This window comes from Wolbachia endosymbiont (group A) of Alloplasta piceator (assembly GCF_964028505.1).
Taxonomy (GTDB): domain Bacteria; phylum Pseudomonadota; class Alphaproteobacteria; order Rickettsiales; family Anaplasmataceae; genus Wolbachia; species Wolbachia pipientis.
In genome coordinates, this window is sequence record NZ_OZ034793.1 from 1,153,432 (window position 1) to 1,211,102 (window position 57,671).

A 57,671-nucleotide genomic window follows, 5' to 3' on the forward strand; every position below is an offset into this window, starting at 1 on the left:
TCATTGGGAGTATTCAAAAAGCCATATGTGTCAGGTTAAGAGCACAGAATTTTTTACTGGAAATATTAATTTTGTTTTAGCAATAAATCAACTTAAGGTCATAATATCTTGACATTTATTTAATGTTGCTATATAATAGCTATGTACATTTTGTGTACTATAGCAATAAAATTACCTTGTAATAGGTGTATTGGACCCGAGGGCAGTACTCGGCGCCTCCACCATGTTTTTTAATTATACGGGGGCGATTAAGGATCGACATACATAGTAAAGATGGTAGCTTTGCTCGGTTAGACACCACCGCTAAGAGTTCATAATTTAAATGCAAACGATAATTTTGCTGCTGAAGAATATCGTGTTGCTGCTTAATTTAGCACAACCAATTTATTACTAAAGCACGGTTCAGGGAACGCCGGGTAACAGAAGTTCCCCCCAAATTTACGTATGTGAAAGTTATATGGAGCAAACAGATTACAAAAAACTGCTTAATTCTGCTAATTTTCAAGTTATCAAAAAGACTTTAGATGTTATATCAGGTAATGGTTTTATCCCTCACTTAGAAATATTATTTTTCACATATTTTAATGGTGTGACCATGCCAGATCGTTTGAAAAAGTCATACCCTACTCAAATGCTTATTATATTACAGCATCAATTCTATGATTTAAAAGTTTCTGAGGATAAATTTAGCGTCAGTTTGAGTTTTCAAGGAAAACAAGAGCGAATTACTATACCGTTTTTTGCTATTAGTGAGTTTCGTGATAAAATTTCAGGAGATGTTTTAATATTTGACAAAATCAGTATCGACTCTGATAAAGAATACAAAAGTGAAAAATGTACTGAAAAACTATCAAACGGTAGTATTATATCCATAGATCAACTGCGTGATGAGTAACTGCTCATCTTTATAAACAAAAAATATTAATAGAAAAAAGTGGTCTAACTTCAGTAATAGAATAGAGGGTAGATAAATATGCTAAATCTTTAATTATTTATTAACGCAGGTGGCAAAATTTTTCTTACATATCATCAACTTCCTTTATTGAAAAATTCAGAAAAATGTTGTATAATTATTAGTGGACTTTGGTAAAACATATGACAGATTCAGGAATTAGTATAACTTTTGACCCAAAAACTTCACATAACCTTACTAAGTTAGCTGAAATCACCAAGGAATCCGTTCAAGAACTAGCAAAAAGGTTAGTCATCGAAGGAATCGAGTGCGAAGTAGAAGATATTGCGTTATATAAAACTATTAAGGAATGTGAGGATGTAGACTGGAACACAGTACTATCTGAAAGGGAGAGGACATAAACTGAAATACGATATTGTCTACTCAAAAAACTTTACTGAAAGAGATTTTCTAAATCTTCCAAAAACAATAAGATCAAGGATTACAAAAGCGATAAACGAGCGGCTTACAACTGATCCAATTAAATTTGGTAAACCATTACGTGGCAGGCTAAAAGGGTATAGAAGAATAAGGGTTAGTGATTATCGAATTATTTATACTGTAAATATTGCAAAACATAAGGTATTTGTTGCTACAGCAGGACATAGAGACACCATTTATGAGAAGGCTACTTGATAAACATTAAATATATTTTTATACAGCCCTCCTTCCTTCCTTCCTTTCTTTATTGAAAAATTAAAAAAAATGTTGTATAATTATTAGTGGACTTTGGTAAAACATATGGCAAATTCAGGCATTAACATAGCTCTTAGCGAAGAAACTTTAAAGCATCTTGCTGAATTATCTGAATTTACTAAACAGCCCGTTCAAGAATTAGCAGGAAAACTATTTAGAGAAGCAGTTGAGCTTGAAATGGAGGATTTTTTAGTATCTAAAATTTCTGATGAGCGTGATGTTGAAGGTGCAGAAACAGTTGATTTTGAAGATATTAAGTGGGATTAGAGCGTTACAAGGTTAAGTCTCTAAAGAGTGTTGTTGAAAAAGATTTACCAAACCTTCCAAAGACAATAAGGCTAAGAGTTCAAAAGGCTATAAAAGAACGTCTTACAGTTGACCCAATAAATTTTGGTGAACCACTACATCATAACTTAAAAGGATGTAGAAGGCTAAGAGTTGGTGACTATCGTGTAATTTACAGAGTAAATCAATTAGATCATATAGTAACTATCACAGAGATAGGACATAGAGATGATATTTATAAGAAATAAATACCAACATTAATATATATTATACACCCCTCCTTCCTTGTCCATTCTCTACTTTAGGTGGCTTTGCCCAGCTCAAAAAATGAAGTTTTTTTTGGTTCAGCAAAAACAACATTTTGAGTTTGAAAAGGCTAAATACTTGTCTTTTATATAACTTTCGTGTAATAGATATGTATGCATCCAATCATATATCTACTCAATACGTTACTTGATCTTTATAGCTTCATTCTAATATGTTGGGTTGTCCTAAACTGGCTGGTTAAACTTAATATGGTGAACATATATAATGAAACTGTCAGTAGCATAATGCACATCTTGAACCAATTGACATATCCACCACTAAAGATTATTAGAAGATATATACCACCGTTCAACGGATTAGATTTATCTATAATGATATTGCTAATAACAATTCACTTTGTAAAATATACAGTAGCTTACTACTTTAGGTAGATGTTAAAAAAATATCTAAAATCAGCAATATATCTATCCCTTTTAATATATATATATATATCAGTTTTTAGCTATAACTATAAAGATCCTTCCTTAAACACGGCTACAAATGAGGAAGTGACAAATTTAGGTGGAATAGTAGGTTCATATTTAGCTGATATATTGGTTCAATTTCTTGGATTAACTAGTGTTACAATAGCTACAACCATAGTTTACTTGTTGATCTTCAGGCCAGCAAAAATACTGCTGAAAATTCTCTATTTAATATTAATCAATTTAGGGGTATGTGCTATATTACCACAACTTTCGCTAGGCATCACAGCAAGGTACAGACACAGTGGAATAATAGGGAATGCACTCGTTAATAACTGCCCGTTTTATGTATTTGTGATAGTAACATTAATAGGTCTTGTAGGATCTGTTGGTTGGAAGAGAACAATTTACTCTCTATTCTTCTTATGTAAAAAAATAGCTTGCTTATTTGTAAATGTTCCATTCTTCAGATCACATAAAACTGCTGAATATTCAGTTGCACCATTAGTAGTAGAAGAAAAACATAAAACTAAAATCACTACTAAACAACAACCAAAAGAAAGACAGAAAAAAGCTACCGAAGAAATTTTTAAACCTTCCAGTGAGTTCGAATTTCCAAGCATTCATTTACTTTCCAAAGCAGAGGAGTCTTTGCAGAGAAAACAGCTGAATGAAATGGAGAGCAATAAAAATTTATCTCTGCTGGAACAAGTCCTGAGTGATTTTGGCGTGCAAGGAAAAATTATCAGTGTATGCTATGGGCCGGTTGTGACTTTATACAAACTTGAACCACAAGCTGGTACGAAATCTGCAAGAGTAATTGGCCTTGCAGATGACATTGCACGTTCGATGAGTGCACTCTCTGCACGTATTTCAATAATTCGTGGGCAAAATGCTATGGGAATAGAGTTGCCGAACAAGGAACGGGAAATTGTAATGCTGCGTGATTTGCTTGAATCACCAGAATACCAAAATGCAAACTTAAATCTTCCAATTGCGCTTGGCAAAGAAATAAGTGGAAAACCAGTTATTGCAGATCTAACTAAAATGCCTCACTTGCTCGTTGCTGGAACCACAGGGTCTGGTAAATCAGTTGCGATTAACACTATGATTCTTTCACTCGTTTATCGATTAAGTCCTGACGAATGCAAGATGATAATGATCGACCCCAAAATGCTTGAGCTTTCAATATATGATGCAATACCACATCTAATAACGCCAGTAGTAACAGAGCCAAAAAAGGCTGTGGTCGCTCTTAAGTGGATAGTGAAAGAAATGGAAAACCGCTATCGCATGATGTCGTATTTGAATGTACGCAATGTTATAAACTATAATCAAAAAATCACAGAAGCGATGAATAGTGGAATAGAATTGGAGCGCGTTGTGCAGATTGGCTTTAACTCAACAACAGGCAAACCTCTGTTTGAAAAAATACCAATCAAGATGGAAACATTTCCATATATTGTAGTGATCGTGGATGAAATGGCAGATTTGATGCTTGTTGCCGGCAAAGAAATAGAGTGCTCTATTCAACGCTTAGCTCAGATGGCTCGTGCTGCAGGAATACACATCATAATGGCAACACAACGCCCATCTGTGGATGTGATCACAGGTGTGATAAAGGCGAACTTTCCAACGAGAATCAGTTTTGCTGTTACTTCTAAGATAGATAGCCGTACAATACTTGGCGAACAAGGGGCTGAACAATTGCTCGGCATGGGTGACATGCTCTATATGGCCTCTGGTGGTAAGATCATTCGAGTTCACGGCCCATTTGTAAGTGATAATGAGGTGCAAGATATAGTTGATCATCTGAAAATGCAAGGTGAGCCAAACTACATGGAGGAAATCACTAAAGAAGATGAAAATTCTTCTACAGAGTCACACGATGAAACGGAGGATGAAGAAAATGACCTCTATAACCAAGCAGTGGCCATCATTCAAAGAGATCAAAAAGTTTCAACCAGTTACATTCAAAGGCAGCTTAGAATAGGCTATAACAGAGCAGCAAACATCGTTGAAAGAATGGAAAAGGAAGGTATTGTCAGCGCTCCAAATTACTCAGGGAAAAGAGAGATATTGGTTGAATAACAATCTTGTAATACCTTAATTTAAGTTTCCGCACTTTCAAAAAGCAAGTCAAACAAAATTATTAAAAGGTCAATACATAATGACAGTTAATTTAATAATAATTTAAACATTGGGAATGTAAAATTATAATATATTAATTAACTAGGGGGTTAAAATGGTAAAAGGAATTTTGTGCAATTGGTTAGGTGTAACAGAATTGCAAGAAAGTCAAAAAATCGATGCTGAGCAGTTTGAAAAAGTTTTTGGTGCATTAAAAGAATGGCAAGAAGCTCAAAAGATAGATGCTAAACAGTTTGAAGAGGTATTTAGTGCATTAAAAGAATGGCAAGAAGCTCAAAAGATAGATGCTGAGCAGTTTGAAAAAGTTTTTAGTGCATTAGAAGACAAGATTGGTACTGAGCAGTTTCAAGCTATGCAAGAGCACTTAAACGGCCTGCAAGAAAAAGTGGAAACACTTGCAGAGGCAGTAGCAGATCAAGAAAAAACACTACTAATTTGTACCATAGCCACTGCTGTTGCCGTAATAGCGATAACTAGTTTTGTTGCATTCTGTATCTATCAGGGAGTTAAGTGTGAAAGGGAGAAAGAAAAGAACTTGTCTAAAGATACACCAGACGCAAAACTTAATAATGTAGATGCTACCGATGGTACTAAAAAACTACGGAATGACTTAAAAGTTGACAAACATATAGCTGCATAACACTTTTCTTGAAAAGGTGTTACGCAACTTGTAACACCTTCCTCTTCTCTTAGCCTATGTAGATTTTTTGATAGTAAACATATCACTTTTTAGAAAAATATTTGTATTGTAAAGTTAGTAAAGATTCTGGTTTACTTAAAGTTTGTTAATTGCTATCTTTTAAAACACGATATTTACTATAGCACCATATGCTTAGGATTTTTTCTAAAGTTTTGTTTATATTAATGTTTTTGGTTTCTAGCTTTTTTACTGTGCATAGTGCTGGAGCTAAATCTAAGCTCAGTAAGAGATACATACCTCCTGGTAACCCTGGTGGTGCAAACTTTCATACAGATGAGGATTTTGCTGAGTCATATAAACTGTATGAGAAGCGTAGGGAATTGCTCAAGAAAAAAAAGTCACAAGATCGAGCTATAAATAAAGAAGATCTAATAAAAAAATTAAAAGAGAAAAAAATTGCTAGTCTTGATAATGAGCCAAATGACATGGAAGCGTGCATAGTCGACGATGAAGAGAGCGCTATGATAAATCAGCATGGTATTAATATCGCACGTTTAAAGGGTGCTGTATTTATAGATCAAGAGCCAGTTTCTCAGTATGAAAGTAAGCAGCATGAAAGTGAACAACAAGAAGGGAAGAAAGTTACTTCAACACGAGAAAAGAAAGTTTCTCCTATAAATATCACTATAAAAGAAACTCCTTCAAGAAGAACGTGCTCACATGATTCTATTGCTAATTTGGATAACGTAGATGCTTATAGTTTGAATGGTTCAAGTTCGTTTGGCAGCGTAGCTGACACAGTAAAATAGTATCACAATTAATAATATGCTAGATACAGACCTGATATTGAATGACGATGCATGTGAATTATCGCCAATTTCCAGGCACAAAACTCATGTTGTAGAAGTTGGAAAAGTAAAGATAGGCGGAAATAATCCTGTAGTTGTACAATCTATGGCGCTTGGTGTGCATATAGATTCTGATAATATAAAAAGTAGCGCAAAACATTATGCAAAAGAGATAACAGAACTAGCGCGTACAGGTTCAGAATTGGTGCGAATTGCCTTGAACTCAGAGGAGGTAGCAAGAGCAATACCTTATATAGTAGAAGAGATAAATAAAGAAGGTTTTGACGGTAAAATATTGGTAGGCTGCGGTCAATATGAGCTAGATAAATTAGTTCAAGATTATCCAGACAACATCAAAATGCTGGGTAAAATTAGAATCAATCCAGGCAATATAGGCTTTGGCGACAAACGTGATGAGAAGTTTGAAAGGGTGATAGAGTATGCAATAATGCACGATCTTCCGGTTAGAATTGGGGTAAATTGGGGTAGTCTTGATAAATACCTTTTGCAAAAATTGATGGATGAAAACTCTTCGCTTAGTAATTCAAGGCCTTCTGATGTTATACTGCGCAAAGCACTTGTAATGTCTGCTCTTGATAGTGCCAAAAAAGCTGAAGGAATTGGTCTAAATTCAAACAAAATAATCATTTCATGTAAAGTTAGCAAAGTGCAAGATTTAATTTTAGTTTATATGGCACTTGCAAAATCTTCCAATTATGCGCTGCATTTGGGTTTAACTGAGGCTGGTATAGGCAATAAAGGTGTGGTAAATACCGCAGCAGGGCTTACTTATTTATTGCAAAATGGCATTGGAGATACAATACGGGCTTCTTTGACTCAACGTCCTGGTGAATCGCGTACTAATGAAGTGGTGGTGTGTCAGGAAATATTGCAGTCTATAGGCTTGCGATACTTTAACCCTCAGGTTAATTCATGTCCTGGTTGTGGGCGCACGAGCAGCGATCGTTTTCGTATATTAACTGAAGAAGTGAATGGCTATATAAAAACTCATATGCCGATGTGGAAGAAAAAAAATCCAGGTGTAGAGCATATGAACATTGCTGTTATGGGATGCATAGTAAATGGTCCTGGAGAAAGCAAACACGCAAATTTGGGAATCAGCTTACCTGGATATGGAGAAAAACCTGTTTCAGCAGTCTACAAAAACGGCAAATATTTCAAAACTTTACAAGGTGATAATGTCTCTGAAGAATTTAAGGCAATTATTGATAATTATGTGAAGAAACATTACATGTAACCTTTCACGGTTAATTATGACCTTACCCATAAATGGAAGAAGATCTGATAGGCTTTCATATACTTAACTTCAATATTAGCTTTTCTTGATCTCTGGTTTCCACCTTTAGTAACTTCTAGAGAAATTTTCTTTTTTACTGGCAGTTGAGTGATGCGTGTTTGCAAATCTGTTTTTCCGACTTCAGTACAGATAAATCTTCTATTAGAGGTTGTCCGGAAACTAGTAAATTCAAGCATATTCCCTCTTTAACATAACCCTACTCATAGCTAGGTATATGAAATTCTCAGTGGATGTTGTGAGTAAATCATACTCCTTCGATAGCCTTCTATTCCTATTAACCCAAGCAAAAGTCCTTTCTACAACCCATCTTCTTGGCTGTACTTTAAACCCTTGTTCTCTTGTTGGTAGTAGCTCAGGTGGCGTATCTTTGTGCACCCAAAATCTACATGGAGGCCTTGTAACAATTTCAATATCTATGTCATATTCTTCCTTTATGTGATTCTTTGAATTTCTTCCTTGGTATCCCATGTCAGCCCACATTTTTTTAACTTTAGTATATTTTGTTCTCATATTGTTTAATGCTATTTTAATACCATCTCTATCATTTTCGTTAGCAGCGCCTACGTAACAACCTAGTATAAAACCCTGAGTGTCTGTAATTATATGCCTTTTTCTACCCTTTACTTTTTTACTTCCATCATAGCCTTTGATCCCCCCTTTTCTGTAGTCTTTACAGATTGACTATCTACTATACAGGCACTCGGCTGCTCATTCCTTCCTATTTTTCTTCTACTATATTTTGTAATTTCATAATTCATTTTCTCAAAAATTCCCTGCTTCTTCCATTGCCTGAACTGCTCATACACAGTCTTCCATAGCGGAAAATCATTTGGTAAATACCGCCATTGACACCCTGTACGCAATACATAGAAAATTGCTTCTAATATTTCTCTTTTGCTATACTTTGGCGGCCTTCCTCCTTTCTTGTATGATACTCTGAAGTGTTTTTCTATTCTTGCCCATTCCCTTTCGCTTAGATCTGTTGGATACTTTTTTCTCATCTTTACCCCGTACTAAAATTTCAGATATTATAGCCTTTTACTTGTTTCCGGACAACCTCTTAGACGCTTTTTGAGTAGAAGCATAAAAACTATTCAAATCACCTATAAAATGGTCTGAAGGCAGAATTAACATTGTCTCGTTTTCATTGCAGAGAAGTGCAGCAATTAATATTGCCGCTGCTGTTCCAATTTTCACTGGTTCGAAAATCACTTTATATTCTTGCAGTGCATGCAATTCCTCCATCACTAATGACTCGTACTGTATATTTGTAGCAATTATGGGCGGCATATAATCGCTTTTTAGCCTCAACAAAGTGTTGTGAAACATAGTGTTCTGACTAAATATTTTCTGAAATTGCTTTGGCTTAGATAAAGGCCAAAGTCTGCTACCACTACCACCACACAATATTACAGGGCGCATTTAGTTAAGATATTAATTAAATAATTAATATCTTATACTGAGGGCAAAATACATGCAAGTTTTTGTTGTGGAATAGTTAATAAAGAAAGTAAATGTTGATTTAAAGTAATTGCTAATGAGAGTGATCATGTGTAGCGCCTTGCCCTTGCTGTGAATTTCTTCTATTTTGTAATTCCTCAACATGACCTTTTCTTTTATCACTTAATATTTCATTACCCTTATTTTGTTCTTCCTCAGGACTCTTTAGTATTTCATTACTCTTGCTAACTTCTTTATCATCCCCTTGTTTCTTTGGCCTTCTAGCGTTAAGCTCATCCCATGTGCCCACTAGTGAATCACGATTCCCATGATCCGGCTTTAGCCTTTCTTCACCTTTAATAACATTAAAGTCACTTTTTGCTTCTTCCCAACATCCTTTCAATTGGTGTTTCCACATAGTAAAGTAAGCATCACCATATTTTTTCTCATTTGCTACAAACAATAAAATTGGGGCCTTAAGTATTGTAGCTACCATATTTACTGAATTCTTCACTGCCATCGCAGGGGTGAACAAAAGATAGCCAAAAGACTTTGCAATTGGGTTTTGTTTGCTTATTAAATGCTCCCCTAACTTTATAGGAAGAGAAGTCAACAATTTAGTACAAACTTTAGCCAAGCTTGTAGCAAAAACGATAGGAACAGATATAAGACTTTTATCTAGCTCTAGATTACCATCCTGATCTCTAATTTCTGAAAAATGGGTGCTTAGCTTCTTGTAATCACTAGTGTATAATAATTCTCCATTTCTTCCTTTTTCATCAACAACTTCCTGAACTTTACCTTCTTTATTTTTTACCTCTTTAGTTAGCACAGAAGAATTAGTTAATTCAAATGGATATTGAGGATCCTTAGTTTTTTCAGCTTCAAAAATTGGCACGTGTTTTTTCAAATCCATTCTCGAAAAGCCTAATGGCTCAAAATATGACTTATGCAACTCATTTATCGGAATTTGCTTACCCTGATTGTCTATATAATTGATAGTAAAATAAGATCTATCATTATCTTTATCTTTGGTAACTAAAGATAATCTGAAACTTGGTTGTTCTCCATTCTCATCTTTTTGACCATACAAAAGTTTATAGGTTGGATTTTTATCTTTATCTAGTATAGCATTTCCATGCATATCCCTGTTTTCTATGATTTTAGCAGACTGTACAATTTGATCATAATTTTTTGGATACTGGCATTTCCTTCCATCATACATCATTACCTTTCTAAGGTCTTCGACGTAAACTTGAGATTCAGGTGAAGTAAGCAGACCTTTTGCTTTAAGTGTAAGATCTATTGCTCCCTTTTTTAATGCTTCAAACATATTGTCAAACCAAAATCGCTATAATGCTATAGTTCAATAATAAAACTAGTACACTAATAATATATTAACACAGCACCGGTGATTTTACAAGAAAATATGCCTGTAGAAGATAAAGATTGTAAAAGCGAGGGTTATATAAGTAATGCTTGATAAGTACTTTATGCATGTAATTGTAAAAATCCTCAAAGGTACGCTGTGTATATAATCTTCGCATACTACCTGCATTCCAAGAACTGCGTGCCAAAAAATGCAAAACAACAATACAACAAAAAATAAAAGCTCTAGAGGGTGATTAATAAATTTTTCACTAAAAGACAAAGAGCTATCAGTATAAAATGTGCAAGAAAATGAATAGATAAACCAAGGAAACAGGAACAGTAAAATTACCGCAGAAACACGCTGAACCCACCAATGATGTACTGAATTTCCAGACTGACTCATATAAACATAAATAAAAAAGCCATAGTAGAAAGAAGTAGCGTTACTGTCAGCAGTATAGCACTCCTTGAAACGCCAGTAATTTCTAAATTAAGCCCAGCATCCCACAATAAATGACGAATACCATTAAGAAAATGATATACAAAACTTATAAAACATAAGACATAAGCTAATTTAGCAACAGGAGTGAATAATAATGCATTTAAGTACCTTACTATAAGTAACTCAGGAAAGTAAACATGTAATATGAAATACCAAGAAAGTATCATTAATAAAAGGAATAGCAAGATACCAGTCAATCTATGCATAATAGAGAAAAAACTAGTAACTTGTACTTTATATATTTGTAAATGTGGAGAAAGAGGTCTATCACTCATAAAATTCCGTTATCGGGAAATTAAAATAAAGTAGAAGTAAAGACAGCAGTATAGCACATAACAACACCATCATTAAAAATGGTAAGTTATGCGCAAAGCCTAAGGAGGTAATCCAGCTGCAGATTCCCCTACTGCTACCTTGTTACGACTTCACCCCAGTCACCGATCCCACTTTAAATAACTCCCTCCTTGCGGTTAGGTCGTTAGCTTCGAGTGAAACCAATTCCCATGGCGTGACGGGCAGTGTGTACAAGACCCGAGAACGTATTCACCGTGGCGTGCTGATCCACGATTACTAGCGATTCCAACTTCATGCACTCGAGTTGCAGAGTACAATCCGAACTGAGATGGCTTTTAAGGGATTGGCTTAGCCTCGCGACTTTGCAGCCCATTGTAGCCACCATTGTAGCACGTGTGTAGCCCACTCCATAAGGGCCATGATGACTTGACATCATCCCCACCTTCCCCCAGTTTATCACTGGCAGTTTCCTTAAAGTCCCCAGCATTACCTGATGGTAACTAAGGATGAGGGTTGCGCTCGTTGCGGGACTTAACCCAACATCTCACGACACGAGCTGACGACAGCCATGCAACACCTGTGTGAAACCCGGCCGAACCGACCCTATCCCTTCGAATAGGTATAATTTCCATGTCAAGGAGTGGTAAGGTTTTTCGCGTTGCATCGAATTAAACCACATGCTCCACCGCTTGTGCGGGTCCCCGTCAATTCCTTTGAGTTTTAATCTTGCGACCGTAGTCCCCAGGCGGAATGTTTAACGCGTTAGCTGTAATACAGAAAGTAAAACTTCCCATATTTAACATTCATCGTTTACAGCGTGGACTACCAGGGTATCTAATCCTGTTTGCTCCCCACGCCTTCGCGCCTCAGCGTCAGATTTGAACCAGATAGACGCCTTCGCCACTGGTGTTCCTCCTAATATTTACGAATTTCACCTCTACACTAGGAATTCCTCTATCCTCTTTCAATCTCTAGATTAGCAGTTTTAAAAGCAATTCCAAGGTTGAGCCTTGGGATTTCACTTTTAACTTACTAATCCGCCTACGCGCCCTTTACGCCCAATAATTCCGAATAACGCTAGCCCTCTCCGTATTACCGCGGCTGCTGGCACGGAGTTAGCCAGGACTTCTTCTGTGAGTACCGTCATTATCTTCCTCACTAAAAGAGCTTTACAACCCAAAGGCCTTCTTCACTCATGCGGCATGGCTGGATCAGGCTTTCGCCCATTGTCCAATATTCCCCACTGCTGCCTCCCGTAGGAGTCTGGACCGTATCTCAGTTCCAGTGTGGCTGATCATCCTCTCAGATCAGCTATAGATCATTGCCTTGGTAGGCTATTACTCCACCAACTAGCTAATCTAATATAGGCTCATCTAATAGCAATAAATTTTTCCCCCGTAGGGCGTATACGGTATTAGTTGCCGTTTCCAACAATTATTCCGTACTACTAGGTAGATTCCTATACATTACTCACCCGTCTGCCACTAAGTTATACCATAGCAAGCTACAATATAACTCCGTTCGACTTGCATGTGTTAGGCCTGCCGCCAGCGTTCATTCTGAGCCAGGATCAAACTCTCAAATTTAGACTTCAACCTATAAAAGGTTGAGGGTACATCGGATAAATCCGACAAAAAATAATTTAGCTTAATACTGCTGTCTTTATTTCTACTTTAGAAATATTTTAATCTCCAACTATTCAAACAACTTTAAGAATATTATTATATGATATAATCACTATGTCAATATGTTTTTGCAAATCAAAAGCATTAATGTATAGATATATAACTATTTGGAATATTACCATGAAAAAATACATCTTTCTGCTTGCACTCGCGCCAATGTTAGTTGGCATCACATTATACTTATTGCGCAACATTGATAACACAAAACAATCTATAACTGCAGGTGACAAGTTTTACGAAGTATTATTCTTAAAAAAAGATAATAAGCCGCTGCTAGAAGAAATAGATTCAAATTGGGAGTATTTAGCAAATTTTGAACGCGCATTCAATCATATCTCAGATTCAATGCCAACAGACACAGCATCTATTTATAATGATTTGGCAGATGATAAAGATGCTCCTGGTGTTTTGCGTGAGTTAGCACAATATTCAGAAGTAATGAGCTTACTTCACTCCAACGGTGAAAAAATAAATAAAGACAAAATTGATAATTTAGAATCAAGCACAGTATACCCTTATTCAAGCCAAGAAGCCATCGCTATAGTAAAGATACACAATAACGACGTTAAGGGTGCAACTGAAATATTGCGTTCCCTATTAAATGATAGAAAATGCCCTATCCTAATCAAAGCTAATGCACAAGAATTACTCAGGATATATGGGAGTTAACTCATTGGACTTTTTGCATAGCTTTTGGCAGCGCATTGGATGAAACGAAAAACTTCCTTGACAAGCCTCGCCAGCTCCCTTATCATAAAACTGAAGCTATTTATTTATCTTCGCAATCTGTGCAGGTTAATGACAAAAAACTTAGGGTATTTGGCGTCTCATGTTTAATTTTTCGCACTACGTGCATCGCATGTCTTTAAAAATTTCTGGGTTTTTACCTATATAAGCCGAAACGCGCTTACAAAGCGTTTAAGACAGCAAAAAACGTCAAATTGACAAGGGAGAATTTGAATGCTAGCTACTACGGGGTTTCTTTGCCTTTTTTCCTGCTCAGTAAATTTCTTAAACACTTGCGGTGTAGGTTAGTTGCAAGTTAAAAGCAGCTAAATCGCTCTTAATCAAGCGTTTTAGAATAAAAAAAACGCCGATATTTTAGTACATGGTAAATAGCCAACCACCACGGGGTTTCTTTTGCCTTTTTTTTCATTTGGTAAATTTTTTAAATATTTATGGCTAAAGATTGCACGAATGTTGCAATTACAAAAACGATTTCTACTAGGGTATCACGCACTGGGATGACACCATTCTTTTTCCTGGATCCAAGTAGTCAGGGCACTGGGATGACAGCTACCCTGACAATCGTCATCCCGCTGCTTGTTAGCGGATACCGCGGCGGTATGACGTAGAAGTTATACTTTTATGCTTACCAACTTAATAAAATTCCTGGATTCCAGTGTCAGCTACTTTCATGACACCAACAGTTGATATTGGTTTGTTGCTTTGCTAGCCAACTACTAGCTATGCCTCAAGTTTCCTATTCAAAATTTTCAATATCAAATCCAATTCATTTGGATTATCATACCGTATCATAACTTTACCCTTAGAATTGTTGTCATTAATTTTGATCTTTAAACCAAGTTGAGAAGATATAGCGCCTTCTATTACTGTCATATCTTGATTTCTAGTATATCTCTGCTCTTTTTGATTGTTGTTTTGATGTAGGTCCTTTATCAGTTTTTCAGTTTGTCTAACGCTTAAGCCCTGAGAAACTATTTTTTCTGCAATACTTTCCGCATTTTCAACATTAATCAACGCTCTTGCATGACCCATAGACAATTTTTTCTCATTGATCATTGTTTTCACCCTATCAGGGAGCAACAACATCCGAATCATATTGGTTATGTGGCTGCGGCTTTTGCCTATAGCTGAAGCTAATTCCTCATGTGTATAGAAAAACTCATCTATCAGTTTTCTGTAAGCTTCACCTTCCTCTATTGGATTAATATCTTGCCTTTGTATGTTTTCAATAATGGATACTTCCAAGCATTCCTTGTCGCTCAGATCTTTTATGATAACCGGTGCACTATCAAGATTTGCAATCTTGCTTGCTCGCCAACGACGTTCTCCAGCTATTATTTCATAACCATCATCATTTGAATCTTTGCGTACCACGATAGGCTGTATAATGCCACTTTTCTTTATCGAATTTGCAAGTTCTCTTAATGACTCCTCGTCAAAATGTTTCCTCGGTTGAAATTTGCTTGGGTGCAGTAATGAAATAGGCAAATGCTCTTGTCGATCTTCTTTATTATCATAATTATCGCCTATGAGGCCGGCAAGACCTCTGCCGAGGCGTCTATCATCCTTCATACTACGCCCTCGCTTACTAGTTTCTTCTCCTTACAACTGCTCGCGTGCTTTTTTAAAATTTCCCTTGCCAAACTTATATATGCTTGTGCACCAGGACACTTAAGATCATACACAATAGCGGGTTTTCCATGAGAAGGCGCTTCTGATAACCGTACGTTACGTGGAATAACAGTCTCATACAATGGGATGATAGTTTTGTATACTTTATCATTTAAATACTGGCAAATATCGTTTTTAATCTGTTCACTGAGTTTGTTGCGCCTGTCATACATTGTTAACACTATCCCTTCTATTGCCAAAAAAGGGTTTAGGTTATTTCTTTTTATCAGCTCTACAGTTTTAACTAAATGGCTCAATCCCTCCAAAGCAAAAAATTCACACTGAAGAGGGACAATAATAGAATTAGCAGCAGTCAAAGCATTTATGGTTAGAAGCCCAAGTGATGGAGGGCAATCGATGATTATATACTCATAATTATCGCGTATCTTCTCTAATGCGCTTTTTAGCACAAATTTTCCTCGCTCAAGTTGCGATAATTCAATTTCTGCAGCTGATAAATCAACTACTGACGAAATTAGTGATAAATTTGGAATTTCCTTTATATTGAAAATTGCCGATTCTATCAATCTATTTTCGCTGCTTAGTAGTATTTTGTATATGTTTTTTTCTTCCCTACTACGATAAGAAATCCCGAGTCCGGTGCTAGCATTTCCTTGAGGATCAAGATCTACCAATAAAGTGCTTTTTCCTACAGCAGCAAAGGCTGTCGACAAATTTATACTAGTTGTGGTTTTGCCAACTCCACCCTTTTGATTTACTATTGCAATAATCTTGCTCACGCCTTTTATCTTATGTATAAAATAATTCTATTGTATATATGCAAGAAACTTTTGCATTAGAAAATTTTTTTGTTGCTAACCACACTAAAATTAGACTGTCTTTTTTACTTTGTGTAACACACTTTGAACCTTGTTTCCTAATTCATTCAGAGTGAATGGTTTTGGCAAAAAGTGAAAATCTTCTATATTGATGTCATCACTCTTTAAAAAAGCATCTTCTGCATACCCAGAAATAAAAATAACGTTGATATTTGGCCTATGGATCAATGCTTCTTTAACTATTTCTGGGCCGCTCACCTCTGGCATGATTACATCAGTGATTATAAGATCTATGTGTTGACTTTTTTTACTGATTATTTCTAGCGCCTCGCTGCCTATGCTTGCTTCTATTACATCAAATCCTTTTCTTTTGAGTGCTTTAGAGATGAATTCCCTTACTGAATCTTCATCTTCGATTAATAAAATTATACCATTACCTTTAATTTCACTTACTACCGGTTTTTCTGTTTCTTCACTATCTTCCTCTCTATCATTTTCATCTGATATGTAAACCATGGGCAAAAATATGCTAAATTTAGTTCCATGATTTACTTTGCTAGCAACATAGATGTATCCTTCAGTTTGTTTAATAATGCCATATACAGTAGAGAGGCCAAGACCTGTACCAGAGGTAATATCTTTGGTAGAAAAAAATGGATCAAAGATCTTTTCAGTTGTATCACTCGTCATTCCACATCCAGTATCAATTACTTCAATCACAACATAATTTCCATGTTCAATCGCTTCCTTGTCTGGAGAAAACATATCCTGAGGTGTAGAATTTAATGAGTCAATCTTTTGATTAAAGGTTCGTATAGTTAATTCTCCGCCCTTTTCCATAGCAGCACTAGCATTGACTGCTAAGTTAAGTATAACTTGCTCTAATTGCCCTTGATCAGCCCTAACAGCACCCAAGTCTCTACCATAATAAATATTAAATTTTATACTTTCACCTATTAATCTTTTTATCATTTCATAAAGATTAGCTATAGTATTATTTACATCAATAATTTTTGGCTGCAAGGTCTGTCTTCTTGAGAAAGCAAGCAATTGTCTTACTAAATTTGATCCACGCTTTGCATTTTGCTGTATCTGTATTATATCTCCAAAAGATGGTTCACCAGCTGAGTGTTGGAGTAAAAGCAAATCGCAAAATCCTATTATCCCAGTCAATATATTGTTGAAATCATGCGCAATACCACCTGCTAACTGCCCTATAGCTTGCATCTTTTGATAATGCTCAAGCTTTATCTCTAGGTTTTTGTGTTCAGTATTGTCAATAAAATAACAAAGTATGAAGATCATTTTATTATGAAGAAACTTATTGAAATATATTTTTATGTTATTACCGCCGTTGAGCTGTACATCAAAAGACGCATTATTTATTCTATTACTCGAAAAATATTCACGTATTTTCACATGATAACTATCCAATATCAACGTAAAGATTGAATTATTATCTGACCCTGCAAGCTTTATTAGTGCCGTATTTTTCTTTACAAAGTTGCCGTTTATGTCACATTGTGCAATAGCAATTGATGAATTTGCAAAACAAGGGTGTAATTGATAATCAACAATATTTGATTCGGTTGGTGTTATAAAGCCATATATATAGCTATGGTTGTATTTATCACAAAATATAGCAGTGCTCATATAAGCCTTGAATGGAATACCACTTATAGTAAAAAACAAAATTTCATTATCGGTTGTTGTATTGTTATATTTAGATTGAGATATAAAATCACTGATTGAGCTACCTTTTTCCAGTTTTTTTAGTTCAAATATGTCTAAAAATCTTTTATTTACAGATAAAATCACCCCTTTGGCATTTGCAATGTAAGTTCCTATGCTGTGTTTTTCTATTAACTCTTCATATATCTGCTCCTTGTTTATCTGTGTTGCTTTTAATACAAAATACCCATCTGGCCTTGCTATTGGGACTAATGATAAATTTAAAATCTTATTACTATTTATAGCAATTTGGGGATTATCTGGTATCGGCTCAAAGAGCAAAAGAAAGTTAGATACTCTATTCTTCTTGTTTAAGGAAATGCATACCTGTACAGAAGAGTTATTTTTTAGTGCATGATAGAGTACTTTTTTGTCTGCTTCTGAAACATCTCCTATTTCAAGAATCTTGGCTAACGTAATGTCATCATCTATATGATCTTTAAACCTTTCGTAGAACCTTGCATCAGCATAAATAATACCTTCATCCTTATGTAAAATAAGGCAAAATTCTGTATTATGATTTAGTGCATTTGCAAATATTGCATTTTGAAATTCTATAGTATTAAGTAGGTATCTGTAGCGTTTTACATTATACATCATAAAGAGAGTTGTTAGAATGCTAACTAATAAATTAATCTCTATATTAATATGCTGACTATATATATCAAAAAAGTAGAGTATCGATATTGCTACTGGAGGTAAGAGCATAATAACTGCCATCACAACAATTGACATTCCATAATTTCTTAGTATGAAGTCAACCCTGTTCTCTTTTTTGTTATCTATGTATCTTTTATTCATTATTGTTACTTGGCATTGTTGTACATACGAAAATGTTCTATTATATTGATTTAATTATTATAGATTTATTAACGTCTTTGATAGATAATTATCATCCAAATCTAATTAAGTTCCTTAAATATCAGATATAACAATGTTAATAAGCTAGCAAGAGGATATTATGGAAAAACAAAAAACACAAGCATTTAAATGGTTCTGTGCACTAAGAGATAAGATCATAGAATCTTTCTTATTAATTGAAAAACAATCATCCGCAGAGCCAAAGATCGAAAAGAGAAAGTGGGATCGCCCAGGTGGTGGAGGTGGTGAATCTACAATTATTTTTGGTAATGTTTTTGAAAAAGTTGGAGTAAACGTTTCAAAAGTACACGGAAAATTTGCAGATTCAGCCATTAATGAAATTCCTGGTGCAAGTGAAAGTAACGGAGAGTTTTGGGCAAGCGGTATATCTTTAGTGTCTCATATGCAATCGCCCCTTATCCCTGCAGCACATATGAACACAAGGCTGATATATACTTCAAAACAATGGTTTGGTGGAGGAATGGATTTTACGCCAATATATAAAAATGAAGAAGATTGCAAGTATATCCATGAATCAATCAAAATGACATGTGATAGATTTGACACCGGATATTATCCAAAATTTAAAGAGCAATGTGACAATTATTTTTTCTTACAACACAGAAAAGAGCCGCGTGGCATTGGTGGCATTTTCTATGATAATCTGAGTTCTGGCAACTGGGAAAACGATTTTGAGTTCACAAAAGCAGTAGGTGAAGCCTTTTTGGAAATTTATTCGCACGTCATACGTAAACATATGCAAAAATCTTGGACAAAAGAACAACGAGAAAATCAATTAATAAAACGTGGCAGATATGTAGAATTCAATCTGTTATACGATCGTGGCACAAGGTTTGGTTTAATGACTGACGGCAATCCAGATGCAATTATGATGTCAATGCCACCACTTGTTAAGTGGTTATAGAGAGCTGCTATTAGTAGAAAATAAATCATCATAGTTTAAAATTGTACCATGGTAGTGAGCTTTTATATAGGGGGTATAATCATGGGCATAATAGATAATTTTTTAATTAAATCTGTCAAAAACAATGACATAAAAGGTGTTAAACTGACTCTAATTCTCTATGATGCATTAAATAGTTTTAGAAAATTCTTTTCAAAGACTATGTCTCTCAAGAATACAGGATCATTTGATATAAATAATAATCAAGCTTTAAATCAGGCTTTAGGACATGCTACAGATCACAAAATAATGGAATTGCTGATTAATCGTGGAGCTGATATCCACTCAATAGATGAGAATGGAAAGAATGTTATAATTCGTGTTATTGAGAGTTTAGCAGAATCAAAAAATCTAAAATTGGATAGTGAGAAAAACTTACCAGCAGAGATAATTCTTCACCCCACAGTTTCCTTTTTACTAGGAAAAGGCGCAGAGTATTATTCTACAGATGATTTGAATATTGAAGCTATACAACAAAAACCTCCTAGAACTTTTGAGTATAAGTCAAAGAATACTAGCTATGATGCTTTGCCTTCAAAAGAGCCCATTTACGCTGAGGTGTATGACACTAAGGTTAGTAACTCATTAGGGGAGAATGGTTATTTGAGTGTATCAGAAGAATCTATTTATGCTGAAATATATGATTCACATAAAAAATCCACTGAAAATTTATCATTGGAAGATAGTGGTTATTTGAGTATATCAGAAGAACCTATTTATTGCACTATAGATGATCTTTCAGAACAAAAAAGCCTACTAGCCTAAAACAGAAAGAGCCAGAACAGTCGTCAGAACCTATTTATGCTAGGGTAGATTTGTCCAAGAAAAGAGCAGAAAGAAAAGCAAAAGACATAAAAGCTAATTCTGGAACTTGCCATGGGTTAGTGCAAGATAAAGTGAATGATTGGCAAGTGAAGCTAAATGAGCTAAGTGCTAATAAGTCGATAAGTCAGCAACAGACTAATGATCAAAAAATTAAGACCAAGGCTGGCTTTAGTGTAGAAGAAATAAGGCAGAAATATGAGCGTAGAGATTCTGGCTAAGATTCTGGCTATGATTCCGATACAAAAGTTGAACAACAATTAGAATTAGCTCCTAAATCTGAGATAGGTTCAGTGAGTATTGAGCATGGAGTAATAGGAGGCTGTCGATATAAGATTACTGATATATCCCTCTAACTATGTGATTCAAAATAATTGAATTGACTTTATATATGTAATCGATATAACCTAGTTAGATTCAAGTTGACTCTTTCGTCTAGTGGTTAGGACACCACCCTTTCACGGTGGTAACACGGGTTCAAATCCCGTAAGAGTCACTCAAGTAGAATATAATTAAAGTTTTGAATGGGAAAAATTAGGCTCTATGTTGAAGAAGCTTTATCACAAGGCGTGAGTTTAGCACTTAATCCACAACAAAGTCACTATATTTGCAATGTAATGCGGCTTAAGAAGTATGATAATCTCTCTCTTTTTAATGGAAAAGATGGAGAATGGTTAGGAGAAGTAGTTAATATATCGCGTAAATTGACAGAAGTTACACCCAAAGAATGCACTAAACAACAGCAATATGAGGAAAATTTATACCTGTATTGTGCCATGGTAAAAAGTGCTGCTTTGAACAACATAGTAAGACAGGCAACTGAAATGGGAGTAATCTGCATTCAATTTATTTCAACAGAACGTACAGTGGTAAAAAATATTAACCTAAGTAGAGCAAAATTACAAGCAATCGAAACAGCGGAACAATCAGGTAGGATAAGTATACCAGAGATTTTGCCTCCTATTAACTTTTGTGAGTTACCTGATTCCCAAAGTAAAAATTTTGTTTTGTGTGATGAAACGGGTAAAGCTGATAAAGTGCTGAAAGGCAAAAAAAATGTTGCTATTATTGTTGGTCCTGAAGGTGGTTTTTCATCTTATGAACTTGATCTTGCCGATAAGTTTTGTCAAAAATTGAGTCTAGGAAAAAGAATTTTAAGGGTCGATACTGCTGTAGTTGCTGCACTCACTTTCACCAATTGGTGTAGCTAGATTTTTAAATATGGCTAAGGTTTGGGTCATAAAGAAATCTGGTTCAGTGTTGCGCGCACAAAAACCCTGTAGACTTTCTACGAAGCAGTCTGTTGTTAAAGAGGAGCTAATAAAAAACATATTCTAAGATAATATTAAATCTCATATTATATTTTTTCTAAAGTAAACAAATGAATCTTGCATTTTGCCTGAGTTATTGATACTCTGAGTAAAGAAGTCGGGGCGTAGCGCAGCCTGGTAGCGCATTTGGTTTGGGACCAAAGGGTCGGGAGTTCAAATCTCTCCGCCCCGATGTTAGTATAATTGTAAGAACGCTGTAACATAAGAGCAATCTCCATCAGTAAGCAAGTAGCTGACACTGGAATGACATTATTTACCATGTAAATTATGGCATATTACATTTTAACGCTCAAGTTTATAAAATAATTGACAATGTTAATTTTCTAATTTATAAATAGATTTTGAAATGATTACCGAAGGAGGTATAGAGTTTGATAGAAGTATCAGTCCATTATGGTGATGTAGACAGAGCTCTTCCAGTATTGAAAAAAACAATTCAAAAGGAAGGAAGAGGGTTGAAAATGAGAAAACAATATCATGAAAAAAAATCAGAAAAAAGAGCTAAAAAGAAAGCTGAAGCTAAAAAAAAGAGGTACCAACAAGAGTGCAGAAGGCAACGTTATGGTTGGTAGTTTGTACTCAAGTTAATAGTTTATCATTGGTTATTTTATGAATATTCACGAATATCAAGCGAAAGAAGTTTTGCATAAATTTAATGTCCCAGTGCCAAAAGGTTTTGTTGCTACATCTGCAGAAGAAGTAAAGACTCAAGTAAGTCAATTAAAATCTGACGTGTTTGTAGTTAAAGCTCAAATTCATGCAGGTGGTAGGGGTAAAGCCGGTGGCGTAAAGCTAGCAAAGTCAGTTGAAGAAGCTCAACAGTTTGTAAAGGACATGATTGGTATGACTTTAGTTACTCATCAAACAGGGCCAAGCGGGCAGCAAGTAAGAAAAGTGTACGTTGAAGAAGGCTCAAGCATTAAGAAAGAGTATTATTTAAGCCTGGTAATCGACCCGAAGCTCAGTAGGCCAATATTCATATTTTCCTCAGAAGGTGGAATGGACATCGAAGAAGTGGCAAAAAATTCTCCTGCAAAAATTGTGAAATTTGATATTGATCCTGCTACAAGTTTTGATAGCAGCAAGTTAAGCAGCAGTTTTCATTTGAGTCCAGAACAAATAGAAAAGATATCGAACATTGCAAAAAAAATATATGATGCGTTTATTGCAACTGATGCGAGCCAAATTGAAATTAATCCACTGGTTGAAACAAGTTCTGGAGATTTTATTGCGCTCGATGCAAAAATTAATTTCGATGATAATGCTTTATATCGTCACCCAGAAATTATGGAACTTCGTGATTATGATGAGGAAGTGAAAGAAGAGATAGAGGCTTCAAAGTATGGGCTCAGTTACATCAAAATGGATGGCAGTATTGGTTGCATGGTAAATGGTGCAGGTCTTGCTATGGCAACAATGGATATAATAAAATACTACGGAGCAGAGCCTGCTAACTTTTTGGATGTTGGTGGTGGAGCGAGTAAAGAAACTGTAACTGAAGCATTTAAAATCATATTGTCTGATAGCAACGTAAAAGGAATTCTGGTTAACATATTTGGTGGTATAATGCGTTGCGATATTATCGCAAGTGGAATTGTTGCGGCTGCAAAAGAAATGAGCATTAAAGTTCCTCTAGTGGTTAGATTATCAGGTACTAATTTTGAAGAAGGAAAAAAAATTTTAGAAGAGTCAGGATTAAATATTATTGCTGCAGATGAGCTAGATGAAGCTGCGCAAAAGATAGTAAAAGAGGTAAAATAAAGCGTGTCCGTTTTAGTAAACAAAGATACAAGATTAATATGCCAGGGTTTTACTGGTGCACAAGGCACATTTCATTCAGAGCAAGCAATTGATTACGGAACGAAAATGGTGGGAGGTGTAACTCCTGGAAAGGGTGGTAGCACTCACCTTAATTTACCGGTTTTTAATACTGTAGCAGAAGCCAAAGAAAAAACCGGTGCAAATGCTACAGTTATATATGTACCTGCTAAATTTGCTGCTCCTGCAATACTTGAAGCAATAGATGCAAAAATAGAATTGATAATTTGTATTACAGAGGGCATTCCTATACTTGATATGGTGAAAGTTAAGCGTGCGCTTATCGGCTCAAAAAGTCGATTGATTGGTCCCAACTGCCCGGGAATTATTACACCTGAAGAATGCAAAATAGGAATTATGCCTGGCCATATCCATAAGCGTGGACACATAGGAATTATGTCTCGCTCCGGAACTTTAACTTACGAGGCAGTAGCACAAACAACCGCTGTTGGTCTTGGTCAATCCACATGTATCGGAATTGGGGGAGATCCAGTTCATGGTATGACATTTGTTGACTGTATGGAGCTCTTTTTAAAAGATGACGATACTCATGGTATTGTAGTTATTGGTGAAATAGGTGGAAACGAAGAAGAAGATGTATCACATTTTGTAAAAACAGAAAAAACTAAAAAGCCAATCGTTGGTTTTGTAGCAGGCCAAACGGCACCTCCAGGAAGACGTATGGGACACGCTGGAGCAATCATCTCTTCCAGCGGTGGAAGTGCTGGTGCAAAACTAGAAGTTATGCGGAGCGCTGGAATTGCAATTGCTGAAACCCCTGCAGTAATTGGTAAGAAGGTATTGGAAGTAATGCATCACTAGAATTAGGATCACAAAAACCCTATATCACCGGTCATGAATACGTTATTTGCCCATTCGATTAATAACTTGCCTCCTGGTAAATTTACTGAAGTCTGTTGGGCAACCAGATATCCACGTAGTGTAGATGCAACAAGTGCTGCACAGGCTGCACTACCGCATGATGCAGTAATGCCTGTACCTCTTTCCCAAACTCTTAAAGCTATTTCTCCAGACTTTTCAACTTGTGCAATACTAACATTAATTTTCCGAGGAAATAATGCGTGATTTTCTAGCTTTGGTCCTAAATTTCGCAATGGTATTTCACTTATGTTATCAACAAAAAAAACTATGTGAGGATTGCCAATATTTACTGCAACAGGATCTTTTAGCATTTCAAGCTCTATAGGTAAGTGAAGAGTGTCACACTCAGTAGACAAGGGAATTTCATGCCATTTTAGCAAAGGTTTACCCATGTTAACCTTTATGGATTTATCACCCACTTTAAAACACTCTAAAATGCGTTTGCTTGTTAGCTCAATAATGGAGTATTCAGCACCTTTTTCTGACATTATCAAATATCCAACACAGCGTGCTGCGTTTCCGCACATTTCAGCTCGACTTCCATCAGCATTATAGATATGCATAAAACAGTCTGCAGCATTAGACATTGTTATAATTATCACTTGATCACAACTGCTTTGATCAGCAATTTGTCTATGGTTCCAGTCTAAATTGTTTGTTGAACGTGAGTCTATGATAACGAAATTATTACCAGTGCCGTGCATTTTGATAAAATTTTCAGAATTTTGGCCACTCATCATAAAAAAATATTTCTTCTATTGGTCTTCTTTTCTTCTTACTTGTTTCAGCACCCTCTTCTTCGTAACCAACCGCTATCACTGACATTACGTTAAAGTCATTGGGTATATTGAACTCTTTCACTATTTTATCTCTATCAAATCCACCCATTTGATGGGCCATTAAGTTCATAACTGCAGCTTGTAACATAAGTCCATAATTTGCTGCACCAGTATCATGATTAGCCCAAAGATTTTCTCCTTTACCTTGTTTACGGAAGTTTTTAGCACTTAAAGATATGATTAACACTTGTGCATCTTTTGCCCATTTTTGATTAGATTCATCAAGGCAATTTAGCAGCTTTTCCCATGCGCTTTGATTGTTCTGTTTGTTGCATATTACGTATCTCCAGGGTTCATCACCAAAACATGAGGGAGTCAGCCTTACAGCTTCCATTAAAATATCCATGTCTTCCTGAGATATTGCTCTTGTAGGATCGTATGAACGTCCGCTGTGTCTTGCTTTCATCAACGATAATAGATCTTGTTTACTCATCATTTTTAATTTAATAGTGCATAAATAATTCATTGTAGCACAATATAAGCAAAATTTAAATTGCAAAACCTCTCATACACATATATTACATTCAATAAGTTATTTTTATTGGGAAGGTATGTTTATAACACAATCTAGCAGCAGATCAACACTGGCTGAAATATTGTCTTGCGTTTTACTTTTATTCTTGATGGCTCAAATAAGTATACCATTGCAGCCTGTGCCTATCACATTGCAAACTTTAGGAGTAATGCTTATTGGGCTTAAATTTAACCGCAGAACAGCATTCTATTCTGTGCTTACATATCTATCACTTGGTGCAGCAGGATTGCCTGTTCTTGCGAATTTTTCTGGTGGTTATCACGCTCTTCTTGGACCAACCGGTGGATATTTAATTGGCTGTTTAGCTGCTGTTATGGTAATGAGCAAAGTAAATGAATTACTGAACTCTAAATATAAATCATTTGTGTGTAATTCTTTAAGTTGTCTGGCTGGTACAGTTGTAATCTTTATTTGTGGTGTTAGTTGGCTTGCTGTTTACTTGGGTCTGGGACAAGCAATAATGGTGGGTGTTTTACCATTTATCCTTCCTGGTTTGGTAAAAATTTTTCTACTTGTAGCAGCTTTGCAATATTTGAAAAAATGATAAAATTCCGCCCTCATCATTTCATGTGCACCCTCGCGTTTCGGGGATATGGGTATTCTCAGGGTTTTGTAGAAAATTATAAAAGGATAGCAAGCAAAGTAATTAGTACTCAAATCGAAGTAGTTGGTAACCTTGATAATATCTGTAGTGCTTGTCCAAATCAGACTAAACAAGGTAAATGCACCACACAAGCTAAAGTTTTAGAGCTAGATAGAAGGCATATGGAAATTTTAGGAATTAAAATTGGCGAGACTTTAACTTGGAATGAGGCAGTAAAAAAGATTAGGGAGAAAATGTCTTTAAAGAAATTCGAGTACGCATGTGAGGGGTGCAACTGGCAGCCATATGGAATATGTAAAAATGCCCTTTTAAATCTACAAAGGTAGTTGACAAAATGTTAAGATAAATTGAAGCATTTTTGTGGAAATAAAGCGAAATATGGAAGACAAAAGATAAATGCATTCTGAAAAGCTACACAGCATGTTCGTCCCGCTAATTAATAATATCTTTATTATTGTATGAGATAGGTAATTTAGCATTTATGAATTTGTAATGTGTTACGCATAGCTCAAAGAAATAAGGTTTACTGGTTACACGCTGCAGCCAATGCCACAACACTAGGACCTATGTTTATCTGCATGTTAATTTGCGTTGTGATTTTATGGAGGTCTTCTGTTACCTATGCTAGTGAAAATTTGGAGATACAAAAGGCCTTCGATAGTGTTGTCAAGCATATAAAAGCTGATAAAAAATATAAAGATCTTGATGTTATTGAGAGAAAAAGTGACAAATTTAATATCAAAATTTCGCAGAATTCTGGCAAGAGTTTTGACATATACTCTACTTTAAAAAAAGCAAAAGATTCCTTTGAATCAGGAGATAATGAAGCAGCTATTTCTCTCCTTAATCAGATTATCGCAAAGTTTCCTTATCATAAAAATGCTTTAATTGGATTGGGAAATATTTATTACGCTAATAAAGAATACAAAAAAGCTGTAGAGATTTACACAAGACTGTTAAAAGAACACCCTAGTAACCCTTACATATTAAAAAATTTTCTGACGATAATCTCACAATATGATCCTGATCTGGCGTTGAGTGAAATGTTAAAATTGTATGATATACATAAAAATTATGCTCCTTTATTAGCAAATTTAGGTATGATCTATATGAAAAAGGAGGATTATGTAAAAGGTAAAGAGTATATGATAACTGCTATTTCCCTCGATGAAAACAATATTTTTTATACTTATAATTTAGCTGTTATTCTAGATAAACTTTCAGATTTTCAAAATGCTACAATATTCTACTTAAAATTGTTGAACATGGCTACAACTTCGAAAGATGTGAGTGAAAAAATACCTTTATACAAAGTGACAGCAAGACTAAAATTTATAAAACTTCACAGCACGCACTCAAAGATTTCATAAAAGCTTATAGCTCACCTAAATCTAATTTATCGTATCTGTTCAAGTGAGTGGCTAATGTGCAAATATTGAAGCAAAGTGTGTGAAACACAGCTGTACGAACATTTGTTTGCAAAGGTAATTTACACAACAAATGCATAACTGTATGAACATTGTGATTTTGGCCTATTAGGAGGGTGTCATCCCAGTGCTTGACACTGGGATGGCTTTGTTGCATCGCTAGCTATGATGGATTAAAGATAAAAAAGATAGCGAATATCAGTAGCTTATTATTCTGGTATTTATAACAAGAACGGTCAATGAATACCTAAATTTGAGTAAAAGAAATTTCACTACCATTTACCAATCCGGCTAAAATTCAAGAATTTCAATGCTTTAGCTATTTTCAATAGAATTAAATTTATTAATATAAATAACAAATTACTATTCTTAAATTTGATCAGATTGATTGCAAAAAAACAAGATTTTCAATAGGTTGCTTATAATCCTAACTATAGTTAGCCTTTCATAAGTAGCGATGCAACAAAGCCCACTGGAATCCAGGAATTTTATTAAGTTGGCGAGCATAAAAATAGCTGTTTTATGTTAAAATACAACGTTTTAATGATTATGAAAAAGCTGGATTCCAGTGGGCTTTGTTGCATCGCTCTTCGGATAGTAGGTAACGTACAATAAATTCATGAAGCTATCTCAAACTTAGCCATGCCTATTTCAGTAAATTTGTTAAGCAAATAACACTTGAGTAGCAGTTCCTTCTCACGATTAATTTCAGATTTGCTCCTAAAACTAAACCCAAATGTCTTTTTTAATCGCGAGAAAAAACCTTCTATATAAGATCTTTTTCCATAACTCATCTCTTTTTTCCACTTCTTTATACCATCTTCATCATATGACTTTATGAGCTTGACTGCAGAATTTCTCTCAGCCATATAGTCTAACTTTGGATGCTCTGCTGCGTTGTTTTTCGGAGGAATTTTCGTTTTTATACCATATTGATTACACAGCTTATAGAGCTTTTCTCTGTCATATGCCCTATCTGCATATAGTACTTTTATGACATACTGAAAATCGACTTCTTTTAGCAAATCACAAGCTCCATAGTGATCAGAGTAGACACCGTTACTGTATTTTACAGCTATGGCTTTTTTGCTGTTTGTATTCAACATTACATGCAATTTTCTTGTCTGTTCATAGCTGCGATACTTTCTATCTTCGCTATTTTCTTTGCTATGACCAGGAGTGTTGTTGTATATACTAATTCCTGTACTGTCTATAGCAATTTCGATATCTTCCATATTATTTTCTGCAATCATTGATCTTAATATTAAGTTTTTTTTGAAGCTTGCGAATAGCTGATAACTGCCAAATCTCTTCCTATTTGTTGCAAATATCCTTTTATAAACCCGACTGTTTGTCTTAAGCCAATTCTAAAAAGATTAACGATTATATGCACTAAAATCACAACTTTATCACTATAAATATAGTTGCCGCCCTGCATTTTTGGACCATTCTCGTACCACTTTTCTATGGCTTCGTTGATATAATGAAAAATATTTCCTCTTTTTTCTAGAAATTTGTTATATTCGCTATGGTTACTGACCCTCATTTTTTGTGGCATATTTTTTCTTCAACAGTTAAATCGCTATTTATAATGAATTTTGTCAGTAACTGCCAGTTCTTTTCACTTGAGCGATGCAACAAAGCCATTCCAGTGCCAAGCACTGGAATGACACCATTCTTTTTTCTGGATCCCAGTGTCGGCTACTTGGACGACACCATTTATTGTAAGGACTTACCTCACATTTACTCTATGATTATCTTTTTAGATCACCTTGTCTACCTATTTTGCCACTCTGCTGAACGGATACAATTTATTGCTATTTTTGTTTACAATAATAATATTGAGCTATAGAATTAAATCTAAAGGGGCAATTAGCTCAGCTGGTAGAGCATCTCGTTTACACCGAGGAGGTCGGCAGTTCAAGTCTGTCATTGCCCATTTGCTTAACTGAATGTTAGTATTATTAATTACTTCAATTAAAGTATAAAAAATGCAGGATAATATAGTACCAATCTCAATAGTAAAAGAGCTGGAAGATTCTTATCTCTCCTACGCAATGAGCGTTATCATAAGCCGGGCTATACCTGACGTGCGGGATGGATTTAAACCTGTTCACAGGCGCATATTATATGCAATGTCAAGAGCTGGATTCGATGCCGGTAAGCCATATAAAAAAGCGGCTCGTATAGTTGGGGACGTAATGGGGAAATATCACCCACATGGTGATGCAGCTATTTACGATTCCTTGGTCAGGATGGCTCAAGATTTTTCTCTTCTTTTACCACTTATTGATGGGCAAGGTAACTTTGGTTCGATAGATGGAGATCCACCAGCTTCAATGCGATACACAGAAGCAAGACTTCAAAAAGTGTCGCACTTTTTACTGAATGATATTGATGAAGATACAGTTAATTTTAGGCCAAACTACGATGGAAATGAAACAGAACCAGTTGTGCTGCCTGCAGAGTTTCCGAATCTATTGGTAAACGGTGCGAGTGGTGTTGCAGTTGGTATGGCAACCAATATTCCTTCTCACAACCTTGGAGAAATAATAGATGCTTGTATGTTATATGTAGATAATCCTGAAGTTACTTTGGATGAGTTACTTGAAGTGATGCCAGGGCCGGATTTTCCAACTGGGGGAACAATTCTTGGAAGGTCTGGAATAAGATCAGCATTTGCAACTGGTCGTGGATCAATTGTTGTGCAAGGCAAGACTCATATAGAAGATCTGCCACAAGATAGGCAAGCAATAGTGATTGATGAAATACCTTACCAGGTAAATAAAGTAAAATTAATTGAGAAGATAGGTGAGCTTGTAAAAGAAAAAAGAATTGATGGTATAACAGAAATTAGGGATGAGTCCGATAAGTCTGGTATTAGAGTAGTAATTGACCTCAGAAGAAATGCTGAAGCAAGTTTTATACTTAATCAAGTATTGGGGCTAACTCCACTAAGAAGTAGTTTTAGTGTTAACACTTTAGTGCTCAATAACAACAGGCCTGCTTTGATGTCGTTAAAAGAAATCATAGCTGCTTTTGTTGACTTTAGAAAAGAAGTGTTAATCAGGAGAACAGAATTTCGTCTAAGAAAAACGAGAGAAAAAGCTCATATATATATAGGGCTCTACATTGCGGTCCTCAGCATAGATGAAGTGATAAAAATCATCCGCGGTGCAAAAGATCCTGCGGAAGCAAGTAGAGAACTTTTAAATAAAGAATGGAAAACTTCGAATGAAATCAACACTATTATCGAGTTGATTTCAGATAGCTCAAGCTTTTTGAAAGATGGAGTGTATAGATTAACTGAGCTACAGATTAAGGCTATCCTTGATATGAAACTGCAGCGTTTAACAGGCCTTGAAAAAGACAAATTAGAAGCTGAGCTAAGTTCAATGATCAACCTGATAAAAGAATATATCGCTTTTCTTGGCTCAGGAGAGAAGTTGATGAAAGAAATAAAAAACAATCTACAAGAAATAAAGAACAGATTTGCTGTGCCGCGAAAAACTTCAATAGAGGAGTCAGACGCGGACATTGAAGCTGAAGATCTAATTCCACAAGAGGATATGGTGATAACCGTAACTATGAATGGTTATATCAAGCGTGTGAAACTTTCTCACTACAGAACTCAGCGTCGTGGTGGAAAAGGAAAGCTAGGACAGGGATTAAAAGAAGAAGATGTAATTACAGAATTATTTGTGACAAATACTCACACTAGCCTCTTATTCTTTTCTAATATTGGCCGAGTCTATAGATTAAAGGTTTATAAGTTGCCTCTTGCAGAACCAACTGCACGTGGAAGAGCGCTTGTTAACATATTTCCGCTTAGCGATAGTGAAACTATAACTAATATCATGCCATTGCCAAGTGAAAATGACGAAAATCAAAACATAGTTTTTGCTACTGCCTATGGAAACATAAGGCGTAACTCTTTAGCGGACTTTCACTATATTCCAAGCAATGGAAAAATAGCAATAAAGCTCGATGGAGGAGACAAATTAGTATCGGTTAAGGTATGTAATGAAATTGACCATGTTTTACTTTCAACAACGCTTGGAAAAAGTATCAGATTTGTTGTAAGTGATGTGCGTCAATTTAAGAGTCGCAATTCAGATGGCGTAAGAGGTATCAAACTTGTAAAGAATGACAGCGTGATATCCATGACCATATTAAATGGGATAGGTGTAGCAACAGAAACAAAAGAACTTTACTTAAAAGTTCCACTTGCAAAAAGACTGGGGACTGCAATTAATAACTCCATTGATTCTAAATTGGAAAAGACTTTGAATGATTTAGGAATAGATAACGAATTATTCTTAAAACTTGCAGTGAATGAGGAGTTTATATTAACTATTACTGAAAATGGCTTTGGTAAAAGAACTTCTGCGTATGAGTATAGAGTAACTAACAGGGGTGGTGTTGGTATCACCAATATTCTTACTACTAGCAGAAACGGTAATGTTGTTGCTAGTTTTCCAGTTGAGCAGGGTGATAATATAATGCTTATTACAGATAAAGGAAAGTTAATTCGCATTTCGGTCAATGAGATTAGAATTGCAGGACGCAGCACTCAAGGAGTCACTCTGTTTAAAACAGAAAGTAGAGAAAAAGTGGTGTCAGTAGCGAAAATTGAAGATCCTGATTCCACTGAAGATAGTATTTTTGAAGTTGAAAACTCTATCGCTTCTTAACCGTAGTATAGGTTAAACAAAAAGCGCAAGTTTTTGTTGATTAATACGCAGTATTTAAATTAAAATATATACTTATGGCTAAGTAAAGATCAATGGACAAAAAATTAACTAAAAATAAAAAACCACTGGCAGACAAAGAGGATAAAAAAACACCTCCTGTTAAAGATCTTACTAAAAATAAGAGTAGGAGAGATTTTATAACATTAACTACATGCGCTATGGCAGGTATAGGAGCTGCAAGTGGACTTTGGCCACTGGTTAAATCTATGAATCCTTCTGCTGAAGTTCTAGCAACTTCCACAGTGGAGGTGAATTTGTCTGGAATTCAGGAAGGACACGGAGTAAAAGTAAAGTGGCAAGGTAAACCAGTATTCATTCGTAGACGCACAAAGCAAGAAATTGAGGCTGCAAGAGCTGTGAATGTGAAGAGCTTGAGGGATCCTCAATTAGATGAGCAGAGAGTATACGAAGGAAAAGACGAATGGTTAATTATGCTTGGAATATGTACACATCTTGGGTGTGTACCGGTTGACCACGCTACAAGAGATGGTAATGGTTGGTTCTGTCCTTGCCACGGTTCATATTATGATACATCAGGTCGAGTAATTGGGGGTCCTGCACCGAAAAATATGGCTGTACCTGATTATTTTTTTCCCAGTGAGAATGTTGTGGTAATTGGCAAGAAGGCTTAACGGAACTCGTTAAAAAAAACTCACAGGATCAACATCTATTATCACTGCAATACTCGAATTCAAGTTACAATTTTTAATCCAATATTTCAGCTTTTTTTGTATAGATAAACTGTGTTTATTGTGTATTTTTAATAATACCCTATACCGATACTTATTATTTAAAAAATTTATCGCTGCTGGTGATGGGCCAAGAATTTCAAATTCCTTTTTGTCTACACCTACATTTTTTTCCTGGATACAAGTAGTTAAGCTACTTGGATGACAAAGAAGAGATTTTACTATTTCATTCGCTGCTTTTTGTGTTGCAATCTGATTCTTACCACAGATTATAAGCGCTATTAATCTGCTAAATGGTGGCATTTTGGCTTCGCGTCTTGACTTAAGTTCGATTTCATAAAATGAGTCTCTTTTTTGATGCAGCAATGCTTTTATTATTGAACTTTCAGGATTATTGGTTTGCACTATTACCATTCCTTTTTCATTAAACCTTCCTGATCTGCCTGCAACTTGGTGCAATAATTGATACGTCTTTTCCGCTGCTCTCAAATCAGAATTTTCGAGACTCAAATCTGCATTCATTACTCCAACCAAAGTTAATTTGGGAAAATTGTGCCCTTTAGCAATTATTTGTGTGCCGATTATAATGTTCACCTCTTCTTTCAATATCAAGTCAATTACGTTACTAACCGACTTCTGATCGCTGCTTATCATCGCAGTTTTTGCGTTTGGTATTAATTTCACCATTTCTTCAAGCAACCTTTCAATTCCTATGCCGTAGAGGGACAATGGCTGTTCACTTTGGCAATTAGAGCATTTCTCTGGAAGTTTTAATTGATAAGAGCAATGATGGCACAAAAGAGCATTTTTTTTCTTGTGATATGTAAGCCAAACAGCACAATTTAAGCAGGAAATTTTATATCCACACTTTTTACAAATTGCCAGTTGTGCATACCCTCTGCGGTTTAGAAAAAGCATAACCTGCTGTTTTTTCTCTATGGTTTGTTTGATGCTTTCAAAAAGCTCAGAGGAGATCCATTGCTTGTTGTTCCTCATATCTACTACTTTAATGAGTGGCAATTCTGCACCACCAAATCGTTTAGTTAGCTTTACATGATTGTAATTCCCGTTTTTAACATGATGAATCGTTTCAAGCAGTGGAGTAGCTGATGATAAAATAATCGGAATATTTTCAAATTTGGCTAAGATTATCGCCATATCTCGAGCATTATATATAATTCCCTGTTCTTGTTTAAAAGATGAGTCGTGCTCTTCATCAACGATAATCAATTTTAGGTTTTTATAAGGCAAAAAAAGCGCTGACCGTGCACCAATAATTATCTGCGCATTTCCATTCGCTATGCTGAGCCAATTATTCCGGCGAGTTTTTGGAGTGAGCTCTGAGTGCCATTCAACTAAGTTTTTTGATATCTGACCATGAATACGGTTTACCAATTGTGAAGTTAAAACAATTTCAGGCAAGAGGATTAGCACTTGCGCATTACCTTCTCCTGATGTCATTTCAACATATTCTGGTGTCATACTAGTACGTGGCAAAGACGGTATGCTAAATGTTACAGTGGGTTTTGCCTTGAGTATAAAGGTGTCATTCCAGTGCTTGACACTGGAATCCAGGAATTTTGATTGTAAATTAGGTATTGGTTTTAAGTTAAAATAAACATTTGTAATGAGGTTATATGAAAAACTGGATCCCAGTGTCAGGCTACTCGGATAACACCCTCTTGGTAGACCCAAATCACAATGTTCGTACAGTTGTGTCTCTGGGCACTGGGATGGTAAAGTCTGAGCAGCATTTGGAACGGCAGTGTAATTCTTAATCAATTGTGCAATCACAGAGAGATAAACTTCGGTTTTTCCAGACCCGGTCTCACCGTCAAGCAAAGTCACTGAATATTCGTTCAAATTGCTGATTATTTTATCACTAGCTACCTGCTGTTCAGGACTCAATTTGCAGCTTATTTCACTTGTTTCCTGCTTTTGTTCAACACAAACCAATTTATCTATGTGATTTACTTTTAACACTCCTCCCATTATCACTTTGGCAAGCATACCAATAGGTATTAAGTTGTATTGCGCAACCCACTCTGCAAATGCAATCAATTTTGGTCTAATATTTGGTAAATCGATTTTTTGCTCAATAAATTTTAATTCTCGGTTACTTTTATCACTGTATTTCCAAACTATTCCGATTAAGCGTTTTTTGCCAAATGGCACTACTACGTAATCTCCAAGTAAAATCTCAGTACTTTCCTCAATTGCATATGAAAATAACTGATCAATTGGAAGTGGTAGTAATACGTCAACTGTTTTTGCCATAGTGATTGAGTTTAACATTGTTTTAAAGAGCTTGTAACTTTATTAAGCTTGGCAATATAGATGAATCGGTACAGAGAAAATCTTAATGTTTAACACATTTTTCATAGTACAGACCGTATGATTGATAAATAAAATGATTTATAGAATTTGTGGAGGCTACCAATGGTCAACGACAAGATTACTTTGAACTTTGAAATAGAAAAAGGCGAACCTATAGATCGATACTATAGCTCTTTCCACAGAAGTCCGGATATGATAAGATTAAGGATAGATGGCGATAAGGAGGTTGGATGCCGGCAGCATATAGTTATGATTTAAGAAAAAAAGCAATGGAAGCACTAGACGAAGGGGAAAGCAGAGAAGCAGTGGCAGCAAGATTTAAAATTGGACGAACTACTTTGTGGGAGTGGCAGCAAAGAAAAAAAGAAACAGGCGACTTTCAGTCAAAAAAACTCGGTAATGGAGGTTACAATCAGAAAATTATCGACTGGAATAAGTTTATCGAATTTGCTAAAAAACACGGTAGAAAAACTCTGTCGGAAATGGCTAAACTTTGGGGCAACGTTAGTATCCAAACGATCCACCGAGCTCTCAGAAAAATTGGATTTACGCGCAAAAAAAGACATATGGATACAAGGAAAGGAACGAAGAAAAACGTGCTGAATTCTTAAAAATTATAGCAACAAAAGAACCAGAAAACTTAGTGTATATAGATGAGTCTGGGATTGATAACACGGAGGACTATCCATATGGGTATTGCCAGAAAGGACAGCGATTTTATGCCCTAAAATCTGGAAAAAAACTCAACGAATCAGCATGGTTGCAGCCTTAAGTAGAAGAAAGATAGTTGCTCCATTAACATTTGAAGGCCACTGTAATATGGATATTTTTAATGGATGGTTTGAGCAATTTTTGGCACCGATCTTAGAACCTGGACAAACTGTCATTCTTGATAATGCTACTTTTCATAAGTCTGATAAGCTTATCAAGCTCGCTAAAGGAGTCGGTGCAGAAATTTTGTATCTGCCGCCTTATTCTCCAGATTTTAACAAAATTGAGCATCATTGGTTTGCTATAAAAAACAGAGCCAGGAAAAACATTCCTCTATTCGAATCCTTTCGTCGTGCTGTTGATTCTGCCTTCCTATGACCTATTCGGACTATTATGAGAAATGCTATACTTTTCTGCACATATAAAGCTTACAGATGAAAGCAAAAATCTTTTGCGGGAGAAGCTTGGCAGTACAATTCAATTCGATAATCTAGATGATCACTTCAATCTTAACCATGAGAATTTTTATATCTACTACAACAAATATAGTGAGCACAATGGTAGAAGTGAGCTACACGTTAGGGATGATAACGGTAAATATTTAACCTCCAATCTTCCACTTAATTACTATGGATTCTCAATGGAACTATCACCTGACGGAGCGTCAATTGCAGATTATGGTTTTTATCCTCTGTATGCAATCTATAACCCAAATCACTATGATAAAGCAAAGGAAAAAGTATTTGATGATCACGGTGAATTGTCACCAATTGCATCAAATGTGTTAGATAATTTTTTAAGCAACACAAATAGCTTAACCACACAAGATATATTACAAAATGTATTCTCACAACTGCAGAAGAAAGCTGATGAAGAAGCAGAAAGATTGGCAAGAGAAAGAGAAGCAGAAAGACAAAGGGAGGAAGAGTTAAATGAAAAGAACGAGGAGTTAAAAGAACTTGTAGAAAAGGATGAGATTAAAATATTCAAAGTGGTAAAAGGTAATGATTTAGGTAATGGGCATTCAGCAGTAGTTTTACAACTTGATGGGGAAGAAGGTGACAAGATACCTCTCGACTCTAGTAATACCAATTCCCATTACAGGGCAAACAGATGGACAATGATGGAAGAAAAGCCATACTGAAGTAAGTAAAATAGCGAGGTTTAAATGGCATTAAGATCAAAATTATTGGATGAAAAAGTAGTAGAATCAGCAAAAGAAATGCTGAAGAAAGTAATGAATAATGCATATGTTTCAAAAAAACTAAATGCTGTAATTGCAGCAAAAAAGTACAGTATAACGGCTGTAGCAAAAATATATTGCATTTCAAGAAGCGCACTAACTTCGTGGGTAAAACTCTTGAAAATTGGCAGAGAAGAAAAACTGTTTGCTCCTTCACAACGTCGTAGAAAAACTAAATTAAATCAGGCTCAACTACAGCAAATTGAAGAGTGGATAGAAGAAAATCCTAATATCACCATTAAAGAAATGAGAATAAGAATCCAGGAAAAGTTCGGATTAAATATCAGCAAATCTACAGTACACCGCCATATGCAAAAGATGAAATTCTCATATATTACACCAAGACCAGTTCATAATGGACAAGATAAAAGCAAACAAGAGGAATTCAAAAAAAAATCTCAATGGAGCTATTAGCAAGTATCCAGAAAAAGAGCTATTTTTCTTTGATGAATCACGGTTTGGCACACATTCAAAAGTTGGACATGGGTGGTTTAAAAAGGGGATTAGAACACAGGTTAAAACAAAATTAGGTAGGCAAAATTTCTATCTCTATAGTGCAGTTAATCCTAGAAATGGAGAGAGTTCTAGCTTATTTGCACCAAATGTCAACACTGATTGCATGAACATATTTCTTGAGCAAATTTCGCAATATCTAGAAACACGAGAGGCTTTTCTCGTTATGGACTGTGCTAGTTGGCATAGGTCAAAAAATTTAAAGGTACCTAAAAATATCGACATTATATACCTACCTCCATACTCACCTGAGCTAAATCCTGTTGAGAGGCTTTGGTTATATATAAAACAGAACATTTTGCGCAATAAAATATACGATACAATTGCTCTACTTGAGGGTGCTTTGTGCAAATTTATTACTTCTCTTGCCAGCTCCACAATTAAACAACTCTGCAATGTTTCCTATTTGACTGGACAACAATGAGAATTGGTATCAGAGGTTGTCCGGAAACTAGTAAATTCAAGCATATTCCCTCTTTAACATAACCCTACTCATAGCTAGGTATATGAAATTCTCAGTGGATGTTGTGAGTAAATCATACTCCTTCGATAGCCTTCTATTCCTATTAACCCAAGCAAAAGTCCTTTCTACAACCCATCTTCTTGGCTGTACTTTAAACCCTTGTTCTCTTGTTGGTAGTAGCTCAGGTGGCGTATCTTTGTGCACCCAAAATCTACATGGAGGCCTTGTAACAATTTCAATATCTATGTCATATTCTTCCTTTATGTGATTCTTTGAATTTCTTCCTTGGTATCCCATGTCAGCCCACATTTTTTTAACTTTAGTATATTTTGTTCTCATATTGTTTAATGCTATTTTAATACCATCTCTATCATTTTCGTTAGCAGCGCCTACGTAACAACCTAGTATAAAACCCTGAGTGTCTGTAATTATATGCCTTTTTCTACCCTTTACTTTTTTTACTTCCATCATAGCCTTTGATCCCCCCTTTTCTGTAGTCTTTACAGATTGACTATCTACTATACAGGCACTCGGCTGCTCATTCCTTCCTATTTTTCTTCTACTATATTTTGTAATTTCATAATTCATTTTCTCAAAAATTCCCTGCTTCTTCCATTGCCTGAACTGCTCATACACAGTCTTCCATAGCGGAAAATCATTTGGTAAATACCGCCATTGACACCCTGTACGCAATACATAGAAAATTGCTTCTAATATTTCTCTTTTGCTATACTTTGGCGGCCTTCCTCCTTTCTTGTATGATACTCTGAAGTGTTTTTCTATTCTTGCCCATTCCCTTTCGCTTAGATCTGTTGGATACTTTTTTCTCATCTTTACCCCGTACTAAAATTTCAGATATTATAGCCTTTTACTTGTTTCCGGACAACCTCTGATACCAATTCTCATTGTTGTCCAGTCAAATAGGAAACATTGCAGAGTTGTTTAATTGTGGAGCTGGCAAGAGAAGTAATAAATTTGCACAAAGCACCCTCAAGTAGAGCAATTGTATCGTATATTTTATTGCGCAAAATGTTCTGTTTTATATATAACCAAAGCCTCTCAACAGGATTTAGCTCAGGTGAGTATGGAGGTAGGTATATAATGTCGATATTTTTAGGTACCTTTAAATTTTTTGACCTATGCCAACTAGCACAGTCCATAACGAGAAAAGCCTCTCGTGTTTCTAGATATTGCGAAATTTGCTCAAGAAATATGTTCATGCAATCAGTGTTGACATTTGGTGCAAATAAGCTAGAACTCTCTCCATTTCTAGGATTAACTGCACTATAGAGATAGAAATTTTGCCTACCTAATTTTGTTTTAACCTGTGTTCTAATCCCCTTTTTAAACCACCCATGTCCAACTTTTGAATGTGTGCCAAACCGTGATTCATCAAAGAAAAATAGCTCTTTTTCTGGATACTTGCTAATAGCTCCATTGAGATTTTTTTTTGAATTCCTCTTGTTTGCTTTTATCTTGTCCATTATGAACTGGTCTTGGTGTAATATATGAGAATTTCATCTTTTGCATATGGCGGTGTACTGTAGATTTGCTGATATTTAATCCGAACTTTTCCTGGATTCTTATTCTCATTTCTTTAATGGTGATATTAGGATTTTCTTCTATCCACTCTTCAATTTGCTGTAGTTGAGCCTGATTTAATTTAGTTTTTCTACGACGTTGTGAAGGAGCAAACAGTTTTTCTTCTCTGCCAATTTTCAAGAGTTTTACCCACGAAGTTAGTGCGCTTCTTGAAATGCAATATATTTTTGCTACAGCCGTTATACTGTACTTTTTTGCTGCAATTACAGCATTTAGTTTTTTTGAAACATATGCATTATTCCTTACTTTCTTCAGCATTTCTTTTGCTGATTCTACTACTTTTTCATCCAATAATTTTGATCTTAATGCCATTTAAACCTCGCTATTTTACTTACTTCAGTATGGCTTTTCTTCCATCATTGTCCATCTGTTTGCCCTGTAATGGGAATTGGTATGATATACTATTTAGCACTGTTTCAGATTGATATATAGTTCGCATTCTGTTACCAGTGGTAAAAATTTCTTCATCGCTACTTGAAGATGATCGCCTTCTATAACCCAAATCAGTTAGTTCTAATACAGGAGCAGCATTACGACCCTTAACATATCTATATGCTATGAATCCTATAATTCCAACAATACCTATTGCTCCAACCAAAGATCCCCCTATCATTCCTGCCTTATTAGACCCTATAGCAAGTTGAGTAGGTTGTGGTGAAGAAGTAGACTGAGGAAGTAAAGTCGTGGTGAATATAGGAGTTGTTGACTCTTTTGTTCTAGTACTTGGTATACTAAATACTGTTTGTGTAGTTTTCTCTGAGCTTGTTGTTGGCGCAGTTGGTTCCACTGTTACTGTGCTTGTTTGAGTCGTTGACTCTGTTGAAGGTTTATTCGTTGTAGAAGTAGGTGCAACGGCTTCTGTTGTTGGCTTCACTGTTACTGTACTTGTTTGAGTCGTTGACTCTGTTGAAGGTTTACTCATCGTAGAAGTCGACGCACCAGTCGCTGCTGTAGGTTTTACAGTACTTGTCTCAGTCCCTGAAGTTACTATCGGCACACTAGTTGACGTTGTAGCAACCGTGGTCGCTTGTGAAGTAGTAGTTGTTTTTGCTACTGTCGTTGACTCCGTTGAAGGTTTACTTATTGTAGAAGTAGGTGCAACGGCTTCCGTTGTAAATTTAGTAGTCTTCACAGCGTCGGTTTCTGCTGTGCTAGTAATTGCAGCAGTCGGCGTTTTCTTAGAAGTCACAACCGTTTCTGCAACAGTTATAGGAGCCACGGTACTACTAGAAATAATATCTGGCGTTAATCGACCGTTAATGATATTAACAAAATCACTGAGAGTTTTGATGCTATTTGCCGGTATTATTGTTGCTTCAGAAGATTTTCCAGAGCCGTTTTGATTAAAAGTTACAATATTTTCTCCACTTACCGCAGTTACGATAAAACCACCCTGACCGTTGCCTTTAATATATAATTGCTCTATAGGATCTGTAAATTGATAGATAGGAAAATCTGACACTGATCCATTTTTAAGTAGAGTTTCTATATGTAACCTCTGCTCATTAGCTGATTGGTCATTTTCAAGAAAAGCAACTAGATCATTTCCTTCCGTTTGTTCAACATACTGCAAAAAGCTTATTTCATGTTCTCTAGAAAGAGATAGTGCTTTATTATCTATTTGACCTTTTCGATTACCAAGTAAAAAGCCATTAACTCCATCCTTCAGACCCTGAATCACTTTAGCCATATCAAATTTAAAAATACGTGTTTTTCTCACCTCTTGATTTTCCTTAGTAATCCTTTTGCTCACTTGCGAATAAAGCATCGTGTTTCCATTTAATGCCAATTGCCCCTGATTATCAAAATTGAACAATTTTCTTTCTGTAACACCTTTTTCTCCAGTCAATACCTTAAATTTTCCGCTCTCGCTTGACTTTAAGTACCAAGAAACTAAAGTTTGATCCTTTAAGTTATGGGCGATTACAATTACGTCACCATTACCAACTTTCACTGCTCTTGGTTGAAAGTAACTATTGCCCACATTTGCAAGACTATTATTATCAATATTCTTTTGTAATTTTCTTTTATCTAAATGTTCAACTGAAGGAGTATTAACTGATTGTTTAATTCCGTAAGTGTTAAAAGATAAGCCTTTAACGCATTTTTCTCCTTCTTCGCTAATTCCTTCTTCAGGAAAGATAACTCCAACTTTATCTATTTCAGCTGAATCTTCTATTAATGTGAGAGATAATTGATCTTTGAATTCATTTGCTACGCTGATATTTGTACCACATTCGTATGTTTTTGATTGATATAATGGACTAATAAGTAATTTTACTTTACTGCTCCCATTACCATTATCTTGATAGCTGAGTCCGTAAGCAACTCCATTCCCCTCAATTAATTCTACGTTTGTTGGATTAAAACCTATCGCTTCTTTAATTTCCGGTGTATTTGAGTTGATCCCGAGTAATCTTCTTAATATAGACATAATTTTATTTAAAATATTAATAAAATGCTATTATGATTACTCCTGTGTGTTAATGTCAATGAAAATTTTAACTAAAATTAAAAAATTAATATAATATTTTATACTAAAAGGTAAATATAAGCTTGAAGAGGGCTAAGAAGCTTTATGCTATTTCTCAAAAAACCAACAATTGCAATCATTGGTTCTACAGGTATAATCTGTTAAAGTTTACACGAGTCTCATGAATGATAGAAAAAGAAGAGCAGTTTAGTTTTACATCAGAAAACCTCAAGAAAGCGGGAAAGTTTATAGAGATGTATCCCAAAGGTAGAGAAGGTAGTGCTGTTATGCCTTTACTATATCTGGTTCAAGAGCAATGCGGATGGGTTTCTGAATCTGCTATGCGTTATGTTGCTGATATGCTGCATATTCCAGATATTCGTGTATATGAAGTGGCAAATTTTTACACCATGTATAATTTAAAACCAGTAGGCAAATATCTAATACAAATTTGTAGAACAACTCCTTGCTGGTTGTGCAATAGTGAAGAAGTTTTAAATACCTTTAAAAAAAAACTTGGAATCAATATCGGTGAGACTACTAAAGATAATTTGTTCACTTTAAAAGAAGTTGAATGCCTAGGTGCATGCGTTAATGCTCCCGTTGTGCAGATCAATAATGACTTCTATGAAAATCTTACTCCTGAGAAAGTAGAAAACATCATAACAGAACTTTCAGGCAAATAGATGAAAGAAGAATTTTCATTCAAGAGAATCAAGCAATCAGGTTCTGCAAGAGTTGGAACAATTAAAACTCCAAATGGAAGCGTAGAAACCCCCGCTTTTATATTCTGCGCAACAAAAGCTGCAATTAAAGCTGCAGATATTGAAAGAATAAGTGAAGCTGGTACCCAAATCATACTTTCCAACACCTATCACCTAATGCTTCAACCAGGAGAGAATACTGTTGCAAAACTTGGTGGTTTGCGCAAGATGATAGGATGGAATGGGCCAATGCTAACTGACTCAGGTGGATATCAGATATTTAGCTTAGGCCACGGATCAGTTTCGGAAGAGATAAAAGGAATAAGAAAAAAACAAAAAACTTTGATCAAAATTAATGAGGATGGGGCAATTTTTCGTTCTTACATTAATGGTAAAATTTATTGCTTAACTCCTGAAAAATCTGTACAAATTCAACAGAAATTAGGTGCAGATTTAATCCTAGTTTTAGATGAATGCACTCCATTTCACGTAAGCAAAGAATACACAGCAAAATCAATGCTCATGAGCCACAGATGGGCTGAACGTTCTTTAAATGAATTTGAAAAAAACAATAATGGCAATCAGGCACTGTATGGAATTAGTCAAGGCGGAGTGTATCAAGATTTACGTAGAGAAAGTTGTGATTTTATCAACGATTTGCCATTTTTTGGTCAAGCAATAGGTGGATCACTTGGTCAAAGTAAAGAGCAGATGCATGATGTAGTTTCTTTCACTATGGACCACCTGAAAAAAGACAGGCCTACTCATTTGCTTGGTATTGGTGGAATTGTGGACATCTTTCGCGGAGTAGAGCTTGGAATTGACACGTTTGATTGCGTGCATCCAACCCGCTTAGCAAGGCATGGTGGCGCACTTGTTAAAGTAAAAAACAGAAATTCTATTTCTTCAAAGTGCAAAGAGCATATTAATTTGCGGAATCAACGATTTGAGCTGGACAACAACCCAATTGAAAGTGACTGTTTATGTTTTACCTGCAGAAAACATTCAAGAGCTTATATACACCATTTACTGAAAGCTAAAGAGCTCCTGGCTTACACGCTCGTTACCATTCATAATATTTTCTTTATGAATAAGTTAATGGCATCAATAAGGCAGGCTATATTAGATGATAGGCTAGATCGGGAGAAAAATAATTGGATTAGTGAGACACCACTACACTGTGAATTATACACCTAGTTCATATTTTTCTACGCTTATTTTATATTCCCTAAAACAGAAAAAGCCTTCCTCTTCCTACTCTTTCTTCCTTGGCTAATCCATAGTTAGCGTTTTTTGCACATGTGCGTTGCATTTTTTAATCTTCTTTAAAAACTTGACAATACATGACAACACTGGTATGTTAAAAATATAGTTTTTGTGAGGTATTTATGGTTAACAATAAAGAAAAACATCAAATAGCGTTTTGCGTTTCAGCCGTTACATTCTTAGCTGGGTTATCATTAATCGCAACTGCAATTGCAGTGGGTACCGTACCTGCTATAGCTGCTTGTCTAGTGATAGGAGGAATTTTGACTGTCTTGTCTGGTGTGCAAGCAGTAGAAAGCTATTTATTTTTACGAAACAGCGAGAAAACTTTGAATAAACTGATAAGTAATATACGCGATGAACCAGAAAGGTATCCGTTCAGCGGAGTGGCAGAATAAGGTAGACAAGGTGATCTAAAAGATAATCATAGAGCAAAAGTGAAATAATATGGTAAACCTTTTAGAACTTTGCAAAAATTTACAGCAAAAAATAGAAAGGTTAGAAGCAAAAATAGAAAGATTGGAAAAAGAGAATGAAAGTTTAAAAGCAGAAAATAAGGCTTTAAAGATAGAAAATGCTGAGTTAAGAGAAAGACTCGGTTTAAGCTCAAAAAATTCATCAATACCAAGTTCCAAAGAGTTGTATAAAATAAAAAAGAATAAGCCGAAAAGCGAAAGGAATATTGGCGGTCAGGTTGGTCATAAAGGAAGTTTTCGCGCCAACATGGATGCAGATAAAGTAGTAAAGATAGAGTTGCCTAATACTTGCGAATGCGGAGGAGAAATTGCAATATGTGAAAAACCATATATTCATCAGAAAGTTGATCTTCCAGAAATCAAGCCTTATGTAGTGGAATATCAGTTAGAACATGGCCGTTGTCGGAGATGCGGAAAGAGAAGAAGTAGCAAGTTACCGGAAGGTGTTACGCCAGATACATTTGGTCCAAGGGTTAAGTCAATAATTGCAGCGTTCAGCGGATTCTACAAAAATTCAAAACGCGAAATAGCGAGTGTCGTAAATGATATCTTCAATTTGAACATAAGCGTCGGTAGCATATCAAATAGTGAACATAGAGTTGCTTCAAAATGCAAAAAAATGTATGAGCAGATCGAACAAGAGATAAGTAGGAGTAAAGTTCTACATATTGATGAAACGAGCCATTATAACAAAGGTAAACTCGCTTGGTGTTGGATGTTTGCAAGCAATACGGCAAGTTTTGTAAAATTTACAGAGTCAAGAGGAATGAAAGTTTTACAAAATAGTAAATTCTGCAATCGCAATAGCTTGGTAATAACTGACAGGTATGCAGCATAGAATTATTTTGCCGATAAAAACAGGCAAATCTGTTGGGCACATTTATCAAGAGATTTTGAAAGATTAGCACATAGTTGGAATATTGAAGTTAAAGTTCTGGGTTGTTACTTGAGAAACGTGGCCACTGAATTATTTGCACTAAAAAAAGCTTTACTAAAAAGTGAGATAGATGTTTTGAGGTTTGTCAGACGTGCCAGAAAATTAAGAAAACGTACAAAGTATTACTTGAAGGAGATATCTCGTTTACCTGAAGCAATTGGAGCCTCTCGAGTTGCAAAAAATGTTCTGAGATCTGAAAGAATGATGTGGAAATTTTTAGATGACCCAGAAAATATTCCGCTGACAAATAACCACGCTGAACGGCAAATTCGGCATTATGTCGTTTATCGCAAAAACTCATATTTTACACAATCAAAGCGGGGAAATACATTCCTTGAGCGGATAATTTCATTATACTTAACTTGGAAACAAAGGGGTCTCAATCCTTTCCAAAATCTCCTATCTATTGTTTCTTAAACCACTCTCCTGAACGGATACCCAAAATCTCCTATCTATTGTTTCTTAAACCACTCTCCTGAACGGATACCCAGAAAGCAAACTTTTTATAGAAAGGATTTTGCAACCGTTCATTGAACTTTTTAGTGAGCTTAAGCAACATAATTAAAGTACACTAAGCTTTAAGCATAGAAACCACTTTATCGTAACTTGGCAATGATTCAATTTCTCCAATTGCAGCTAGAGTGGTTTTTTCATGCTGAGATAACAATTCTTCTGCTGCTTTTTTTACGTTAGCAGTGGTAACTGCACTAATTTTTTCTATTAATTCATTTTTACTGATGTACCTATCATAGTTACCGTAGTAGTGTCCCAATGTTTCAGCACGTGAGCTAACACTTTCGCGTGACATTAAAATTTGGGATTTTACTCGCTCTTTCACTCTATTTACTTCTTCTTCCTTCAGATCATCTGTAGACAACTTCTTCAACTCTGTCGTTATAGATTTTAAAAGCTTATCTAAGTTACTACTGTCTGTACCAGCAAAAATGGAAAACATTCCTGTATTAGTATAGCTGGAATTAAATGAATAAACAGAGTAAGCTAATCCCTGCTTTTCCCTTACTTCCTGGAATAAACGTGATGACATTCCGCTCCCTAATATAGAATCAAGCACTTGAAACGTGTGATATTTATCGTCATGGCGAGAAACACTAGGTAGACCAATTAGCAAGTGTACCTGATCTAATTTACGATGTTCTAAATACTCACCACCAGTACAGCTCGCATTTTGGCTTTTTTTTAGCTTTTTAGAATGAATCTTTGAGAGAAAATCTTTGGTTAATGCAACAACTTCTTCATGTTCAACATTTCCTGCAACGGCAAATAGCATATTCTCACCAAAGTAATGCTCATTTATGTAATTATCTAGATCTCCTCGAGTAAAAGATTTTACAGTATTTTGCGTGCCTAAGATTGACCTACCAAATGGTTGGTCTTTATAAGCTGCCTCAAAATATTTGTCGAAAATAATGTCACTTGGTGAATCATTAGTTTGAAAAATCTCTTGTATTACAACACCCTTCTCACGTTCCAATTCATCTTCTGGAAACGTGGAATTCATCAATATATCTATTAATATATCAATACCAGTTTTTATGTCTTTCTTGAGGACTTTTGCATAATAGGTGGTGCTTTCCCTACCAGTGCTGGCGTTGAAAACCCCACCTATGTCATCAAAAGCTTTTGCAATTTCAAATGCAGTTCTTGTCTTCGTCCCTTTGAAAGCCATGTGTTCTAGAAAATGGGATATTCCATTTTGATTTGCACTTTCCGCTCTACTGCCAACACCAACTCGTATGCTTAAAGCTACGGAATCAACATCACGCACCTGCTCAGTTATTATGCGCAGACCATTATCTAATTTTGTTACCTGGGGTACATTCATCTTATGTGTTCTTTTTTAAATTCTCTTCTGCAAAATCCCAATTAATTAAATGGTCAAGGAAAACTTTTATGTAGTCAATTCTACGGTTTTGACAATCTAAATAATAGGCGTGCTCCCACACATCCATAGTGAGTAGTGGCACTTGGCCATAAATTATTGGCAAATCTGCATTTGGAGTCTTGGTGATTTTGAGCTTTCCTAACCTACCTTTTTCGAGCACTAACCATACCCATCCACTGCCAAACTGGCTTACTCCATGACTCGAAAATTCTTCATAAAATTTATCAAAGCCACCGATATCGTCTTGAATTTTTTTTGCTAGAAGACTACCATCTTTAGGCTTACCACCACCATTTTTTTTCATTGAATTCCAATAAAAAGTGTGATTCCAAACTTGTGCTGCATTATTAAATATAGGCAAGTTGCCGCTATTACCATGCACTTTTGTTATTAATTCCTCAATTTTTACATGTTGATAATCCGTATTTTCAACTAGCTCGTTGAGTTTATTTAAATATCCTTTATGGTGCTTATCATAATGAAAATCTAAGGTTTTTGCAGATATATAAGGCTCCAAAGCTGTTTTATCGTATGGTAATTCAGGTAAAGTAAAACTCATAAAAACCTCTTTATTTCTAACCTACTTGGATGGTAGGGCAATATATGCTTTTGTGCAACATATAATTAATAGCTAAAACATTTAGGTATCTATTGCATTATTCTAAATTATACTACAATAACGATTATCATATAAGCCATAGAAATGGATTAAATGCAAAAGTTACTTGACACCCTTCGCCAACCCCCTTATCATGAAACTGAAGCTATTTATTTATCTTCTCTGTACAGATTAAATGACAAAAAAACTCACGTATCTGGCGTCTCATGTTTAATTTTTTGCACTATGTGCACCTTATGTCTTATAAAATTTCTACCTACATAAGCTGAAACGCGCTTATAAAGCGTTTAAAACATAAAAAAACGCCGACTTAAAAAATGGATAGTGAATAACTAGCTACCCTAGGGTTTCTTTTGCCTTTTTCTCCGCTTAGTAAATTTCTTAATGTTTATACGGAAGGTGTCATTCCAGCGCGTGACGCTGGAATCCCAAAAAAAGGATGAGGAGAGTAGACCGGCGGAACTTCCCCACCAGTCTCTCGCAGAACTGCACGGAAACCTCTCGGCTTATACAGCTCCCATTATTTAGCCTTTTGATCCTAACCCAAGTGTCCAATGATAGAAAATACTTGGAGACCTCTTTCTCACTTTTCCTAGAAATTGCTTTGCTAGTCTTCCGTGATCACGAAGTTTCTTATATTTTGTCCTGACCCATCTTATGAGGTATCTCTCTATATTTCTGAGAGATGGATACATCTCTGATTTATAAAACCTGCCATAGTACTGAAACCAGCCTCTGACTATTGGATCTATTTTCTTCGATATTTCCTCTAGTGTGGTCCATGTAATCCGATGTATTCTCCATGACTTTATGGTTTTCTTGATCTTCTTCTTGGCTTTGTTACTAATTGCAGGTAGAAATGAGATGAAATAATTCCTCATCTTATTCTTTGCTACTCTAGGTCTAAAAGTATAACCTAGAAAATCAAAGCTTTGTTTAGGAAATTGTTCTTTTCTATCATCATCCTTACTGTACACAATCTGTGTCTTTTCAGGATGTAACTTCAATTTACACTTAGCCAATCTTTCTTCAATCATTACTTTCATAAATCCTGCCTGTCTTTTAGTTCTGCAGTGCACTATCGCATCATCTACATATCTTTCAAATGGTACTGTTGGATAATTTTGTTTCATCCACATATCAAACGCATGGTGCATAAATATGCTTGAAATGATTGGGCTTATTGAACCTCCTTGCGGAACTCCTTTATCCCTTGTTACCCTACTGCCATCTGCTTGCTGAATGGGAGCTTTCATCCACCTCTCAACATACAGTATGACCCATTTGCAGTCTGTGTGTTTCTTGATAGCCTGCAGTGCTAAATCGTGGTCCAGATTGTCAAAAAATCCAGATATATCAAGATCTACCGTCCAATCATTTTTCCAACATCTCTTCCGTGCTGTGTATACCGCATCCAGCGCAGACTTATTTGGTCTATAACCATATGAATCTTCGTGAAATTTCGGTTCTACTAACGGCTCAAGATACATTGTAGCTGCTGTTTGCGCTATCCTGTCGAATACTGAAGGCACACATAAAATTCTTTGCCCTCCTGTATCTTTTGGTATCGCAACAGCTTTTACCGGCTCTGGAAAATAACTTCCGGATGACATCCGATTCCATAATTTGTATAGATTATCCTTTAGATTTTCTTCAAACTTTGTTATCGAGACCTCATCTACACCTGCTGCACCTTTATTTTTCGATACTTGTTTATAAGCTCTCCAAATAAGTTGCTTTGGTATATCAAAAGACTTTGTTTTATTCATTAACTCCTCCCTTTCGGTTGATAAATAATTAAAACTAAATAACTTAGCCCCTTCACTCCATTTCCATTACAGAAACTTCTTCGCTACTACGAGCTAATCCGCCCCTGTTTTTCGCATCGGTACTCTCATCCTCAGAGATCAGCTCTTTGGACTTCTCCCTTTTCATCGAAACGACAGGTTCCCGTAGTTCCATGCAATAGCCTAAAATAGATTCACGCCACTTTTATGCCGGACGCCACCTACCCAGTAAACAAGCTCCCTGTAGATTCATCCCAGGTTAACGACTACCCCCTGGTTTTGACGTCGTCTCTACGCTTTCGACACTTCATCAGTGGTTCACTTGCGTTCGTCTCTCTATTTCATACATGACACATAATTGTGCCTTTTCCATAACGCTCACTACCTTAGCTCTTTACCAAAGCAGCTTATGGCTGTTTGAAGCCTGCTCTTGCAAACCGGCTCCGAGGGGCCCTCCCTCATCTACTGCACAGCTTCAACACTTTCCGTGTTTCTACGGCGCACTGTCATCCGAGTAGCTGACACTGGGATGACAAAAAAAGGAGCACTGGGATGACATCATAGGGGCGCTGGCCTGACAATCGTCATTCCGCTACGTGTTAGCGGGATCTAGAGATACCGTGACGGTATGACAAGGGAGAACAGTTGTATTCCTGCACAATTTATTCTCATGACAAAAACGTCTTAACTTTCTCTCTACTTTTTCTGGATAAGGTCAATTTTGTGAAAAAATGGATTGAATTATAGGCAGATTTGGCTATTATTTGTAATATATGGGTATTAGGTAAAATGTTTAAATTTGATCCTTTATTATTAGCTCGAATTCAGTTTGCCTTCACAATAGGCTTTCACATTATATTTCCTGCTTTCACGATCGGGCTTGCAAGTTTTCTAGCCTTTTTGGAATGGTGTTGGCTTAAGACTGGTGATACACGTTTCCGTGATGTTTATAAATTCTGGATCAAGATTTTTGCCGTTGCTTTTGGCATGGGAGTGGTATCTGGAGTTGTAATGTCATATCAACTTGGTACCAATTGGTCGATTTTTTCTGACCGCATAGCCAATGTTCTCGGCCCTCTATTTTCCTTTGAGGTTTTAACAGCCTTTTTTCTGGAGGCATCTTTTTTGAGTATTATGCTATTTGGATGGAATAGAGTAAGTTCTCGTATGCACTTTGCTTCTACTTGTATTGTTGCAGTGGGAACGCTTATTTCAGCTTTTTGGATTATTGCGGCCAACAGTTGAATGCAAACACCCGCTGGATTCACGATTGGTGAGAATGGTCTCCTATATCCAACCAATTGGTTAGAGATTATTTTTAATCCTTCTTTCCCTTATCGCTTTATTCATATGGTAACAGCAGCCTATCTTACAACAGCTTTTGTGGTTGGTGGTGTAGGAGCATTTTATCTTTGGAGAAAACGACATGCTCCTCAAGCAAGAATTATGCTTGGTATGGCAACCATTATGGTAGCTTTAGCTGCACCATTTCAGCTGTTCATGGGAGATAGGCATGGATTAAATACACTAAAGCATCAACCTGCTAAGATTGCTGCAATGGAAGGTATATGGGAAACCGAAAAAGGGGCTGGCTTACTTTTATTTGCTTATCCGGATCAGCAAAATGAAATTAATCACTACGAGATAAAAATTCCTAATCTTGCCAGCTTGATCTTAACACATGATTTTTTAGGAGAAGTAAAAGGATTAAAGGAATGGAAAAAAGAAGATAGACCACCTGTAGTATGGGTATTCTGGTCCTTCCGTATAATGGTTGGAGTTGGAATTTTAATGATCATAATTGGGTCAGTAAGTGTTATACAGTATCTTCGTGGCAAATTATTCCAAAGTTGTTTCTTACATGGATGGTGGATATCAATGATGCCGTCTGGGTTCATAGCGTTACTTGCAGGTTGGTTTACTACTGAAATTGGCCGTCAACCTTACACTGTATATGGAATTATGCGCACAATTGAATCATTTTCATCTGCGATTACCGGTCCTCAGGTTGCATGGTCTTTGATTGCATTTATCGTTATGTATACCCTTATATTTGGAGCAGGTAGTTACTATATTCTGAAACTTATATACAAAGGAATTCCTGTCATTAAAGAAGAAGAGCAATTTTATAAACACGGTATTGGAGCTTCAGTGATTGATGCTGGTACATCTGGAAAGGACAACAATCATGTTTGATTTTTCTTCCTTAATTAATTTACCCCTAATCTGGGGATTACTAATTGCCATAGCTGTTTTACTGTATATTTTAATGGATGGGTTTGATTTAGGTATTGGTATTTTACTTCCTTTTGCACCGTCAGATAAATGCCGTGATCACATGATAAGCTCAATTGCACCATTTTGGGATGGAAACGAAACATGGTTGGTATTGGGTGGTGGAGGGTTGTTTGCTGCTTTTCCTCTTGCATATTCAATATTAATGCCTACTTTTTATATTCCAATCATTATTATGCTGCTTGGCCTTATAGTGCGCGGAGTATCCTTTGAGTTTCGTTTTAAGGCAGAAGGAAAATACAGGCGATTATGGGATTATGCCTTTCATTTTGGGTCACTTGGTGCTGCATTTTGCCAAGGCATGATTTTAGGTGCATTTATACATGGTGTAGAAGTAAACGGACGCAACTTTTCTGGTGGCCAATTTGATTGGGCAAGTGCTTTTAGTGTAATGACAGGCATTGCTGTGATATTTGGATATGCACTTTTAGGTTCTACATGGCTCATAATGAAGACAGAAAATATAACACAAGAATGGGCACGCAAGGTTGCTTCTTATACGCTTGGTTTTGTAGGTATTTTCATGGGACTAGTGAGTGTAGTGACACCATTTTTAAATGAACGTATTAAAAACTTTTGGTTTAGTATGCCAAATTTTTATTATTTATTTTCTATTCCATTACTCACATCTTGGCTATTTTTCATGCTGTGGTTTGATCTTCAGAATACTAAACGGGAGTACCGTCCATTCTTTCTCAGTATTGCTATTTTTTTTATGGGATATTTAGGTTTAGGAATTAGTATCTACCCATGGATTATACCTTTTCAATATACCATTCTGGATGCAGCTGCTTCTGGGCCAAGTTTATCTTTAATGCTCATTGTTATAATACCGCTTTTACCAATCATTTTAACTTACACTGGTTATTGCTATTATGTCTTTCGTGGAAAATCAAATTATGAACACACATATTAAGGAGTTAGTGACCTTATGGTTAAAACGTTACCCTTAAATCAAGCAGTCGTTCTGGCAATGGCGTCAACTCAAGAACCTTCATTAGCAAACCCTCCTATGGATTTTCTGAAAAGTTTTTGAGTATATTGTATTTTTAATTTGTAGAATAAGTTTTTTTCCTTTTTGCATGCTAACCAAAAAGGGTTCTGTCATCCTTCTTGTCATATAAGTAGCTTGACGCGGGCATTCAGTTTTCTTTATAATTTTCTTTGTGAAAGAACAAAAATGCTTATTTGTAACCATAGCTGGCTTACCAAATGCTGGGAAGTCTACATTAATTAACAGCATCATAGGCAAGAAAATTGCAATTGTCACCCCTAAAGTGCAAACAACAAGGACGCAAATAAGGGGTGTTGCAACATGCAACAACACACAAGTTGTCTTTACTGACTCCCCAGGAATTTTCTCAGCAGAAACAAAACTTGAAAAAGCTTTAGTCAAATCTGCATGGTCGGCAGTTAAGGATAGTGACATCACTTTGTTGCTTGTTGATGTAAGCAATTATTTGAAAAATATAGAAAGAATTAAGACTATATTTATGCGGCTGCAGCGCACAAAAGGCAGATGCATTTTGGTTATCAATAAAACTGATTTGGTAAAAAGGCCTGAATTAAAGATGGCGCATGAGCATCTGAATTTGCTTTATAAATTTGAAAAGGTTTTTATGATATCAGCATTAAAGAATGATGGACTTTCTGATTTGATGAATTACTTGTCTGAAGTTGCATCGGTGAGCCCCTGGTTTTATGAAGAAGATCAAATAACCGATTCCTCGACAAATTTTTTATCAGCAGAAATTACGAGAGAAAAATTATTCTTGAACTTGCGTGAAGAATTGCCATACTCTACAGCTGTTATAACTGAACAATTTGAGGAAAAAAAAGATAAGAGTTTAGTCATCAAACAGATCATATTTGTGTTGAAAGATAATCATAAAAAAATAGTACTAGGAAAAGATGGCAGTAATATTAAAAAAATTAATATCGAAGCGCGTGCTGAACTAGAAAAATTATTTGAGTGCAAGGTACACCTCTTTTTATTTGTGAAAGTGCGACCTTGGATCGACCGTCCGGAGGAGTATATAGGCAATGCTTAATTCTTTATTGGTATTTGATATTGAAACTATACCAGATGTAAATTCCTGCAAAAATTTACTCAATATTAGTGATGATAGTAGTGTAGAAGAGAAGAGGGATGCATTAACAAAATATCATCTTGAAATAACAAACGGGCAAAACTCTTTTCTGCGTCAGCCTTTTCACCTTGTTGTAGTTATTAGTTTTTTACTTTGCAATATAAGCTACCAGAGTGGTTATGAGGTGTTCACACTGCAAGAAATAAGATCTGGAGGCACACTAAATTCCAGTGAAAAGGAGCTAGTGAAAGGATTTTTTAACTACATATCAGAGAAAAAGCCAAGATTAGTTTCGTTCAACGGACGCACTTTTGATATACCAGTGCTGAAGTATCGTGCTATGGTCCATGGCATTCAAGCAGAATATTTTCATAAAGCTGGCGATAAGTGGAATAGTTACAATCAGAGATATAGCAGTGATTGGCATTGTGATTTGCTTGAATCCCTCTCTGATTTTGGAGCTTCTGCGAGAGTAAAAATGAACGAAGTTTGTGCAGCATTTAATCTTCCTGGTAAGATTGGAGTTGATGGGTCACAAGTTATGGACTTATACGATAGCGGCAAGATACAAGAGATTCGAGATTATTGTGAAACAGATGTAATTAACACTTATTTGATTTACTTAAGGTTCATGCATCATCAGGGACGGATTACTACTGAAAGCTACAACAAAAGTGTGGAAGAGCTGCTTTTAGAGTGCGAAAAAAAAGAATACCTAAAGAAATTTAAAGAAGAATGGCAAATAACTTGTGGTGGAAAAATTTTACTTCCATAGAATAAATAGTCGAGTTATAATGCACTAGCAAGCGAACCTCTGTACTAAATTTTGGTTAATATACACGTTGAGTATATTAAGAAAGTTGCTTTTAAGGTATTGCATTTTACTTTTATTTTCGTTATAAGGTTGCTTTAAGTTGAATTTTCAACATTTTTATACTATTTACATTTAAGATATGATTTCGAAATTTTTTGGGGGCACTTCATGAAAAAGTCTATGTATACTAGAACTGCTCTAGTTTCTTTATTAACTTTATGTTCTTTCAGCAGTTTTGCAGCTGACTTTCCTGATGAGAGTATGAAGGAAATAAAAAAGCAAGAGAGCACAAAAACTTCTGGAAAAACAGAAGTTATGAAAACATCAAATAAAAAACTGAAAGAAAAGATCGACAGAATATGTAATGCTGATCCAAGAAAAAAAGCTGAAGAGCTTAAGAAAAAGGAAGAGATGAGATTAGCAGCCGAGCAGAAGAAAAAAGAGGAGATCAGGCTAGCAAATGAGAAAAAAGCAAAGCTTATAGAGGATTCAAAAGCGAAAGCTCTAAACGCTAAGAATTCTAATATAGAAAAAGGTAAAGTTTCAAAAACTAAGCGTTCTAAAACTAAGAATGCTAAAGTTGAAGATAAAGATGTAAAGAAGGATATAAAAGTTATTAACAAAAATACAGAGGAAAAAGGTAAGGCAAGTCCTGTTGTTTCAGTTGGTGGAGTTGATATTATCGATACCAATCAAGGGCAAAGTAATTTAAGAATAACTTTTGGTGGTGTTGTTGATGCTCAAGGTTATGGCAAAGCTGGACCGAGTGGCGCAGATTATAAACGTTATAACGTTATGCCAAACAGATCTACAGAGTATTATAATGCCACTCCAGATATAACAAAAGGAGCAAATCCAATATTCTATGAAGGAATAGGAAATATTGGTGATTACAGCAACGATATGGGTATGATTGCTGATGCAATATTGCACCTCAGAGCAGAAAATAAGAATGAAGATTTAGGTCTTCTTTATGGTGCTGACGTGCAGTTTCATGTCCCAGTGACCGAAGGTAAGGGAGCTTCACAGGGTGTTTATGCTGCAAAAGGCAGAAGTGCGCATGTGTTTGTTAACTCAAAATATGGTGACGTGAAGCTTGGTTACCAATTTGGTCCTGAGGCTCTGATGAGGCTTGATGCAACAAGAATTGCGACTGTTGACGGAGCTGCAGATAGTGACTGGTTCAGAAAAGTGAACTTAGAAGGAAGCGCTGCTAGCTTTCCATTTTATGTAACACCACGTCTTTACACTGAAAGTTTTTCGAGTGAAAGTGAAAAATTCTCTTTCCGTATGGCAGGGAAATATAACAAAGGCGTTATGACTACACTGCCATTTAGAGTTGCTTACTACTCACCAAATTATATGGGCGCAAGGTTTGGCATCAGTTATGCACCTCGTTATGATAGTAGCTTGTTTATTGTGAAAGAAAAAGAAGAGAAAAACGGTAAGGTAAAAGATAAGATAAGGCATGTCGGTCCAGACTATGAGCACATAGTAAGTGCTGGTGCATCATATGAATATGACTTTGATAAATATAATGTAAAAGTTAAAACTTCTGCAGTTGGTGAGTATGGTCAAGCAAAAAAACTAAATAAAGATAAGCATGTTTATAATGAATATGTAGAGTACAATGACCTTATGGGTGTTAATTTGGGTGTAAGCGCTGATTATAAGATTAATGAAGATCAAGGCGTAAAATTTGCTGCCTCTTTTGCATACTTGGGCAAATCTGGTCAACCGAAGGGTATTAAAAAATTAATTGGTGATACCTATACGGAAATTGATAGTAAAGATGCTACTGATGGCAAAAGAGTGGAAGGGCTGAAAGCTCAATTTGTTAAAGATAGTATAGATACCATGTATTGGACTGTAGGAGCTGGGTATCAACATGAGAATATCTACACAAGTTTGACGTATTTTGGCAGCAGAATGAATGACAAAGATATGCTTCATGATGGTGCACTTGGCGTTCAATATGATCTGTCTCCTGCATGCAGTAAGAGCAAATTTGTTCCTTACGCAGCTCTCCATTATTTTATGACTAACGAAACAGGTAAGCTGAAAGATGAGT

Annotated in this window: 52 protein-coding genes, 3 tRNA genes, 1 rRNA gene, 1 other RNA gene and 3 pseudogenes (1 of these 60 running past the window's edge); 39 read left to right on the forward strand and 21 right to left on the reverse strand. The window is 35.8% G+C overall.

Annotated features, from left to right (window positions below; translation table 11 throughout):
* Positions 1 to 104: 104 nt before the first annotated feature.
* The 11 genes from ssrA (at position 105) to ispG (ending at position 7,561) form a co-directional block, all read left to right on the forward strand.
* Positions 105 to 435, forward strand: a transfer-messenger RNA (tmRNA) gene (gene ssrA, locus ABWU31_RS05740).
* A gap of 22 nt (positions 436 to 457) precedes the next feature.
* Entirely contained in the window at positions 458 to 895 is a 438-nt protein-coding gene (locus ABWU31_RS05745) for a ClpXP protease specificity-enhancing factor SspB (protein WP_353271175.1), read from the forward strand.
* A gap of 200 nt (positions 896 to 1,095) precedes the next feature.
* Positions 1,096 to 1,314 carry a hypothetical protein gene (locus tag ABWU31_RS05750; RefSeq protein WP_006279413.1) on the forward strand — a complete coding sequence of 73 codons (219 nt, stop codon included), beginning with the start codon at positions 1,096 to 1,098 and terminating at the stop codon, positions 1,312 to 1,314.
* 67 nt (positions 1,315 to 1,381) lie between these two features.
* The gene (locus ABWU31_RS05755; RefSeq protein WP_231115925.1) at positions 1,382 to 1,588 is read left to right on the forward strand and encodes a type II toxin-antitoxin system RelE family toxin; all 207 of its coding nucleotides are present in this window, start codon (positions 1,382 to 1,384) and stop codon (positions 1,586 to 1,588) included.
* Positions 1,589 to 1,693: 105 nt separating this feature from the next.
* Positions 1,694 to 1,915, forward strand: coding sequence for a hypothetical protein (locus ABWU31_RS05760; protein WP_006279415.1), 222 nt, complete (start codon positions 1,694 to 1,696; stop codon positions 1,913 to 1,915).
* Positions 1,906 to 2,181 carry a type II toxin-antitoxin system RelE family toxin gene (locus tag ABWU31_RS05765; RefSeq protein ID WP_015588829.1) on the forward strand — a complete coding sequence of 92 codons (276 nt, stop codon included), beginning with the start codon at positions 1,906 to 1,908 and terminating at the stop codon, positions 2,179 to 2,181. Before ABWU31_RS05760 ends, ABWU31_RS05765 begins: the two co-directional genes overlap by 10 nt.
* 171 nt (positions 2,182 to 2,352) lie before the next feature.
* On the forward strand, positions 2,353 to 2,631 hold the full coding sequence (locus tag ABWU31_RS05770) for a YggT family protein (protein ID WP_006279515.1): 279 nt from the start codon (positions 2,353 to 2,355) through the stop codon (positions 2,629 to 2,631).
* Entirely contained in the window at positions 2,632 to 4,755 is a 2,124-nt protein-coding gene (locus ABWU31_RS05775) for an FtsK/SpoIIIE family DNA translocase (RefSeq protein WP_077188517.1), read from the forward strand.
* A 154-nt stretch (positions 4,756 to 4,909) separates the two neighbouring features.
* Positions 4,910 to 5,455 carry a hypothetical protein gene (locus ABWU31_RS05780; RefSeq protein ID WP_065094680.1) on the forward strand — a complete coding sequence of 182 codons (546 nt, stop codon included), beginning with the start codon at positions 4,910 to 4,912 and terminating at the stop codon, positions 5,453 to 5,455.
* A gap of 188 nt (positions 5,456 to 5,643) precedes the next feature.
* Positions 5,644 to 6,264 carry a TRP75-related protein gene (locus ABWU31_RS05785; RefSeq protein ID WP_065094679.1) on the forward strand — a complete coding sequence of 207 codons (621 nt, stop codon included), beginning with the start codon at positions 5,644 to 5,646 and terminating at the stop codon, positions 6,262 to 6,264.
* Positions 6,265 to 6,280: 16 nt separating this feature from the next.
* Positions 6,281 to 7,561, forward strand: a complete 1,281-nt coding sequence (gene ispG, locus ABWU31_RS05790; protein WP_353271176.1) for a flavodoxin-dependent (E)-4-hydroxy-3-methylbut-2-enyl-diphosphate synthase — start codon at positions 6,281 to 6,283, stop codon at positions 7,559 to 7,561.
* 14 nt (positions 7,562 to 7,575) lie between these two features.
* On the opposite strand, the gene ABWU31_RS05795 is transcribed toward ispG, so the two are convergent.
* From ABWU31_RS05795 to ABWU31_RS05825, 7 genes are all read right to left on the reverse strand, one after another.
* A complete protein-coding gene (locus ABWU31_RS05795) occupies positions 7,576 to 7,797 on the reverse strand; it encodes a hypothetical protein (RefSeq protein ID WP_353271177.1) in 222 nt (73 codons plus the stop codon).
* A protein-coding gene (locus ABWU31_RS05800) for an IS5-like element ISWpi1 family transposase (RefSeq protein WP_353271062.1) occupies positions 7,790 to 8,622 on the reverse strand; the annotation gives its coding sequence in 2 pieces (ribosomal slippage) (positions 7,790 to 8,253 and positions 8,253 to 8,622; 834 coding nt in all). The genes ABWU31_RS05795 and ABWU31_RS05800 overlap by 8 nt, the downstream gene beginning before the upstream one ends.
* A gap of 37 nt (positions 8,623 to 8,659) precedes the next feature.
* The gene (locus ABWU31_RS05805) at positions 8,660 to 9,043 is read right to left on the reverse strand and encodes a sugar phosphate nucleotidyltransferase (RefSeq protein WP_353271178.1); all 384 of its coding nucleotides are present in this window, start codon (positions 9,041 to 9,043) and stop codon (positions 8,660 to 8,662) included.
* A 112-nt stretch (positions 9,044 to 9,155) separates the two neighbouring features.
* On the reverse strand, positions 9,156 to 10,394 hold the full coding sequence (locus ABWU31_RS05810; protein WP_253303522.1) for a hypothetical protein: 1,239 nt from the start codon (positions 10,392 to 10,394) through the stop codon (positions 9,156 to 9,158).
* 84 nt (positions 10,395 to 10,478) lie between these two features.
* Positions 10,479 to 10,835 carry a succinate dehydrogenase, hydrophobic membrane anchor protein gene (sdhD, locus tag ABWU31_RS05815; RefSeq protein ID WP_010963113.1) on the reverse strand — a complete coding sequence of 119 codons (357 nt, stop codon included), beginning with the start codon at positions 10,833 to 10,835 and terminating at the stop codon, positions 10,479 to 10,481.
* Positions 10,832 to 11,209, reverse strand: a complete 378-nt coding sequence (sdhC, locus tag ABWU31_RS05820; RefSeq protein WP_007548462.1) for a succinate dehydrogenase, cytochrome b556 subunit — start codon at positions 11,207 to 11,209, stop codon at positions 10,832 to 10,834. The genes sdhD and sdhC overlap by 4 nt, the downstream gene beginning before the upstream one ends.
* A gap of 100 nt (positions 11,210 to 11,309) precedes the next feature.
* A 16S ribosomal RNA gene (locus tag ABWU31_RS05825) occupies positions 11,310 to 12,814 on the reverse strand.
* Positions 12,815 to 12,967: 153 nt separating this feature from the next.
* On the opposite strand from ABWU31_RS05825, the gene ABWU31_RS05830 reads away from it, so the two are divergent.
* Positions 12,968 to 13,582 carry a hypothetical protein gene (locus ABWU31_RS05830; protein ID WP_353271179.1) on the forward strand — a complete coding sequence of 205 codons (615 nt, stop codon included), beginning with the start codon at positions 12,968 to 12,970 and terminating at the stop codon, positions 13,580 to 13,582.
* A 798-nt stretch (positions 13,583 to 14,380) separates the two neighbouring features.
* Here ABWU31_RS05830 and ABWU31_RS05835 read toward each other — a convergent pair.
* From ABWU31_RS05835 to ABWU31_RS05845, 3 genes are all read right to left on the reverse strand, one after another.
* Complete coding sequence (locus tag ABWU31_RS05835; protein WP_006279814.1) at positions 14,381 to 15,232, reverse strand: ParB/RepB/Spo0J family partition protein; 852 nt, start codon at positions 15,230 to 15,232, stop codon at positions 14,381 to 14,383.
* Positions 15,229 to 16,071: a ParA family protein gene (locus ABWU31_RS05840; protein ID WP_077188426.1), complete on the reverse strand. Its 843-nt coding sequence runs from the start codon at positions 16,069 to 16,071 to the stop codon at positions 15,229 to 15,231. Before ABWU31_RS05840 ends, ABWU31_RS05835 begins: the two co-directional genes overlap by 4 nt.
* A gap of 90 nt (positions 16,072 to 16,161) precedes the next feature.
* Complete coding sequence (locus ABWU31_RS05845) at positions 16,162 to 18,642, reverse strand: response regulator (protein WP_353271180.1); 2,481 nt, start codon at positions 18,640 to 18,642, stop codon at positions 16,162 to 16,164.
* Between the two features lie 160 nt (positions 18,643 to 18,802).
* On the opposite strand from ABWU31_RS05845, the gene hemF reads away from it, so the two are divergent.
* From hemF to sucD, 9 genes are all read left to right on the forward strand, one after another.
* Positions 18,803 to 19,627, forward strand: a complete 825-nt coding sequence (gene hemF / locus ABWU31_RS05850; RefSeq protein WP_236514518.1) for an oxygen-dependent coproporphyrinogen oxidase — start codon at positions 18,803 to 18,805, stop codon at positions 19,625 to 19,627.
* Between the two features lie 81 nt (positions 19,628 to 19,708).
* Positions 19,709 to 20,431, forward strand: a complete 723-nt coding sequence (locus tag ABWU31_RS05855) for a hypothetical protein (RefSeq protein ID WP_236717764.1) — start codon at positions 19,709 to 19,711, stop codon at positions 20,429 to 20,431.
* A 50-nt stretch (positions 20,432 to 20,481) separates the two neighbouring features.
* A complete protein-coding gene (locus tag ABWU31_RS05860; protein WP_353271181.1) occupies positions 20,482 to 20,709 on the forward strand; it encodes a hypothetical protein in 228 nt (75 codons plus the stop codon).
* A gap of 203 nt (positions 20,710 to 20,912) precedes the next feature.
* Positions 20,913 to 20,984: transfer RNA gene (locus ABWU31_RS05865), tRNA-Glu, on the forward strand.
* A gap of 28 nt (positions 20,985 to 21,012) precedes the next feature.
* The gene (locus tag ABWU31_RS05870) at positions 21,013 to 21,699 is read left to right on the forward strand and encodes a 16S rRNA (uracil(1498)-N(3))-methyltransferase (protein WP_353271182.1); all 687 of its coding nucleotides are present in this window, start codon (positions 21,013 to 21,015) and stop codon (positions 21,697 to 21,699) included.
* A gap of 218 nt (positions 21,700 to 21,917) precedes the next feature.
* A tRNA-Pro gene (locus ABWU31_RS05875) sits at positions 21,918 to 21,991 on the forward strand.
* 199 nt (positions 21,992 to 22,190) lie between these two features.
* Positions 22,191 to 22,391, forward strand: coding sequence for a 30S ribosomal protein S21 (rpsU, locus tag ABWU31_RS05880; protein ID WP_353271183.1), 201 nt, complete (start codon positions 22,191 to 22,193; stop codon positions 22,389 to 22,391).
* 37 nt (positions 22,392 to 22,428) lie between these two features.
* Positions 22,429 to 23,580, forward strand: coding sequence for an ADP-forming succinate--CoA ligase subunit beta (sucC, locus tag ABWU31_RS05885; protein ID WP_353271184.1), 1,152 nt, complete (start codon positions 22,429 to 22,431; stop codon positions 23,578 to 23,580).
* 3 nt (positions 23,581 to 23,583) lie between these two features.
* The gene (gene sucD / locus ABWU31_RS05890; protein ID WP_353271185.1) at positions 23,584 to 24,459 is read left to right on the forward strand and encodes a succinate--CoA ligase subunit alpha; all 876 of its coding nucleotides are present in this window, start codon (positions 23,584 to 23,586) and stop codon (positions 24,457 to 24,459) included.
* Positions 24,460 to 24,467: 8 nt separating this feature from the next.
* Here the strand turns inward: sucD and dapF are convergent, their stop codons facing one another.
* Entirely contained in the window at positions 24,468 to 25,256 is a 789-nt protein-coding gene (dapF, locus tag ABWU31_RS05895) for a diaminopimelate epimerase (protein WP_006279822.1), read from the reverse strand.
* Entirely contained in the window at positions 25,237 to 25,824 is a 588-nt protein-coding gene (locus ABWU31_RS05900; RefSeq protein WP_006279823.1) for a nitroreductase family protein, read from the reverse strand. Before ABWU31_RS05900 ends, dapF begins: the two co-directional genes overlap by 20 nt.
* A gap of 85 nt (positions 25,825 to 25,909) precedes the next feature.
* On the opposite strand from ABWU31_RS05900, the gene ABWU31_RS05905 reads away from it, so the two are divergent.
* The 3 genes from ABWU31_RS05905 (at position 25,910) to ABWU31_RS05915 (ending at position 27,867) form a co-directional block, all read left to right on the forward strand.
* Positions 25,910 to 26,437 carry a biotin transporter BioY gene (locus tag ABWU31_RS05905; protein ID WP_006279824.1) on the forward strand — a complete coding sequence of 176 codons (528 nt, stop codon included), beginning with the start codon at positions 25,910 to 25,912 and terminating at the stop codon, positions 26,435 to 26,437.
* Entirely contained in the window at positions 26,434 to 26,823 is a 390-nt protein-coding gene (locus ABWU31_RS05910; protein WP_006279825.1) for a DUF1284 domain-containing protein, read from the forward strand. The genes ABWU31_RS05905 and ABWU31_RS05910 overlap by 4 nt, the downstream gene beginning before the upstream one ends.
* Before the next feature lie 168 nt (positions 26,824 to 26,991).
* Positions 26,992 to 27,867, forward strand: coding sequence for a tetratricopeptide repeat protein (locus tag ABWU31_RS05915; protein WP_265029909.1), 876 nt, complete (start codon positions 26,992 to 26,994; stop codon positions 27,865 to 27,867).
* Between the two features lie 674 nt (positions 27,868 to 28,541).
* Here ABWU31_RS05915 and ABWU31_RS05920 read toward each other — a convergent pair.
* Together ABWU31_RS05920 and ABWU31_RS05925 are read right to left on the reverse strand one after the other, a co-directional pair.
* Entirely contained in the window at positions 28,542 to 29,177 is a 636-nt protein-coding gene (locus tag ABWU31_RS05920; RefSeq protein ID WP_353271143.1) for a transposase, read from the reverse strand.
* An 11-nt stretch (positions 29,178 to 29,188) separates the two neighbouring features.
* Positions 29,189 to 29,482, reverse strand: a complete 294-nt coding sequence (locus ABWU31_RS05925; protein WP_353271186.1) for a transposase — start codon at positions 29,480 to 29,482, stop codon at positions 29,189 to 29,191.
* Between the two features lie 308 nt (positions 29,483 to 29,790).
* On the opposite strand from ABWU31_RS05925, the gene ABWU31_RS05930 reads away from it, so the two are divergent.
* The 3 genes from ABWU31_RS05930 (at position 29,791) to petA (ending at position 33,310) form a co-directional block, all read left to right on the forward strand.
* Positions 29,791 to 29,863, forward strand: a tRNA-Val gene (locus ABWU31_RS05930).
* A gap of 52 nt (positions 29,864 to 29,915) precedes the next feature.
* Positions 29,916 to 32,618: a DNA topoisomerase (ATP-hydrolyzing) subunit A gene (gyrA, locus tag ABWU31_RS05935; RefSeq protein WP_338482608.1), complete on the forward strand. Its 2,703-nt coding sequence runs from the start codon at positions 29,916 to 29,918 to the stop codon at positions 32,616 to 32,618.
* Positions 32,619 to 32,710: 92 nt separating this feature from the next.
* Positions 32,711 to 33,310: a ubiquinol-cytochrome c reductase iron-sulfur subunit gene (gene petA, locus ABWU31_RS05940; protein WP_010963095.1), complete on the forward strand. Its 600-nt coding sequence runs from the start codon at positions 32,711 to 32,713 to the stop codon at positions 33,308 to 33,310.
* A gap of 9 nt (positions 33,311 to 33,319) precedes the next feature.
* Here petA and priA read toward each other — a convergent pair whose 3' ends face one another.
* Positions 33,320 to 35,662 (reverse strand): primosomal protein N', encoded by a 2,343-nt coding sequence (gene priA, locus ABWU31_RS05945; protein ID WP_265040694.1) that lies wholly within the window; start codon positions 35,660 to 35,662, stop codon positions 33,320 to 33,322.
* Between the two features lie 272 nt (positions 35,663 to 35,934).
* Here priA and ABWU31_RS05950 point away from each other — a divergent pair.
* The 3 genes and pseudogenes from ABWU31_RS05950 to ABWU31_RS05960 all read left to right on the forward strand — a co-directional run bounded on the left by ABWU31_RS05950 (position 35,935) and on the right by ABWU31_RS05960 (position 38,595).
* Positions 35,935 to 36,793 (forward strand): annotated as a pseudogene (locus ABWU31_RS05950) (IS630 family transposase).
* A gap of 22 nt (positions 36,794 to 36,815) precedes the next feature.
* Positions 36,816 to 37,559 carry a hypothetical protein gene (locus tag ABWU31_RS05955; protein WP_353271187.1) on the forward strand — a complete coding sequence of 248 codons (744 nt, stop codon included), beginning with the start codon at positions 36,816 to 36,818 and terminating at the stop codon, positions 37,557 to 37,559.
* A gap of 24 nt (positions 37,560 to 37,583) precedes the next feature.
* A protein-coding gene (locus ABWU31_RS05960) for an IS630 family transposase (RefSeq protein ID WP_353271144.1) occupies positions 37,584 to 38,595 on the forward strand; the annotation gives its coding sequence in 2 pieces (ribosomal slippage) (positions 37,584 to 38,045 and positions 38,047 to 38,595; 1,011 coding nt in all).
* Between the two features lie 36 nt (positions 38,596 to 38,631).
* Here the strand turns inward: ABWU31_RS05960 and ABWU31_RS05965 are convergent.
* The 3 genes from ABWU31_RS05965 to ABWU31_RS05975 all read right to left on the reverse strand — a co-directional run bounded on the left by ABWU31_RS05965 (position 38,632) and on the right by ABWU31_RS05975 (position 42,670).
* Positions 38,632 to 39,465 (reverse strand): IS5-like element ISWpi1 family transposase, encoded by an 834-nt coding sequence (locus tag ABWU31_RS05965; protein WP_353271068.1) that lies wholly within the window; start codon positions 39,463 to 39,465, stop codon positions 38,632 to 38,634.
* Positions 39,466 to 39,536: 71 nt separating this feature from the next.
* A protein-coding gene (locus ABWU31_RS05970; protein ID WP_265029767.1) for an IS630 family transposase occupies positions 39,537 to 40,548 on the reverse strand; the annotation gives its coding sequence in 2 pieces (ribosomal slippage) (positions 39,537 to 40,085 and positions 40,087 to 40,548; 1,011 coding nt in all).
* Positions 40,549 to 40,567: 19 nt separating this feature from the next.
* The gene (locus ABWU31_RS05975; RefSeq protein ID WP_353271188.1) at positions 40,568 to 42,670 is read right to left on the reverse strand and encodes a hypothetical protein; all 2,103 of its coding nucleotides are present in this window, start codon (positions 42,668 to 42,670) and stop codon (positions 40,568 to 40,570) included.
* 224 nt (positions 42,671 to 42,894) lie between these two features.
* Here ABWU31_RS05975 and nuoE point away from each other — a divergent pair, with 224 nt between their 5' ends.
* The 4 genes and pseudogenes from nuoE to ABWU31_RS05995 all read left to right on the forward strand — a co-directional run bounded on the left by nuoE (position 42,895) and on the right by ABWU31_RS05995 (position 46,509).
* Positions 42,895 to 43,395: an NADH-quinone oxidoreductase subunit NuoE gene (nuoE, locus tag ABWU31_RS05980; protein WP_353271189.1), complete on the forward strand. Its 501-nt coding sequence runs from the start codon at positions 42,895 to 42,897 to the stop codon at positions 43,393 to 43,395.
* Positions 43,396 to 44,610: a tRNA guanosine(34) transglycosylase Tgt gene (gene tgt, locus ABWU31_RS05985; RefSeq protein WP_353271190.1), complete on the forward strand. Its 1,215-nt coding sequence runs from the start codon at positions 43,396 to 43,398 to the stop codon at positions 44,608 to 44,610. It abuts the gene before it with no gap.
* Positions 44,611 to 44,801: 191 nt separating this feature from the next.
* On the forward strand, positions 44,802 to 45,077 hold the full coding sequence (locus tag ABWU31_RS05990) for a hypothetical protein (RefSeq protein WP_353271191.1): 276 nt from the start codon (positions 44,802 to 44,804) through the stop codon (positions 45,075 to 45,077).
* A 49-nt stretch (positions 45,078 to 45,126) separates the two neighbouring features.
* Positions 45,127 to 46,509: pseudogene (locus ABWU31_RS05995) on the forward strand (IS66-like element ISWen3 family transposase).
* Between the two features lie 154 nt (positions 46,510 to 46,663).
* On the opposite strand, the gene ABWU31_RS06000 reads toward ABWU31_RS05995, so the two are convergent.
* The 3 genes from ABWU31_RS06000 to ltrA form a co-directional block, all read right to left on the reverse strand.
* Positions 46,664 to 47,935 carry a M16 family metallopeptidase gene (locus ABWU31_RS06000; protein ID WP_353271192.1) on the reverse strand — a complete coding sequence of 424 codons (1,272 nt, stop codon included), beginning with the start codon at positions 47,933 to 47,935 and terminating at the stop codon, positions 46,664 to 46,666.
* A 1-nt stretch (position 47,936) separates the two neighbouring features.
* A complete protein-coding gene (locus ABWU31_RS06005) occupies positions 47,937 to 48,554 on the reverse strand; it encodes a superoxide dismutase (RefSeq protein ID WP_151807956.1) in 618 nt (205 codons plus the stop codon).
* Positions 48,555 to 49,138: 584 nt separating this feature from the next.
* Positions 49,139 to 50,383 carry a group II intron reverse transcriptase/maturase gene (ltrA, locus tag ABWU31_RS06010; protein ID WP_007302363.1) on the reverse strand — a complete coding sequence of 415 codons (1,245 nt, stop codon included), beginning with the start codon at positions 50,381 to 50,383 and terminating at the stop codon, positions 49,139 to 49,141.
* 807 nt (positions 50,384 to 51,190) lie between these two features.
* On the opposite strand from ltrA, the pseudogene ABWU31_RS06015 reads away from it, so the two are divergent.
* The 5 genes and pseudogenes from ABWU31_RS06015 to ABWU31_RS06035 all read left to right on the forward strand — a co-directional run.
* Positions 51,191 to 52,597, forward strand: a pseudogene (locus tag ABWU31_RS06015) (cytochrome ubiquinol oxidase subunit I).
* Positions 52,590 to 53,612 (forward strand): cytochrome d ubiquinol oxidase subunit II, encoded by a 1,023-nt coding sequence (gene cydB / locus ABWU31_RS06020; RefSeq protein ID WP_353271193.1) that lies wholly within the window; start codon positions 52,590 to 52,592, stop codon positions 53,610 to 53,612. The pseudogene ABWU31_RS06015 and the gene cydB overlap by 8 nt, the downstream one beginning before the upstream one ends.
* A gap of 250 nt (positions 53,613 to 53,862) precedes the next feature.
* A complete protein-coding gene (gene era, locus ABWU31_RS06025) occupies positions 53,863 to 54,747 on the forward strand; it encodes a GTPase Era (protein WP_077188232.1) in 885 nt (294 codons plus the stop codon).
* Positions 54,740 to 55,561: a 3'-5' exonuclease gene (locus tag ABWU31_RS06030; protein WP_006279435.1), complete on the forward strand. Its 822-nt coding sequence runs from the start codon at positions 54,740 to 54,742 to the stop codon at positions 55,559 to 55,561. Before era ends, ABWU31_RS06030 begins: the two co-directional genes overlap by 8 nt.
* 207 nt (positions 55,562 to 55,768) lie before the next feature.
* A protein-coding gene (locus tag ABWU31_RS06035) for a porin (protein WP_353271194.1) crosses the window boundary here: on the forward strand, positions 55,769 to 57,671 show its 5' portion. 65 nt of this gene lie beyond the right edge of the window; 1,903 of the gene's 1,968 nt are visible here — the first part of the coding sequence; it begins with the start codon at positions 55,769 to 55,771; its stop codon lies beyond the right edge, outside the window.

Bases quoted from the DNA above. Each gene is read 5' to 3' on its own strand.
- ABWU31_RS05745 (WP_353271175.1), top strand. From the start codon at position 458: ATGGAGCAAACAGATTACAAAAAACTGCTTAATTCTGCTAATTTTCAA.
- ABWU31_RS05750 (WP_006279413.1), top strand. From the start codon at position 1,096: ATGACAGATTCAGGAATTAGTATAACTTTTGACCCAAAAACTTCACAT.
- ABWU31_RS05760 (WP_006279415.1), top strand. From the start codon at position 1,694: ATGGCAAATTCAGGCATTAACATAGCTCTTAGCGAAGAAACTTTAAAG.
- ABWU31_RS05770 (WP_006279515.1), top strand. From the start codon at position 2,353: ATGCATCCAATCATATATCTACTCAATACGTTACTTGATCTTTATAGC.
- ABWU31_RS05775 (WP_077188517.1), top strand. From the start codon at position 2,632: ATGTTAAAAAAATATCTAAAATCAGCAATATATCTATCCCTTTTAATA.
- ABWU31_RS05780 (WP_065094680.1), top strand. From the start codon at position 4,910: ATGGTAAAAGGAATTTTGTGCAATTGGTTAGGTGTAACAGAATTGCAA.
- ABWU31_RS05785 (WP_065094679.1), top strand. From the start codon at position 5,644: ATGCTTAGGATTTTTTCTAAAGTTTTGTTTATATTAATGTTTTTGGTT.
- ispG (WP_353271176.1), top strand. From the start codon at position 6,281: ATGCTAGATACAGACCTGATATTGAATGACGATGCATGTGAATTATCG.
- ABWU31_RS05795 (WP_353271177.1), bottom strand. From the start codon at position 7,797: ATGCTTGAATTTACTAGTTTCCGGACAACCTCTAATAGAAGATTTATC.
- ABWU31_RS05805 (WP_353271178.1), bottom strand. From the start codon at position 9,043: ATGCGCCCTGTAATATTGTGTGGTGGTAGTGGTAGCAGACTTTGGCCT.
- ABWU31_RS05810 (WP_253303522.1), bottom strand. From the start codon at position 10,394: ATGTTTGAAGCATTAAAAAAGGGAGCAATAGATCTTACACTTAAAGCA.
- sdhD (WP_010963113.1), bottom strand. From the start codon at position 10,835: ATGAGTCAGTCTGGAAATTCAGTACATCATTGGTGGGTTCAGCGTGTT.
- sdhC (WP_007548462.1), bottom strand. From the start codon at position 11,209: ATGAGTGATAGACCTCTTTCTCCACATTTACAAATATATAAAGTACAA.
- ABWU31_RS05830 (WP_353271179.1), top strand. From the start codon at position 12,968: ATGTCAATATGTTTTTGCAAATCAAAAGCATTAATGTATAGATATATA.
- ABWU31_RS05835 (WP_006279814.1), bottom strand. From the start codon at position 15,232: ATGAAGGATGATAGACGCCTCGGCAGAGGTCTTGCCGGCCTCATAGGC.
- ABWU31_RS05845 (WP_353271180.1), bottom strand. From the start codon at position 18,642: ATGAATAAAAGATACATAGATAACAAAAAAGAGAACAGGGTTGACTTC.
- hemF (WP_236514518.1), top strand. From the start codon at position 18,803: ATGGAAAAACAAAAAACACAAGCATTTAAATGGTTCTGTGCACTAAGA.
- ABWU31_RS05855 (WP_236717764.1), top strand. From the start codon at position 19,709: ATGGGCATAATAGATAATTTTTTAATTAAATCTGTCAAAAACAATGAC.
- ABWU31_RS05870 (WP_353271182.1), top strand. From the start codon at position 21,013: ATGGGAAAAATTAGGCTCTATGTTGAAGAAGCTTTATCACAAGGCGTG.
- sucC (WP_353271184.1), top strand. From the start codon at position 22,429: ATGAATATTCACGAATATCAAGCGAAAGAAGTTTTGCATAAATTTAAT.
- dapF (WP_006279822.1), bottom strand. From the start codon at position 25,256: ATGAGTGGCCAAAATTCTGAAAATTTTATCAAAATGCACGGCACTGGT.
- ABWU31_RS05900 (WP_006279823.1), bottom strand. From the start codon at position 25,824: ATGAATTATTTATGCACTATTAAATTAAAAATGATGAGTAAACAAGAT.
- ABWU31_RS05905 (WP_006279824.1), top strand. From the start codon at position 25,910: ATGTTTATAACACAATCTAGCAGCAGATCAACACTGGCTGAAATATTG.
- ABWU31_RS05910 (WP_006279825.1), top strand. From the start codon at position 26,434: ATGATAAAATTCCGCCCTCATCATTTCATGTGCACCCTCGCGTTTCGG.
- ABWU31_RS05920 (WP_353271143.1), bottom strand. From the start codon at position 29,177: ATGATTGCAGAAAATAATATGGAAGATATCGAAATTGCTATAGACAGT.
- ABWU31_RS05925 (WP_353271186.1), bottom strand. From the start codon at position 29,482: ATGCCACAAAAAATGAGGGTCAGTAACCATAGCGAATATAACAAATTT.
- gyrA (WP_338482608.1), top strand. From the start codon at position 29,916: ATGCAGGATAATATAGTACCAATCTCAATAGTAAAAGAGCTGGAAGAT.
- petA (WP_010963095.1), top strand. From the start codon at position 32,711: ATGGACAAAAAATTAACTAAAAATAAAAAACCACTGGCAGACAAAGAG.
- priA (WP_265040694.1), bottom strand. From the start codon at position 35,662: ATGTTAAACTCAATCACTATGGCAAAAACAGTTGACGTATTACTACCA.
- ABWU31_RS05955 (WP_353271187.1), top strand. From the start codon at position 36,816: ATGCTATACTTTTCTGCACATATAAAGCTTACAGATGAAAGCAAAAAT.
- ABWU31_RS05965 (WP_353271068.1), bottom strand. From the start codon at position 39,465: ATGAGAAAAAAGTATCCAACAGATCTAAGCGAAAGGGAATGGGCAAGA.
- ABWU31_RS05975 (WP_353271188.1), bottom strand. From the start codon at position 42,670: ATGTCTATATTAAGAAGATTACTCGGGATCAACTCAAATACACCGGAA.
- nuoE (WP_353271189.1), top strand. From the start codon at position 42,895: ATGATAGAAAAAGAAGAGCAGTTTAGTTTTACATCAGAAAACCTCAAG.
- tgt (WP_353271190.1), top strand. From the start codon at position 43,396: ATGAAAGAAGAATTTTCATTCAAGAGAATCAAGCAATCAGGTTCTGCA.
- ABWU31_RS05990 (WP_353271191.1), top strand. From the start codon at position 44,802: ATGGTTAACAATAAAGAAAAACATCAAATAGCGTTTTGCGTTTCAGCC.
- ABWU31_RS06000 (WP_353271192.1), bottom strand. From the start codon at position 47,935: ATGAATGTACCCCAGGTAACAAAATTAGATAATGGTCTGCGCATAATA.
- ABWU31_RS06005 (WP_151807956.1), bottom strand. From the start codon at position 48,554: ATGAGTTTTACTTTACCTGAATTACCATACGATAAAACAGCTTTGGAG.
- ltrA (WP_007302363.1), bottom strand. From the start codon at position 50,383: ATGAATAAAACAAAGTCTTTTGATATACCAAAGCAACTTATTTGGAGA.
- cydB (WP_353271193.1), top strand. From the start codon at position 52,590: ATGTTTGATTTTTCTTCCTTAATTAATTTACCCCTAATCTGGGGATTA.
- ABWU31_RS06030 (WP_006279435.1), top strand. From the start codon at position 54,740: ATGCTTAATTCTTTATTGGTATTTGATATTGAAACTATACCAGATGTA.